Origin of the sequence: Leifsonia tongyongensis (assembly GCF_010686705.1) — a bacterium.
Lineage (GTDB): Bacteria > Actinomycetota > Actinomycetes > Actinomycetales > Microbacteriaceae > Diaminobutyricibacter > Diaminobutyricibacter tongyongensis.
The window spans coordinates 1,588,668-1,644,618 of record NZ_JAAGWY010000001.1; the positions used below are offsets into that span (position 1 = coordinate 1,588,668).

A 55,951-nucleotide genomic window follows, 5' to 3' on the forward strand; every position below is an offset into this window, starting at 1 on the left:
GTCAACCGTCGACGGGGCCATCCAAGACCATCCAGATCCTGGTCCACGGGATCACGTACGACCACAACTACTGGGACCTTCCCGGTTTCGCCGGAAAGTATGATTACAGCGGCGTCCAGAACGCCGCCGGCTATACGACACTCGCGGTCGATCGCCTCGGCTCGGCCGGACAGAGTTCGATACCGCCGAGCACACAGCTCAACCTGGCCTCCGATGCGGTCTCGATCCACGACGTCGTCCAGGCAGCGCGAGCCGGGTCGATTCCCGGTGGTCCGTATGCGAAGGTCTTGATGGTCGGTCACTCTTATGGCTCCGGCATCGCCTGGCTGGAAGACGCCACCTACGCCGATGTCGATGGGATCATCTCGTCTGGTCTCGGGCACCTCGTCGGCAACCTGCAGGGCCTGGGAACCAGTCTCGAACCGCCCGTCCTCGACCCCCGGCTCTCACCCCTCGTGGGCTTGGATGTGGGCTACCTGACCACGCTGCCCGGAACACGCGGCTCGCTGTTCTACAACGCTCCGGATACGGATCCGGCGGTCGTCGCCTACGACGAGTCGACCAAGGGCCTTGTCTCGGCCACCGAATTGGGTACTATTCCCGAGTTCGAGATCGGGAGCCTCGGCGTGACAGCGCCGATGTTCATGGTCATGGGCCAGTACGACGGATTCTTCTGCCAGCAGGCGGGCAAGGGCGGTCTCGACGACTGCTCGACCGATCAGGCTCTCTACGATTCGGAGGCATCCTTCTTCCCGGACTCCGCTATGCAGACCTACGTCCTTCCGAACGCCGGACACGACATCAACAACGAGCTCAACGCTGGGGACTGGTACGCGCAGGCCGCCGCCTGGGCGACCAGCCACGTGCCACCACAGGGATAACTGTCCGACCACAACGGAACCCCGTGCGTTCTCCGGAGCGGGCGGGGTCCCTCGCGTGCCGGACCTGCGGCTCGCGGAAAGGATAGCTGCGACCTCATCGACCGGCCGTTTTCGGGGTGTACAACTCGTTCTCGATTCGGGGTTATGGAACTGAACATTGCACGTCACTTGTTATGCGGGCCCTTAGTGCCCTGTGTGATTCCGGCTCCCCAGAGAAGGACGACGACCTATGAAGTTCCACAGTCCGATTGCGCTACGCGCAAACCGTTCCGGCCGCCCCCGCCACCTCATCCGTTGGCGACACCGGCTGAAGTCGGCGATTGCTGCACTGATTGCAGTGCTTGTCGGTCTCATTTCTCTGATCGGCGGTGTCGCGACCGCGCAGGCGGATGAACGAGCGCCGATGATCACCAAAGCCGAGTTCCGTTCCTCCGAAAATGGTCCGGCGATCACCTCCGCCGAACACGGTGCCTCTGGTGGTTTATATATCGAGTACGATCTCGACGCGAAGGGGTACAAGGACGGGGACACCTTCACCTATGCCCTTCCCGACAACTTCGCCACGAGCGCTCCGAGCAACACGATGTTCACCTTCGTGGCCACCTACAACGGCACCGATTACCAGATCGGGACGGCGACCTATAGCTTCGGCAGGCTGCGGGTCGTCTTGAACGAGGGTGTTGAGCAGCTCGATGGTATTCGCGGGCATTTCTGGATCGGCGGAAACTACCTCGGCACGCCAGACGACCCCGACATGACCCTGAACCCCGGAACCGACCACGAGTACACGATCCGGATAACGTTCGCGGGCGACTTGGGAAACCCGGGCGGCGGGAGCCCGCAGGAGCACGGCAAGTACGCTTGGTTCAAGGAGGGGAGTAACAACTCCGTCCTCCTGTATTCGGTGCGCCTCAACATGGATAAGGCTCGCGTCTTTGTCGCGGGCTCCACGATCACGGACAGGGCGAACGGCCTGGTCGTCAACCCGGCGACCCTCGTTGTCCAGACGATCGCGCCGAGCGCCGTCCTCGCTGCGGGCGTGGACTACACCGTCGACTTCTTCGCCGACGGCAGCGGTTTCAGCGTCACCCTGCTCACCGACGTCGATCAGGAGTTCTGGCTCAACTACGAGAGTTCGGTCTTCCAGGTGGCGGATGCCTACCGCAACGATGTGACTGCTGTCATTCCCGGCAAGCCCGACGGCGGTGATGCCTTCGGGCAGGAGGTGAAGTGGGCCGACATCTCCAGCTCCTCGCAGGGCTACCTTCGTGACCTGACACTGGTCAAGAAGGACCAGGACACCAACCAGCCGTTGTCCGGCGCGGTCTTCGACCTGTATCGCACCATCGACGGTTCTGACCGACTGGTCCGTTCGGGTCTGACCACAGGCGACGACGGCAAGCTCGTTGCGAGCGGTCTGCTGTCCGGAGAATACAAGTTGGTGGAGGTCTCCCTCCCGTCCGGATATGGGTATGTCGACGGCAAGGAAAGTGTCTCGGTGACACTGCAGCCCGGTCAGACGAACAACATCGAGATCGACTTCTACAACCAAAAGGAGGAGACCCCGGTAGTGCCCGGCGCTGTCGAGCTGAACAAGGTCGATCCCACGAACGTTCCCCTCGAGGGCGCTGAGTTCACGATCTACGACCACTTGAACGCGATCCACGATTCCCAGGTGACAGACGCGAGCGGCTATGCGCGCTTCTCCGGCCTCGTTCCCGGTTTCTACACAGTGAAGGAGACGAAGGCTCCCAACGGCTTCGTGGCTTCTGAGGCGGCTCTCGCCGGGTATCAGGTGAGCGTGGTCTCCGGCGAGACCACCAAGGTGAAGGGCTCTGGTTCAAACGGAGCGATCGTGAACGAGCGCACGCCGGCAGCGGTCGAGCCGTCACTGAAAACGACGGCGACGAACAAGGCCGACGGAAGCAAGAACATGCTCTACGTCGGCGGAACCATCACCGACACGGTGTCCTACACCGGTCTGACCGCTGGTAAGCAGTACAAGCTCGTCGGCCAGCTGATGGACAAGAGCACCGGTCGGATAATACCGGGCACCAGCACAAACACCATGTTCACCGCTTCGGCGGCAAATGGCGAGCAGGCGCTGGACCTGACCCTGCCCCGGGGATACGCGGGCAAGAGCATCGTGGTCTACGAGTACCTCTACGAGGCCAACGGCACGACGTTGGTCGCCGAGCACACCGAGATCGGTGATGCGGGTCAGACCGTCACGGTCAACCCAGGTCCGACGATCGGAACCACCGCGACCAACAAGGCCGGCGGCTCGCACGCCCTCACCTCTGACGGTGGTGTGATCGTGGATGTGGTCCGCTACACCGGTCTGATCCCTGGCATCAAGTACACGCTCCGTGGTGAGCTGATGGACAAGGCAACCGGCCAGACCAGCGGAATCACGTCGTCCGACCTCCAGTTCACGCCGACGTCGGCCGACGGCACCATCTCGGTCGAGTTCATCGTGGACGCTTCCCTCGCAGGTACGACGCTCGTCGCCTACGAGTGGCTCTACCAGGGTTCCTCGCTGGAGGCCCAGCACACCGACATCGACTCCGTCGAGCAGAGCGTCGGTGTCAACGCGAACCCCACCGTGGCGACCACTGCGACTAACAAGGACACCAACGATAAGACGCCATTACGCTTCTTCGGTGGTGTGGTCGTGGACGAGGTCCGCTACACCGGGCTCAACCCGGGGGAGCCTTACACGATCACGGGCGAGCTCATGCACAAGGAACTGAACGAGACCACGGGTGAATCCACCGCTATTGCGACGGGCATCACCTCGGCGATCACATTCCAGCCGGAGGCGGCTGACGGTTCAGTGAGCCTGGAGTTCGTCGTCGACGGAGCCTACGCGAATGGGATGCTCGTTGCCTTTGAGAGGCTGTACGACGTCAACGGAAAACTCATCGCCCAGCACGAGGACGTCGAGAGCACGGAGCAGACCATCACCGTCGGTGAGGTGCCCGCACTGAGGACCACCGCGACGAACAAGGACGATGCAGAGCAGCCCCTGGAGTTCCAGGGCGGCACGATCACCGACCTCGTCGAGTACACCAACCTGGTCCCCGGTGTCGAGCACACTCTGAAGGGCGAGCTGATCGACAAGGCCACAGGCAAGCCCACCGGCGTCACCGCAGAACGGACATTCGTCCCCGAGACCGCGAACGGCTCGATCGGACTCGACTTCACCGTGCCTTCCGGCTTCGCCGGCAAGCGCCTGGTGGTGTTCGAGACCGTCGTGGAGAACGAGCGCGTCATCGCCACGCACCGCGACATCGACAGCGAAGAGCAGACCGTCGACATCCGGCCAGAGCCCACCGTCACCACCAGTGCGGCGGACAAGGCCGATGCCGATCAGCAGCTCACCGAGAACGGCGGCACGATCGTGGACACTGTCTACTACAGGGGTCTGATCCCGGGACGCGAGTACACCCTCCAAGGTGAGCTCAGATACAAGGAAAACGGCGACCGGACGGGTCTGAGCGCCACCCGCACCTTCGTGCCCGAGACGGCTGACGGTGCCGTGGACCTGGAGCTGACGGTGCCGACCGGGTACAAGGACACGTGGGTCGTCGTGTTCGAAACGGTGCTCGACGGCGACCTGGTCGTCGCGCAGCACAAAGACATCGACAGCGAGGCTCAATCGATCTTCGTGGACCACACTCCAGGGATCCTCGCCTTCACTGGCTCGACCATCATGGCCCCCCTCTGCGGGAGTGGCCTGGTACTCGTCCTCGGCTCGGCGCTGTTCACGGCCGTTCTCATCCGAAACCGGCGTGCCCAGGAACGAGGAGCGGAAGCGACGCACTCGCCGAGTCGGGGTCTAGTGGTCTAGGCGTGATGGCCTGGGTCCGGAATCGCACCGGACTCAGGCCCTAAGAAACCGGCGCGCCCGGTGTCCGTGACCCTGTCGTCGTCTGCGCCGATGCAGTATTCCCATTCCGCGAACGGGTAGCGGCTCTCGACTCCGCCGACCATGAGGATCCACTCCGTCTCTGTACAGCCGACGAGCTCGCCGGAGACGAGCTCCGGAAGAAAGCCATCGCGTCCAGCCCGGTACCGGACCAGTTCGACTTCTTCCCCGATCCGCGCGTAAAGCAGCGCCGCGACGGCCACCCGCCCGCCGTTCAGGGTAGGTAGAGCTTGCCGGCGTTCCTGTAATTTCCCCATTGGTGTCTCACTGGTCGTTCGATGAATGGATGGGGGCGCGAGATCGGCCCACTGAATAGACGGGCGAGGCCGTGAATTATTACGGCGAATGGACAATGACTCTCGTATTCGACCGACAGGCGCTCCTCTGCGCTGTCCCGGATTCCTCGCAGCTCGGCGTGCCTGTGCCCGCCGCCCGACCGCCGGGGACGAGAGTCGACGTGTGCGAATCGGAATTCTCGGAACGGGTCCCATGACGCGGGCGCTGGGCGGCCAGCTCGTTCGGGCCGGCCACGAGGTCGTCGTCGGTTCGCGCGATCCGGAGAGAGCTCAGCGGCTGAGCTCGGAGATCGGCGGTACTGCCGGGACGGACCATCGAACGGCGGCGCAGTCCGATGTCGTGCTCGTCGCCGTCGACGATCGGGCGGCGTTGGAGGTGGTCCGCTCGCTCACCGATGTACTCGACGGAGTAATCCTCGTCGACCTCAACAATCCCATCGATCCGCCGCACTTCGAGAGCCGATATGCCGGGGGAGCGTCACTGGGCGAGCGCATCGCGGAAGCGGCTCCGGGCGCTCGCGTGGTCAAGGCGTTCAACACTGTCTACGCCGAGTGGCTCGAGCCGCGTGCATCCGGAGCCCTGGCCGAACCCGTACAGGTGCTGATCGCATCCGACGACGAGCCGGCGAAAGCAACGGTGTCCGGCCTCGTCGAGGCGATCGGATGCCTGCCCATCGACGTCGGCGGCCTGCGGGTGGCCCGCCACCTCGAGAACCTGGCAGGGTTCGAGGTCGACCTGGTCCAGCGCGGCGTCGCCCCCTACATCGGTGTCCGGCTGGTGGCGGGTAACGCGCTCTGATATCCGGCGACGAACGCTGCGACGTCGTCTCGGAGGCGTTCGGGTGTTTCGAGCTGTGGCAGATGGCCTGCGTTGTCGATGAGGTCGAGCGCGGCGCCCGGAATGCCGGTGGCGTAGGCGCGCGCGTGGGCGGGGTCGACGACGCGATCGGCCTGGCCCCAGACGACCAGGGTCGGGATGCGGATGCCGGCGATGCGCATCCGGAGCGTCGGATCGGCCATCGAGGTGCCGGCATAGGCGAGAAGGGCTGCGCGGTTGCCGGCCATCGCGGACTTGACGGGGGCGGGAAGCGCATCGACGTCGATGCGGTAGGCGCCAGGCTCGAAGTAGGACAGGTCGGCGAGCTGGTCCATCGTGAGAGAGAAGAAGTCGGCGATCGGATGCCCGTCGACGTCGAGCCCGGCAGCGTCGACGAGTATGAGGGCTGACAGCCGCGGGCCGGCGATCAGGGCGAGTTCTGCGGCGATCCACCCTCCGATGGAGTTGCCGATGAGCAGCACGTCGGTCAGGTCGAGTTCGTCGATCATCGTCGCGTAGAGCTCGGCGAGGGCGCGGATGCTGTCGAGGTGATCGGGTCTTGGTGTGCCGGCGAAGCCGGGGTGGGTCGGCACGATGACGCGCGAGTCGCCTCGCGCCGCGAAGAGTTCGGCGAATGCTGTCACGGACTGCGGGCCTGCGCCCCCGTGAAGGATCACGACGGGGCGGCCCTGGCCGAACTCGGCGTAGGTGACCTCGGCCGTGCCCGCCTCGGTTGTGATGTCGATGATGTTCATGGGCTTCTCCGTTCCCTCGTATCAACCATGCTAGATCAACATGTTGAACTAAACAAGCTGTTTTCGGATAGGATTCAGGCATGACTCGGAGAGCGGTGCAGGACGTCGGGCTGGCCATCAAGCGGATCCAGGCCCGGCATCATCGCGCGCTCGACGCGAGGCTCGGCGAACTCGGGTTGTCGCTCGTCCAATGGGATGCGCTGCGTCACCTGAATCGCAACCCCGATGCCTCGCTCCGGGAGCTTGCGCAGCTCACCTTCCAGAGCGACCAGGCCTTCGGCACTCTGGCGGGCCGAATGGTCAAGCGCGGTCTGATCGAGCGGGTCGACGGGCCCGGGCGCGCCATCAGGCATCGCATCACCGACAAGGGCGAAAGGCTGCTCGCGGAAGGCAGCGCGGTTGCGACCGAGGTGCTCACTGCATCGTTCGCGCCGCTCGACGACGAGGAATTCGCGACGCTGGCGGGGCTCTTGGCGCGCCTCACCTAGGAAATCCGATCAGCCGCCGGCGACATTGTCGGCGCGACCGCATCCGAGATTCGCGGTCGCGACGGCGCCCTGCATCCATCCGCGCGGAGCGACCACGACGGTCTTGCAGATCCCTGTACCCAGGAAGACGTGAGCGTAGCTGTCGTCCGCTGCGAAGGGCTCGATGCCCATCACCCGCACAGAGCCGGGCACCCTCTCGGTCGAGGCCGTGCCCTGGTGAAGCAGTCTCAGCGACATCCGCACATCGCAGACACGGACCTTCGCCGGGTCGTCCGTCAGGTCGAAGCGGGGATTGACATCGACCACGACCTCCTGTTCCTCGCCATGATCGAGCACGATCGTCCTGTTCGGGAAGTACGGCTGCTTCTTCGAGTTGGCGTCGTACGCATAGGCCTGTGGGTCGAGAGCCTCCGCATCGATCTCCATGCGCTCGGACGCCACGCCAGCGCCGCGCCCGTACTGCATTCGGACGATCGTGCCCCGAGCCGGGTTCCTGCACGAGCTGTCCACGGAGATGCCGGTGATCCGCACAGGCTCCGGACGATTGCCGGTGAGCGTGAGAGCGAGAGTGCGCGTGCTCGTGATGACGCCGTTCTTGTGGGCTGCAAGCCACGACGCCCCATCGCCGGGAGCCATCGTCGACAGTGTGGCCAGGTCGGCGCTCGACAGGTGCTGCCCGGCCGGGAGGCTGACGTCGTCGACCGACGGCTGCAGCTCGACGTGGATCGTAACCGGTTGCCCGGTCGTCGTGACGTGCGCGATGAGGCTGTTGGCGTTCTGGGCGAGAATCGGCACGATCACCGCTGTCGCTGTAGCGCCGAGCAGGCCGATCACCCAGGCGAGCAGCCGGCGTCGCGAGCGTTTCTGGTCGGGCGGGGCAGGAGATGGGTCCTCAGGCATGAGGCCTCCAGAGAAAGCGGATCCCTTCCGATGGTAGAAGCCCGATCCTGCCCTAACAAGGACTGTGACCGCGTCACGAGGTGAGGATGACGAGCTGCTGGGTTGCGCGGGTCATCGCGACGTAGCGGTCGACGGCGCCCTCGATTCCGCCACCGAACGACTCGGGGTCGACGAGGACGACCAGGTCGAACTCGAGTCCCTTCGACAGTTCCGGGGTCAGTGAGCGGATGCGGGGGGACGGCGGAACTACGGCGGATGCGGTTCCGCCCGGGCCGGCCGCGCTGATGAGAGAGCCGATCCCCTCCGCGTGCGCTTCCAGCCACCGCTCGACGATCGACCCGAGATCGGCCACGGAACCGTGGATGACGGGGAGGCCGCTCGAGCGGATCGAAAGGGGGACGTTCGCGTCGGGCAGGGCGGCGCGGATGACCGGCTCGGCCTCGGCCATGACCTCCTCGGGCGTGCGGTAGTTGATGCTCAGCGAGGCCATCGTGATCTCGGTGAGCCCGACGCGTTCGAGTCGTCGCTGCCACGACTCGGTGAATCCGTGCCGCGCCTGGGCCCGGTCACCGACGACCGTGAAACTCCGGGTCGGGTTGCGGCTCAGCAGCATCTGCCATTCTGCGTCGGTGAGCTCCTGCGCCTCGTCGACGATGATGTGGGCGAACGGGCCGGCAAGCAGATCGGGATCGGCGTTCGGCAGTGCGGCCTCGTCGACCAGCGTGTTCTGGAAATCCTGGCCGCGCAGCATCTTCATCACCTGGAGCTCGCTGTCGTCGGCCTCGATGAGGTGATCGATGACCCGCGCCATCTCCTCCTGGGCGGATGCGATCGCCGCTTCCCGCCGACGATTGCGTCGCGCGGCCGCCGGGTCGCCGATCCGTTGTCGCGCCGCATCCAGGAACGGCAGGTCGGAGACGGTCCAGGCCCGAGCATCCGTCCGCTGGAGCAGTTCGAAGTCAGCGTGCGGGAGCCAGGGCGCGCAGAGCTTCAGGTACGCGGGAACGGACCACAGGTCTCCGACGATGCCAGCCGGGTCGAGCAGGGGCCACGCCTTCGCGAAGGTGCGGGTGAGCTCCTCGTTCTGCACGAGCGACCGCCGAACCAGGTGGAGAGGCACCTCTCCGTCATCGAAGAGGTCGACCAGGATGTCGAGGAGCGCCTCCCAGACCTGGTCGCGCGCCTCGTTGTGCGGTATACCCGGATCGGCCGAGTCGAAAGCCTCCGCCCATTCGGCGGCAGTGAGCCGGATGTCGGCCCAGGGAGTCCCGACGGTCATCGGCCTTGACGGCGGCTCCTCGTAGTACCGCACCGCCGCCTCGACCGCCCTGAGCAGGTCGGCCGACGATTTCAGGCGGGCGATAGCAGGGTCGGTCTCGTGCGCCGCGGCAGCACCTTCGACGAGGAGGTCGCGCAAGGTGCAGGTCTGAACGCCCTCCTCGCCCAGGCTCGGGAGCACATCGTCGACATACGCGAGGTAGCCGGCATGCGGCCCGACGACGAGCACGTCTCCCCGGTGATTCACGAGATGCGGGTCCGAGTAGAGAAGGTAGGCAGCCCGGTGAAGGGCGACGACGGTCTTGCCAGTGCCGGGGCCGCCGTCGACGACAAGGGCGCCCGGCGAGCCCGCGCGGATGATCGCATCCTGATCCGCCTGGATCGTACCGAGCACATCGCGCATCCGCGTGGAACGGCTGCTGCCGAGACTCGCGATGAAGGCGGACTCGTCGTCGAGGGCGGCATTTCCCTCGAAGCCTTCGGGGGTGAACACTTCGTCCCAGAAGTCACTGATCCGCCCGCGGGTCCAGCGATACCGGCGGCGACTCACCAACCCCATCGGGTTTGCGTACGTCGCGCCGAAGAACGGCTCGGCTGCCGGGGAGCGCCAGTCGACCAGCAGTCGCTCGCCTTCGGGGTCGGTGAGACCGAGACGCCCGACATAGACAGGGTCGGGGTCGTTCGCGCTGACCATGCGGCCCAGGCAGAGGTCCAGCCCGAAGCGGCGCAGCAGCCGCAGCTGTGCGGTCAGGCGGTGGATCTCGAGGTCGCGTGTCAGCGCCGCCTCGCCTTCGCCGCCGGGCGCCTTGCGTTCCTCGTCGAGACGGTGCGAGAGGTCGTCGATGGAGCGTTCGAGGCTGTCCGCGATCAGGGCGAAATGCTGCTCGTCGACGGCGATCAGCGCCGGGTCGCGTTTTGCGGCGAGTCGGTCGGGCAGGTCGAACGCACTCGAACTCACAGTCACAGTCCACGATTCTCCGCCCCCACCGGGGCCTTGCGGCAAGCCCCCTACGGCGCTGTAGATTGAAAGTGGAGGGTGGTGTGTGGTCGCCCTCCTTTTTTGTGCGCTGATGTTGTTCGATGTTCCTGAAATGTGACCGAACAACCGGGGGCGCTCAGAGAACTTTCGGCTGGGATCGGCGACGATAGGGAGGATCCGCGTTGATCCGCGCTGATCCGCGCTGAAAGGGTGACATGTCCGCAGACTCCAAGAACGCTCGCACTCGCGAGGCCAAATCGGCCGCGCGGGCGAAGGCTGCCGCGCTGCTCGAACAGCAGCGTCGGCGCGATCGGCGGAACCGTCTGCTCATCTGGACCGGCGTCGGCGTCGCCGTCGTTCTGCTCGGCGGCGTGATCACCGGGGTGATCGTGGCGAACTCCAACTCGGGCGGCAAGGCGAATGCGGCCGCCGTGTCCACCAGCGCTCCGACGACCGCGACCGGCTCCGAATCCGCGCCGCCGTGGGCAGCTCCTGCCGATCCGGCCGCGCGAGCGAAAGCTGCAGGTCTCACGATGCTGAGTGCCGAGGGCACCGTCGAGCACATCCACTCGCACCTCAGCGTGAGCGTCGACGGACATCCGGTAACCGTTCCGGCGCTGCTCGGGATCGACGAGGCGAACGCCTCCATTTCGCCGCTGCACACCCACGACCAGTCGGGGATCGTCCACGTCGAATCCCCTGTGAAGACGACGTTCACGCTCGGCCAGGTCTTCACCGAATGGAATGTGGCGCTCGACACCGGCCGGATCGGCTCCTACTCTGCGGCATCCGGTGACACGGTGACGACATTCGTCGACGGCAAGCCGTTCGCCGGCGACCCTGCGGCGATCACGCTTGCCGACCATGAGGACATCGACATCGTGGTGACGAAGTCGGGCGAGAAGGCGACGGCGCCGGCCGCGTTCACCTGGCCGGCCGGGTACTGAGCTCCCGGAGTTCACTATTCAGGAGTTTGTGTGACGGATGAGGCCTGAGGGCGGCCTCAGCTGGAGAAATCCCTGGTCGGATGGGCGCGCTGCGGGGGACTGTAGCCAAAGTTCCTGAATTGTGAACGGCTCGTCGGCCAGTGGGTCGAGCTGACGCAGTGAGCCGCGGATTTCCACCGGAATCTTATGAGCTTCTCAGCCGATTCATCACCGTGCGTGGATCATTGAGAGCATGGACGCGAATATGCCGACGGAGCCGCCCCCTCCTGCACAGGAGCCGCAGCCCGCTTACGCGCAGCAGACAGTGCCGCTGCAGCCTGCTTACGCGCAGCAGACAGTGCCGCTGCAGCCTGTGCAGCAACAGCAGCCGGTGCAGCAGAGCCCGGTGCACGAGCCGTTCTACAAGCGGTACGGACTCGCGTTCGCCATCTCGACGCTCGTGCTCGGTGTCTTTGTGATTCTCGCCTTCTTCGGCGTCGGCGCGTTCGCCGTGGGGACGTTCATCTCCCACGCCGGAGCCGGCATCTCCCACGTGCTCGAGCAGGGCAACGCGCGGCCGTTCCCGGGGTTCCCCGGGGAAGGCAACGGCAAGGCCAAGGGCAACGGTCAGGGCAAGGGGCAGAATCAGGGCGAGGCGCCCGGACCGGGCACGAAGTCGGGCAACCAGCTCACGGTCGTCCGAGGGACGATCACCTCCATCTCAGGATCGACCTGGACGGTCGACACCCAGCGTGGAGTGTCCCTCACCGTCGAGGTGACCTCGTCGACCCAGTTCGGCACGCCGGTCCAGTCGGGGAGCGCGTCGGATTTCGCGGTTGGCCAGGAAATCATCGTCGTGGGGTCGCGGTCGGGTGACACCGTCACAGCGGATCGTGTCCTCGACCTCACGAGTTTCAAGCAGCAGCTCCCGACGACACCGGGAACGCCCGTCACGCCAGGGCCGAGCCCCAGCAAATAACCCAGGCACAGCGCATAGGCGCGCCTAGTTCCTGCTCGCCAGCATGATCAGGTTGCCCACGGTGTCGTCGAACACGGCTGCCGTGGTCGGGCCCATCGGCGTGGGCGGCTGCGTGAACATCACGCCCTGGCCTTCGAGTTCGCGGTGGGCGGCGACGACGTCGTCCACCATGAAGGTAGTGGCCGGAATGCCGTCCTCGACCAACGCGGCGGTGAAGGCTTTCGCCGCAGGATGTCCATCCGGTTCCAGCAGGAGTTCGACCCCGTCGGGCTCGCCGGGGCCGACCACGGTCAGCCAACGCGCATCGCCGACGGGGACATCCGTCTTGAGTACGAACCCGAGTTTCTCGGTGTAGAACGCGAGCGCTTTCGCCTGGTCGTTGACGAAAACGCTTGTCACGCCGATGCGTGGCCTCATGATTTCTCCTCAGGGTCGAGGGGCCAGCGCTCGACGATCGAGCGAAGCGGCTCCGTGTTCAGGGTGTGGATCTTGGTGCGGCCGGCCCGGTGGGTAGAGACCAGCCCGGCGTCCTCGAGGACGGCCAGATGCTGAGAGACGGCTTGCCGGCTCACCGAGATGTCGTGCGTCATGATCAGGCGGGTGCAGATCTCGAAGAGCGTCAGCCCGTCGCGTGCGGTCAGCTCGTCGAGGATGATGCGCCGCGTCGGATCGGCGATCGCCCGGTAGACATCTCCCACTCGTTCACGATAGGCAAGTCACTACTTGCCTGTCAAGACTCCAGCGGACTGCATCCGGAGCGTGCCCGCCATCTGGGGACGTGCCCGCCACCTCGAGGTGGCCGGGATGCACCGAACTGGCGGGGCGGCGCGAATCCGGCCGGAAAGCCGGCCGGTGACAAGGCGCCGGGAGGAGGCACTCCGGCTAGGTGCGCAGCGACGCGACGCCGGGCATCCGGTAGGCTTCGAGGCCACCCGCGAGCAGCGTGATCCCGAATTCGAAGCCTCCGGCGCTGTCCTCGTCGTCGAGCGGCCCGGCCGGCTCGCGAGCGGCTCCGAGGCTGCTCGCCTGGAGGTGCTGTTGCTCCCGAGAGACGTGGCCGAGGATGAAATGGAGTACCGCTCGTGCGGCGGCTGCGCTGATGCGCTCGTCGAAACCGCCGCGCGAGATCGCTGCCGCAAGGCGCTCCTCCGCCTGGTCGCCGCCGAGCCCGAGTGCAAGGGTGCTCGAGACGACCTCCGCGCCGTCGCGGTAGGCGAGAAGCGCGTCACGGAGGGCGCGGGCTTCGGCGTGCAGATCGGCGCGCCAGTCGTCGGTCGCGGTGGCCGGGCGCAGCTGCTCCAGGATGCTGTCGCTCACGGCTGCGAGGAGGGACTGCTTGTTCGCGAAGTGCCAGTAGAGAGCGCTCGGCTGCACGTTCAGCACCGCTGCGAGGCGGCGCATGGTGAGATCGGGCAGCCCCAGTTCGTCGAGGATGGAGAGCGCGGCTCGTGTCACGTCCTCCCGGGTGTGGCGGATGACGCGGGTGCCGGTGTCTTCCGAGTTGTCCATTCTGCAATCCTAGTGAACAATGTTCAGGTGAACGCTGTTCAGGTGAACGGTGTTCAGGGCGATTGGAGAAAATCCCGTGACATCACACCGTGCACTCGACCCGCGCGACCTCGCCAAGGTCGCCGTCTTTGCAGCGCTGATCGCCGTACTCGGCCTTCCCGGCGCCATACCGGTCTTCGGCGGCGCCGTGCCGATCACCGCCCAGACCCTCGGGGTGATGCTGGCCGGGGCGATCCTGGGGCCGTGGCTCGGCGCGCTGTCGGTGATCGTGTTCGAGGTGCTCGTCGCGGTCGGGCTCCCGCTGTTGTCCGGCGGACGCGGGGGAGTCAGCGTCTTCGTCGGCCCCTCGGCCGGCTACCTCGTCGGCTGGATCTTCGGCGCCTTCGTGATCGGGCTGATCCTGTGGTCGGGCGCCCGCAGACCGACCTGGCTGCGCGCGTTCCTCGCCTGCCTCGTCGGCGGAATCGGCGTGATCTATGCGATCGGCATCCCCGTCCAGGCGTGGGTCACCCACATCGGGCTGCCGCAGACCGCCCTCTTCAGCCTCGCGTTCATCCCGGGCGACATCCTCAAGGCCATCCTCGCCGCCACCATCACGATGCTGCTCTGGCGGGCTTACCCGCCCGCGTTCACGGCATACAGCAGGAGCCGCCTGGCGAAAGCGCACGCACCCGACGCCCTCGTGGATTCGGAATGACCCGAACCGGGTCGATCGCCCGTGGTGCGGTGACCCTCGACCGCACCGCGTTCGACGTCGCTGTCGCCGAAAGATCCAACGAGCTCGGCGACCGGAGCGGACGCATCGTGGCGATCAGGACTCCGGATGGGCTCCAAGCGGTGGTCGACGCGTTCGCTGTGCGGGCATCCGGTGGCGTTCCGGTCGTCGCCGACGACCGCTGGGAGGATGAGCAATGGCTCGACCTGCAGCGGACCTGCGAGGACCTCGCCGCTCCAGCGGGGGTCGCGTGGGCGACCCTGACGTCGGGGAGCACCCGGGCCCCGCGCCTGGTCCTGCGGTCGGACGCATCCTGGTCGGCGTCGTACGAGACGATCGCCGCTCTCGTCGGGCTCAGCACCGAGTCCATCCACTATGTGCCCGTCCAACTCGTCTCCTCGATGGCGATGTTCTCGATCGCGATGGCACGCCACCTCGGTCACGCGGTGCGGCTGCCGCGGCAGCGCCAGCCGTCATCCGACGACCTCGCGGATGCGACCCACGTTCATGCGACGCCGCGACTGTTCGAGCGCATCCTGGACCTGATCGAGGAGGGCGCTCCGCATCGCCTCGGCGCAGCCCTCATCGGGGGCGCCGCGCTCGATCCGTCGCTGCGGCACCGTGCGGAGGCGCTGGGCATCCGGGTGGTCACCTATTACGGAGCGGCAGAGCTGTCGTTCGTGGCCGTCGACGTCGACGGCGCGGGGATGCGCGTGCTTCCCGAGGTGGACGCCCGAATCGACGACGGCCGCCTCTGGGTGCGTTCGCCGTACCTCGCTGCCGGCTACGCGGGAGACGAACGCGGCCCGCTTACCGTCGATACGAACGGTTGGGCGACGGTCGGCGACCTCGCCGCGATCGGAGCGGACGGAAGGCTGACCGTGCACGGCAGGTCGGACGGCGCCATCCTCACAGCGGCGGCCACCGTGGTCCCCGAAGAGGTCGAGGCGGCCTTGCGGGCCGTGCCCGGCGTCAGGGAGGCCGTCGTCTTCGGCACCGTCGCGAGGGGAGAGGATGCGCTCGTCACGGCCGTCGTCGAACTCGATCCGGGCATCCGGGTCACGGCCCCGCAGCTGCGAGAGCGGATGCGGTCGGCACTCACCCTGCCGCATCGCCCGCGCCTCTGGTATGCGATGGACCGCATCCCACTCACTGCGACCGGCAAGCCGGCTCGCGGCCGGGTTCGCGAAGCCGTCGCGAACGGGGAGGTGCGACGTCTTGGACAATGAACGGCTCGCGACCATTGTGGCGGCGCGGCGCACCCCGATCGCCACTCGGGGAGGCCGGCTGGCACAGCATCCGGTCGAATCGCTGGCGGCTGCGGCGATCCGCGCCTCCGTCGACGATGCCGGGCGGAGCGTCGGCAGGGAACTCACCGTGGCCGATGTCGTGATCGGCAACTGCATGGGCCCGGGCGGTAACACCGCGCGCGTGGCGGCGCTCGCAGCCGGGCTCGACGTCGCGGTTCCCGGGATGACGGTCGACCGGCAGTGCGGAAGCGGCCTGTCTGCGATCGTCACGGCGGCGGGCGCCATCCGCACCGGAGACGCCGAGGCCGTTGTCGCCGGTGGTGCGGAGAGCGCGTCGACCGCACCGGTCAGGATGGTCGACGGGCAGCCGTACCTGCGGGCGGCCTTCGCCCCTGCGGGGACGCCCGACCCCGACATGCTCCCCGCCGCCGAAGCGCTGGGGCGCCGTTTCGGCATTGGGCGCGAGCTGCAGGACGCTTACGCTCTGCGCAGCCACCGGGCCGCAGAGCGTGCCATCCGTGACGGCCGCTTCGCCGACGAACTCGTCGAGGTCGGGGCTGCTGCGACGGACGACGGCCCGCGCATCGACCTCGAACGCATGCTCCGCCGGTTCCCTCCACTCGCCGGCGGGGCGGTGACCGCGGGGAACGCGTGCCGCGTCAGCGACGGTGCTGCGGCGGTCGCGATCGTCGACGACGCGCTCCGCGGATCGGCTCCCGGCCTTCGGCTCGTCGCGTCGGCGACCGTCGGATGCGACCCGAGTCTCCCCGGCATCGGTCCGGTTGGTGCGGTCGAACGCGTCCTCGCCATCGCCGACGTCTCGCTTGACGACATCGCCGCATTCGAGATCGTCGAAGCATTCGCGGCGCAGTCCCTCGCGGTTCTCATCGCCCTCGGGCTTCACCGCGACGACCGGACCGACCCACGGATCTGCGCGGACGGCGGTGCGCTCGCGCTCGGTCATCCGTGGGGTGCAAGTGGCGCGGTCTCCGTCGTGCGGCTGTTCTCCCGGCTGGTCCGCGCGGGTGCTCCTGCGGGCAGTCTCGGCATCGCGACGGCGGCGGTCGGCGGCGGCATGGGAGTCGCCGCCCTCTTCGAGGTGGTCCGATGAGCGAGCGCGAGATCGTCTTCGACGGCGCGGCGGTCGATTTCGGGGGCGTTGCGGTCCTGGCGAACGTGTCGGTCAGGCTCGACGAGCGGCGGATCGCGGTGATCGGCAGCAACGGATCGGGGAAGTCGACGTTCGCACGGCTCCTGAACGCGCTCACCCGGCCGACGGCAGGCACCGTGCGGGTGCACGGTCTCGACACGGTCAGACAGCAGAAGGAGCTCCGCCGCAGGGTCGGTTTCATCTTCAGCAATCCGGATGCGCAGATCATCATGCCGACCGTGGCCGAGGATGTCGCGTACTCCCTGCGCGGCAGCGGGCTGGGCAAACCGGAGCGCGCGGCGAAAGTCGAGGATGCCCTGCAGCAGTTCGGGCTCGCCGAACTACGGGATGCTCCCGCGCACCTCCTCTCGGGCGGCCAGAAACAGCTCCTGAGCCTCTGCGCGGTGCTCGTCTCCGGCCCGTCACTGGTGGTCGCCGACGAGCCGACCGCGCTGCTCGATGCCGTCAACAGCCGGCGGATGGAGCGCTTCCTGCTCGACGAGATGGAGCAGCAGCTCGTCCTCGTGACCCACGACCTGCGGCTGGCCGCCCGCTGCGACGTCGCGCTCCGATTCGAGGGTGGAGCGCTGGTGGATCGCGGAGAGCCGAGCGAGGTCATCGCCCGCTACGAGGAGGCGTTCGCATGATCCCGGTCCATGTCGACGGGTCGAGTATCGTGCACCGGATGCCGGCCGGTCCCAAACTCGCGATCATGCTCGTCGTCGTGACGCTCATCTCGCTGACGCCGAACGGTCCGCTGCTGGCCGGGTGGGGCATCCTGGTGGTCGTCGCGTATGCGGTGGCCGGCCTGTTCCGCACCCAGTTCTTCCGGCAGGTCCACCTGATGCGCTGGGTGATCCTGGTAACCGTGGCCGGTCAGCTGCTCTTCGTCAGCGAGGCGGCAGCGCTGTTCAACACGGTGCGGATCGTCATCCTGATCCTGGTCGCCGCGCTCGTCTCGCTCACGACGCGCGTCTCGGCCATGCTCGAGACCGTCGAGCGTCTGGTGGGACGCTTCCGGAGGTTCGGGGCGGACCCGGAGGCGGTCGGCACCGTGCTCATGGTCGCCATCACGAGCATCCCGGTGATCGCCTCGCACGCTGGGCGGGTCAGGGAGGCGTACCGGGCGCGCCGGGCCGGGACGAACATCGCGGCCATGACCTCGACGATGCTGGTGCTCGCCGTCAAGCACGCCGACGAGCTCGGCGACGCGCTCGTCGCCCGCGGCGGACACTCCGGGAGCCGGCGATGATCCCGGTGTACGGATCGACCGTCGACGACGAGACCCGGTGCATCCACTACCGGACTCCTGTGGACATCGTCGCGATCAGGTTCGCCTGCTGCGGTCGGTACTACCCCTGTCACCTCTGCCATGCCGAAGCCGAAAGCCATGAAGCACGGCAATGGCCGGTGGCCGAGCGCGAGACGAAGGCGATCCTCTGCGGGGTGTGCAAGACCGAGCTGACGATCGCGACCTACCTGACCGTGCTGGCCTGCCCCGCGTGCGGTTCGCCGTTCAACGAAGGATGCCGCCTGCACACGCACCTCTACTTCGAGGTGGCGTGACCACGGTCACTGGCGCTGAGAGTCGCCGCCCGCGCCGAGTATCGCCCGCGTAGCGGGTCATCTCGACGCGAACGGCGACTCTCGCGTGGGAGCTCAGACCTGGACGGTCGTCCTGCCGGTCGGCAGGGTGTCGTAGATCTCCGCCCATTCGGCCTCATAGCGGGCCGGGTCGATGCCGCCTTCGCGGCGGCGGGCGTCGAGGTCCCTGAGGCGGGCCGTCGTCTCCCTGAGGAGCAGGGCGTCGCCGTATTCCTCGAGCCCGCCGCCGACGAACACGCTGACGACGACGAGCGAGCGGATGCGATTCCTGAGCGGCCTGGTCAACCGGGCCCCGAGCCAGAACCCCGCCGCGTACAACGCCGCGACGACCACCACGACCACTGCGGGCGGCCAGGCACTGCCGAGCGTGACCATCAGGAGGAGTCCCAGGATGGCGCCGCCGATGGGCCAGGTGTGTGCGAAATGCAGCGAGCGTCGTTCGGCACTCGTCGTCCCGGGGGGATACACGGTCAACCGGACGCGACGCCACAGGGCGCGACCCGCCGGGGAGACGTCGAGCGTTCCCCAGAGGTTGTCGCCTTCGATCAGTTTGCGCAGAAATTCAACCACCAGAACAGGATGCGCCGGGTGTACTGCGGTGGACGGAATCCTTGCGAACTCCCTACGGTTGCGACCCGAATGCTAACGACTCGCTGACGTTTCCCGGCGACGGGGGCTCAGCGGCCGCAGTGCGGCGGCAGGAAGAAGCTGTCGGTCTCGCCGCCGTCGCGGACCAGGCGGTGGCGGTCGGGGTCGACATCGCGAAGGCGTGCCGTAACGATTCGCGGATGCGCGTTCGTGGTGGGCGCCCGCGGCTCGCGCGGCCTCCGCCGGAGGAAAGGCGTTAGGACTCGGCGCGGAAGCGTATGGGTTCCGTTAGGACGTCGTTCCGGCCACTCCGCTTCCAGTTAAGTGAGTCCGTGGTTCTGGCAGGGTGCCGGATCCCGCGTCCCGTCGGCCGATGGGCGCGAACCGAGGATGGAGATGAACCGGTGCTGGACATCGTTTGTGTTGTGGGGATACTCGCGCTCGGCGCGATCGTCGCCCTGATCGGCCGGGGGGTGGAGAAGCTGTGATCTTCTTCAATCTCCTTGCGGCCGTTCTGGCCGTCGCCTCGATCGCGTACCTCGTGTACGCCCTGCTGAAGCCGGAGAAGTTCTGACATGACCGCCTGGTTATTCGTGGCGCAATTCGCCACCCTCATCCTGCTGCTCGGGTTGACGTACCGCCCACTCGGCGACTACATGGCAGCGACCTTCACGTCGAAGAAGGACCTGAGGATCGAGCGCGGGTTCTACCGGCTCATCGGCGTCGATTCGAGCGTCGAGCAGAGCTGGCCCGTGTACCTCCGGAGCGTTCTGATCTTCTCCGTGCTCGGTGTCCTCTTCCTCTACCTGATCCAGCGCATCCAGGAGATCCTGCCGTACTCGCTCGGGTTGCCCGCCATTCCGGAAGGGCTCTCGTTCAACACGGCGATCTCGTTCGTGACGAACACCAACTGGCAGTCGTACTCGCCTGAGCTGACCATGGGCTACACGGTCCAGATCGCCGGCCTCGTTGTGCAGAACTTCCTGTCCGCCGCCGTGGGCGTCGCCGTCGCCATCACGCTGGTGCGTGGCTTCGCCTCGCATCGGACCGGCACGATCGGGAACCTGTGGGTGGATGTGACGCGCGCGACCCTGCGCATCCTGCTTCCGCTCTCTGCCGTCTTCGCGATCGTCCTGATCATCGGCGGAGTCGTGCAGAACTTCAACGGTTTCGAACACGTCACCAGCGTGACGGGAGCGACCGCCACCATCCCCGGCGGACCTGTCGCGTCGCAGGAGGCGATCAAGCTGCTCGGCAACAATGGTGGCGGCTTCTTCAACGTCAACTCCGCGCATCCGTTCGAGAACCCGACGGCGTGGACCAACATCGTCGAGATCTTCCTCATGCTGCTCATCCCGTTCGCGCTTCCGCGCACGTTCGGCAAGATGGTCGGCGACAACCGGCAGGGCTACGCGATCCTCGGGGCGATGGCCTCGATCTTCGTCGTGTCCCTCGTCGCGCTGACGCTCTTCGAACTGCAGGGCGGCGGAACGGCCACCCAGGCTGCAGGAGCGGCGCTAGAAGGCAAGGAGCAGCGGTTCGGAATCCTCGGGTCGACACTGTTCGGCACGACGAGCACGCTCACCTCGACCGGAGCGGTCAACTCGATGCACGACAGCTTCACGCCCCTCGGCGGCATGATGACGTTGCTCAACATGATGACGGGTGAGGTGGCGCCCGGTGGTATCGGCGCCGGCCTCTACGGAATCCTGGTCATCGCGATCATCTCCGTGTTCCTCGCCGGCCTCATGGTCGGGCGTACCCCGGAGTACCTCGGGAAGAAGATCGGAGCCCGCGAGATCAAGCTCGCGAGCCTCTACATCCTCACCACCCCGACGCTCGTGCTCCTCGGCACCGGACTCAGCTTCGCGATCCCTGCCGTCGAACAGAACATCGAGAAGGTCTCGATCTGGAACCCGGGGCCGCACGGCTTCTCCGAAGTGCTCTACGCCTTCACCTCGGCGGCGAACAACAACGGTTCGGCGTTCGCTGGTCTCACCGCGAACACCCCGTGGCTGAACGCGGCACTCGGGACGGTCATGTTCCTCGGACGGTTCGTGCCGATCCTGTTCGTGATCGCGCTCGCCGGCTCCCTCGCGGCTCAAGAGAAGGTACCGGCCACCGCCGGGACGCTCCCCACGCACCGACCGCTGTTCGTCGCGTTCGTCGTCGGCGTCGTGGTCATCGTCGCAGCACTCACGTATTTCCCCGTTCTCGCGCTGGGTCCCCTGGCGGAAGGGCTTCACTAGACCATGTCCACCATCACCACAACCTCTCCGGCTCCGGAGGGCGCTTCGCCCAGAAGCCCGAAGTCCGGCCAGAAGGCACCCCAGGGTGCTTTCAGCCTCGGGCAGCTCATCGCCGGCCTCCCAGGAGCGTTCCGCAAACTCAACCCGAAGGACATGTGGCACAACCCCGTCATGTTCATCGTGGAGGTCGGAGCGGCGCTCACGACCATCCTCGCGATCGCGCAGCCGTTCCTCGGAGCGCAGACCTCGGGCGGCTCAGCCGTCACGCTCGCCTTCACCTGGGCGATCGCGATCTGGCTCTGGCTGACCGTGCTCTTCGCGACACTCGCCGAGTCTGTCGCCGAAGGGCGCGGCAAAGCCCAGGCGGCCAGCCTGCGCAAGACGCGCACCACCACCGTCGCCAACCGCGTCTCCGGCTACGACGAGAAGGCGGATGCGGCGGCTGCGAACGCGCAGGTGGACCAGGTCGCCTCGGCCGATCTCCGCCTCGGCGATGTGGTCATCGTGTCGGCGGGCGAGCTGATCCCCGGCGACGGCGACATCGTCTGGGGCATCGCCTCGGTCGACGAGTCGGCGATCACCGGCGAGTCGGCGCCGGTCGTCCGCGAGTCCGGTGGTGACCGCAGTGCCGTCACCGGCGGAACGCGGGTGCTGTCCGACCGCATCGTTGTCAAGATCACGAGCAAGCCGGGTGAGACGTTCGTCGATCGGATGATCAAGCTGGTCGAGGGCGCCGCGCGCCAGAAGACCCCGAACGAGATCGCGCTGAACATCCTGCTCGCTGCGCTGACCATCATCTTCGTGGTCGTCGTGCTCGTGCTCGGCCCGACCGCCGGGTTCGCGAACGCCGCCCCGGGCGTGACAGTGCTGATCGCGCTGCTCGTCTGCCTCATCCCGACCACCATCGGCGCCCTGCTCTCGGCGATCGGCATCGCCGGCATGGATCGCCTCGTGCAGCACAACGTGCTCGCGATGTCAGGTCGTGCGGTCGAGGCGGCCGGCGACGTGACCACGCTGCTGCTCGACAAGACGGGAACGATCACCTACGGCAACCGCCAGGCTGCCGAGATCACCCCGGTCACCGGTGTCGCACAGGCCGACGTGGTCAAGGCGGCCGCGCAGGCGTCGCTCAGCGACCCGACACCCGAAGGCTCGTCCGTCGTGGTGCTCGCCGGAACGCTCGGCTTCACGCAGGTCGGAGAGGTGTCCGGCGAAGTCGTGCCGTTCACGGCCCAGACCCGGATGAGCGGCGTCGACTTCGCCGACGGCAGCCAGGTCAGGAAGGGCGCGGCCTCGAAAGTCATCGAGTGGGCGCAGGAGTCCGGTCCGATCGCATCGTCGATCCTCAGCGACCTCGATGAGAAGGTGGACGAGATCTCGAGGGCCGGCGGCACCCCGCTGGCCGTCGCGACGAAATCCGCCACCGGAGCCGCGACCATCCTCGGGGTCATCTACCTCAAGGACATCGTCAAGCAGGGGCTCGCGGAACGCTTCGCGGACATGCGCAGGATGGGCATCCGCACCGTCATGATCACGGGCGACAACCCGATCACGGCCAAAGCGATCGCCACCGAGGCCGGCGTCGACGACTTCCTCGCCGAAGCCACCCCGGAAGACAAGATGGAGCTGATCCGCAAGGAGCAGCAAGGCGGCAACCTGGTCGCCATGACCGGTGACGGCACGAACGACGCTCCGGCGCTCGCCCAGGCCGACGTCGGTGTGGCGATGAACACGGGTACGTCGGCGGCGAAAGAGGCCGGCAACATGGTCGACCTCGACTCCGACCCGACCAAGCTGATCGACATCGTCAGCATCGGCAAGCAGCTCCTGATCACCCGCGGTGCGCTCACCACCTTCTCGATCGCCAACGACGTCGCGAAATACTTCGCGATCATCCCGGCAATGTTCGTGGGGGTGTTCCCGGGCCTTCAGGCGATCAACATCATGCAGCTGCACTCGCCGTCGTCGGCGATCCTGTCCGCGGTCATCTTCAACGCGATCATCATAGTGATCCTGATCCCACTCGCTCTCCGCGGTGTCCGCTATCGCCCGTCCTCCGCATCCGTGCTGCTGCGCAGCAACCTGCTGATCTACGGCCTCGGCGGAATCATCGCCCCCTTCATCGGAATCAAGCTGATCGACCTCGTCGTCACCCTGATCCCCGGATTCTAGAAAACGGAACGGAAACAACATGAACGCGTCAGCACGCGGAACGGGTCGCCAGATCTGGGTGGCGGTGCGAGCTCTGCTCATCTTCACCGTCGCCCTCGGCATCGTCTACCCGCTCGTCATCACCGGGATCGGGCAGCTCGTGATACCCGCCCAGTCCAACGGCTCAGCGATCAGCTACCAGGGCAAGGTCGTCGGCTCCAGCCTCATCGGGCAGTCGTTCACCGACAAGAAGGGCAACGCTCTGCCCCAGTGGTTCCAGTCGCGGCCCTCTGCGGCCGGAACGGGATACGACGCCGGGGCATCCAGCGGGAGCAACCTGGGGCCCAACAACCCCGACCTGCTCAAAGCGATCAAAGACCGCAAGGCCGCGATCGAGAAGCTGGACGGGGTCAGCGCGAGCCAGATCCCGGCTGACGCCCTGACCGCATCCGGGTCGGGACTCGACCCGCACATCTCGTCGGCATACGCCCTCCTGCAGGTCGATGCCGTCGCGAAGGCGCGCAACATCAGCGCCGACGACGTGAGGAAGCTGGTCGAGTCGCACACCCAGGCGCGCGACCTCGGCTACCTCGGCGAACCGACCGTCAACGTCCTGCAACTCAACCTCGCCCTGGCCCAGATGGATCCGGCCGGCAACAAGTAGAACGGGCCTGAGATGGCAGTTCGCGGACGACTCCGGGTGCTCCTCGGCGCAGCACCCGGAGTGGGCAAGACCTACATGATGCTCGAAGAAGGGCATCGCCTGCGAGACACGGGCAAGGACGTCGCCGTCGCAGTCGTGGAAACCCACGACCGCGCGGCGACGGCCGCCGTGCTCGACGGGCTCGAACTCATCCCCAGGAAGGCCGTCGAGCATCGCGGCATCAGCCTCACCGAGATGGACCTGGATGCGGTGATCGCGCGACACCCGGACATCGCCCTGGTCGACGAGCTCGCCCACACCAACGCGCCGGGTTCGGAGAACGAGAAGCGCTGGCAGGACGTCGAGGCGATCCTCGCGGCCGGCATCGACGTGATCACGACCGTCAACGTGCAGCACATCGAATCGCTGAACGATGTGGTCGAACAGATCACGGGCGTTCCGCAGCGCGAGACGGTGCCGGATGCGGTCGTGCGGAGTGCGACGCAGATCGAGGTGGTCGACCTCACGCCGCAATCCCTCCGCGACCGGCTTGCCGACGGCGAGGTGTACCCCGCCGGCCGGATCGACGCGGCGCTGTCGAACTACTTCCGCCTCGGCAACCTGACTGCGCTCAGGGAGCTGACGCTCCTGTGGCTCGCCGACGAGGTCGACAGCTCCCTCCAGCGCTACCGCGCCGAACACGGCATCGACGAGAAGTGGGAGGCGCGGGAACGCGTCGTCGTCGCGCTCACCGGCGGCCCCGAGGGGGAGACCCTGCTGCGTCGAGGCGCGCGGGTGGCCGCGCGATCCGGCAGCGGCGACCTTCTGGCCGTGCACGTCTCGAGCCAGGACGGGTTGAGGGAGTCCGACCCTGCGGCGCTCGCAGCGCAGCGCAAGCTCGTCCAGGAACTCGGCGGCACCTACCACCAGGTCGTCGGGACGGACATCCCGGATGCTCTGGTCGCCTTCGCTCGCGCGAGCAACGCGACGCAGCTGGTGATCGGGGTGTCCCGTCGCAGCCGGCTCACGGCACTGCTCACCGGATCGGGCGTCGGTGCGACCGTCGTCCGGGAGTCGGGCGACATCGACGTCCACATCGTCTCGCATGCCGCTGCCGGCGGTCGCACCCTTCCGAAGTTCCGTGCAGGTGGCGCCCTGAGTGTCCGCCGCCGGGTGTACGGCTTCGCGCTGGCCCTCATCGCAGGACCGCTCCTCACGTTGCTCCTGCTGACCATCCGCAGCCCCGACTCGCTGACGGCCGACGCGCTCTCGTATCAGCTGCTCGTCGTCGTCGTCGCACTGGTCGGAGGAATCTGGCCCGCCCTGTTCGCCGCCATTCTGTCCGGACTCACGCTCGACTACGTGTTCGTGGTTCCCTACTACACGCTGACCATCGGCAGGCCGACCCACCTTCTGGCGCTCGCGCTCTACGTCGTGATCGCCGTGCTCGTCAGCGTCGTCGTCGACCAGGCCGCACGACGATCGCGTGCCGCTGCACGTGCATCCGCCGAATCCGAGCTCCTTGCGACCGTCGCGGGCGGCGTGATCCGTGGCGGCGACGCGGTTCAGGCGCTGGTCTCCCGCACGCGGGAGGCCTTCGGGCTGACCGCCGTGCGACTGACCGCTGAGGATGCGGTGACGGTAGACGGCGCGATCCCCGACGGGGACACACCGACGACCACGGTCCCGGTCGGCACGCGAGGCACCCTCGAGCTGTACGGTGACGATCTTCGTGCCGAAGACCGGCGACTGCTCACGGTCATCGTCAGCCAGCTGGATGCGGCGCTCGAGCACCTCGACCTCAGCAGCGCAGCCAAAGAAGTAGGACCTCTCGAGGCGAACGATCGTGTGCGGACCGCTCTCCTCGCGGCCGTCGGGCATGACCTGCGCCGCCCGCTCGCTGCGGCCACTGCAGCGGTGACGAGCCTTCGCTCAGAGGGGGGGAAGCTCTCGGAGCGGGACAAGGCCGAACTGCTGGAAACCGCCGAGATCAGCCTCCAGGGCCTGTCGGACCTCCTCACCAACCTGCTCGACGTCAGCCGCGTCCAGGCCGGTGTGCTCGCGATCACACTCGGACCGGTCGAACTCGACGACATCCTGCCTCCCGTGCTCGACGAGCTCTTCGTCAAGCCGGGCGACGTCATCGTCGACGTGCCGGCCGACCTTCCGACGGTGAAAGCGGATGCGACCCTGCTGCAGCGCGCGATGGTCAACCTTCTGACCAACGCGTTGCGATTCTCCCCGAAAGGCAAGCCGCCGCGCGTGAGCGCGAGCGCGTTCGGCGGGAAAGTCGAGATCCGGGTGACCGACTCCGGGCCCGGTGTTCCCGACGAGCGCAAGGAGACGATCTTCTACCCGTTCCAGCGGATGGGCGACACCGACAACAGCACAGGCGTCGGGCTCGGCCTTGCGCTCACCAAAGGATTCGTCGAAGGCATGGGCGGAACGCTCGAACCCGAGGACACCCCGGGCGGGGGTCTCACGATGGTCCTCTCGCTCCCTGCCGAAACCGCTGACCCTCAGGGCGAACTCGGCTCGCACGGCGAACCCGACCAGCACGGCGAACCCGACCAGCACGCCGAAGGGGATGCGTGAAGTGAAGATCGTGGTGGCGGACGACGACCCGCAGATGCTCGGGGCGCTCCGCATCATCCTCAGTGCGCACGGCTACGACGTGACGCTGGCCCGCAACGGCAAGGAAGCGCTCGACGCCGTGGTCAGCACCCGGCCCGAGCTGGTGATCCTCGACCTGGGCATGCCGCAGCTCAGCGGCACGCAGGTCATCCAGGCGATCCGAGGGTGGAATGCCGTCCCCATCCTCGTCGTCTCCGGGCGCACGGACTCGGCCGACAAAGTGGGCGCACTCGACGCCGGTGCAGACGACTATGTGAGCAAGCCGTTCGCTGCCGATGAGCTGCTGGCACGAATTCGCGCGCTCACGCGCCGGAGCGTCGGCTCGGGCGAGGACGCCCCCGTCGTGCGGTTCGGCAACGTCTCGGTCGACCTCGGGGCCAAGATCGCGGTGATCAGCCGCGATGGCGCCGACGTTCCGGTGCGGCTGACGCCGACCGAATGGCAGATCCTCGAGCTGCTGCTGCGCAACCCCCGCAAACTGATCACCCAGCGCAGCATGCTGACCGACATCAGGGGGCCACAGCACGTCGGCGACAGCGGATACCTGCGGTTGTACATCGCTCAGCTGCGCAAGAAGCTCGAGCCCGACCCGGCACGCCCGCGCTACATCCTCACCGAGCCGGGCATGGGGTACCGCTTCCAGCCCGACGCCGCCGGCGCCGGCGGCCCTCCTGGGGGCGGGGCGGCGAATCCGCACTAGCTTCGTCCCAGCGCACGCCGTTGGACTAGTGCGCTCGAACGGGACGAGTGCGCTCGGACGGAATGCGTGCGGACATGCTGTCACGCGCCGACGTACGCCGCCAGGTGCTGGCCGGTGAGAGTCGACCGCGCGGCGACCAGATCGGCGGGCGTGCCCTCGAAGACGATGCGGCCACCGTCGTGGCCCGCGCCCGGCCCGAGGTCGATGATCCAGTCGGCGTGGGCCATGACCGCCTGGTGGTGTTCGACGACGATCACCGACTTGCCCGAGTCGACCAGTCGATCGAGCAGCCCGAGGAGCTGTGCGACGTCGGCGAGATGCAGGCCGGTGGTCGGCTCGTCGAGGATGTAGACACCGCCCTTCTCCGACAGGTGGGTCGCCAGCTTCAGCCGCTGGCGCTCACCGCCGGACAGCGTGGTCAGCGGCTGACCGAGGCTGAGGTAGCCGAGCCCGACATCGGCGAGCCGGCTCAGGATGGCGTGGGCCGCCGGCGTCCGCGCGTCGCCGGCGCCGAAGAATTCCTCGGCCTCGGTCACCGGCATCGCCAGCACCTCGCTGATGTCGCGGCCCCCCAGGTGGTACTCGAGCACCGAAGCCTGGAATCGCTTGCCTTCGCATACTTCGCATGTGGTCTCGACCCCGGCCATGATGCCGAGGTCGGTGTAGATGACGCCGGCTCCGTTGCAGTTCGGGCAGGCGCCCTCCGAGTTGGAGCTGAACAACGCCGGTTTCACGCCGTTGGCCTTCGCGAAAGCCGTTCGGATGGGGTCGAGCAGCCCGGTGTACGTAGCCGGATTGCTCCGGCGCGACCCGCGGATCGCGGCCTGGTCGATCGACACCACGCCCTCGTTCTCGTGGATCGACCCGTGCACCAGAGAGCTCTTTCCGGAGCCGGCCACGCCCGTGACGACGACGAGCACGCCCAGCGGGATGTCGACGTCGACGTTCTGCAGGTTGTGCGTCGCCGCACCGCGGATCGCGAGCGTGCCGTGGGGTGTGCGCACCGCATCCTTCAGCGTCGCCCGGTCGTCGAGATGGTGACCGGTGAGGGTGCCGCTCGCACGAAGTCCGTCCAGCGTGCCTTCGTAGCAGACGGTGCCGCCCGCGGATCCCGCGCCCGGGCCCAGGTCGACGACGTGGTCGGCGATGGCGATCATCTCCGGCTTGTGCTCGACGACCAGCACCGTGTTGCCTTTGTCGCGCAGGCGCAGCAGGAGTTCGTTCATCCGCTGGATGTCGTGCGGGTGCAGACCGATGGACGGCTCGTCGAAGACGTAGGTGACGTCGGTGAGCGACGAACCGAGGTGGCGGATGATCTTGGTGCGCTGCGCTTCGCCGCCCGAGAGCGTGCCGGCCGGCCGGTCGAGTGAGAGATAGCCGAGCCCGATCTCGACGAACGAGTCGAGGCTCTGCCGGAGACTGGCGAGCAGCGGCGCCACGGACGGCTCGTCGAGGCCGCGCACCCATTCGGCGAGGTCGCTGATCTGCATCGCGCACGCATCCGCGATGTTGATGCCGCGGATGCGCGATGACCGGGCGCCCTCGTTGAGCCGGGTGCCGCCGCAGTCCGGGCAGGCGGTGAAGGTGACCGCCCGGTCGACGAAGGCGCGGATGTGGGGCTGCATCGACTCCTTGTCTTTGGCGAGCATCGACTTCTGGATCCGCGGGATCAGCCCCTCGTACGTCATGTTGATGCCGGCGATCTTCATCCTGACCGGCTCATGGTGAAGGAAGTCGTGCAGTTCGGTCTCGGAATAGTCGCGGATCGGCTTGGCGGGGTCGACGAAGCCCGACTCCTTGTAGAGGCGGCTGCTCCATCCGCCCGCGGTGTACCCGGGGACCGTGATCGCACCCTCGTCGAGCGACTTGTTCTCGTCGAAGAGCTGCGTCAGGTCGATGTCGTTCACCGTGCCCATGCCCTCGCAGCGCGGGCACATTCCGCCGAGCAGGGTGAAGTCGCGCCGTTCCCTGGTCGTGCCGGCGCCCTTCTCGATGGTGATCGCGCCCGACCCCGTGACCGAAGCGACATTGAAGGAGAACGCCTGGGGCGAGCCGATGTGTGGCTGCCCGAGCCGGCTGAACAGGATGCGCAGCATCGCGTTGGCGTCGGTGGCGGTGCCGACGGTGGAGCGCACGTTCGCGCCCATCCGCTCCTGGTCGACGATGATGGCCGTCGTCAGCCCCGCGAGCACGTCGACGTCGGGGCGCCCGAGCGTCGGCATGAAGCCCTGCACGAACGCGCTGTACGTCTCGTTGATCATCCGTTGCGACTCTGCGGCGATGGTGCCGAACACCAGCGAACTCTTGCCCGAACCCGAGACACCGGTGAAGACGGTCAGCCTGCGCTTCGGAAGCTCGACGCTGATGTCTTTGAGGTTGTTGACGCGAGCGCCCTGCACGCGGATCCTGTCGTGGGTGTCGGCGATCTCCATGGCGTTCAGCCTATTGCGGGCCTCTGACGCGGCGCTTCTCGAATCGTGACCTATGCCTTTTCCGCCGTACCGGGCAACATGGTGGAGTGACGGATCCGCACCGGCTCACCCCGCAGGAGGCGCGCAGGATCGCTGTGCGCGCACAACTGTTCGACGCCGCGCGCCCGGTCGATCTGCTCGACACCGTGCGGCGGCTGACCGTGATCCAGTACGAACCCACCGCCGCTGTCGCCCCGAGCGCCGATCTCGTCCTCTGGAGCCGGCTCGGCCGGCTGTACCGCCCCGAGCAGCTGGAGCGTGCGCTCGACGAGCATGTCGTCGTCGAGCTCCGCAGCATGATCAGGGCAGCGCACGACGTCGCCCTCTACCGCGCGGAGATGGCGGCGTGGCCGGGGGCGGATGCGCACGGCTGGGAGCAGCGCCGAGGTGACTGGCTGCGTTCGAACGACGCGTGTCGCCGCGACATCCTTGAGCGGCTGCGGCACGGTGGACCGATGCTCTCGCGCGACCTGCCCGACACGTGCGTGAATCCCTGGCAGTCGAGCGGGTGGAACGACACGCGCAACGTTCCGATGATGCTCGAGCTCATGGAATGCGCCGGCGAGGTTGCCGTGGCCGGCCGTCTCGGGCGCGAACGACAGTGGGACCTGGCCGCGCGCGTCTACCCGGACGACCCGGCGGTGCCCGAAGCGGATGCGGTGCGCGAGCGCGACGCGCGCCGGCTGCGGTCGCTGGGCATCGCCCGCGCTCGTGGCCAGGAGACCCCCGTCGAGCCGGTCGGTGTCGGCGAGGCGGGTGAAGCCGCGGTGATCGAGGGCGTCCGCGGCGTCTGGCGGGTGGATCCCGCACAGCTCGACCGGGGTTTCGAGGGGCGGGTCGCGATCCTGTCGCCGTTCGACCGCCTCATCTTCGACCGCAAGCGCATGGTCGACCTCTTCGGCTTCGACTACCAGCTCGGCATCTACAAACCGGCAGCGCAGCGCCGTTTCGGCTTCTACGCGTTGCCGATCCTCGACGGTGATCGGCTCGTCGGCAAGATCGATGCGACCACCGACCTGCCGTCGTCGCTGCTGCGCATCAACCGCATCCATGAGGACGAGCCGTTCTCGCCCGCGCTGCGCGACGGGGTGCGCGCCGAACTCGAGGGCCTCGCGGAGATGCTGCGTGTGCAGCTGGAGCTCGGCTGAAGGCTCGGACGAGCATCCGGATGGCGTCGCACTAAGTACTTTCGAGCGCACTAAGTCGTACGAGTGCGCTCGGAAGGTAGTAGTGCGCTCGGAAGGAAGTAGTGCGCTCGGACGGAGGTAGCGCGCACAGCGGCCGCGGTCACTGGGGCGCGAGCGCGCGGTGCACGGAGGCGACGGCGCTGGCACCCTCGCCGACCGCTGCGGCGATCCGCTTCATCGAGCCGTGGCGGACATCGCCGGCGGCGAACACCCGGGGGATGCTGGTCTCGAAAGCGAGCGGGCGGCGGCCCAGCGCCGTCCAGGCGACGGTCCCGGCGTCGGCAGGAAGGTCCACGTCGGTGAGCAGGAAACCGCTCGCGTCGAGTTCGACGTTGGGGAGCCAGGAGGTCCCCGGAACGGCTCCGACGAAACAGAACAGTGCTGTGGCGGGCACATCGGTCGTCGTCCCGCTCGACGAGGACGTGACGGTGATGGACGCGAGTTGGCTCTCGCCATGGAGCTCGGTCACGTCGCTCGAGGTGTGGACGTGGATGCGCTCGTGAGCCGTGACCCGATCGGCGAGGTACGACGACATCTTCGACGTGATCGATGTGCCACGGACGATCAGGCTGACCGTGCATCCGAGGTCCGCCAGGTAGATGGCGGCCTGACCTGCTGAGTTCGCACCGCCCACGACTGCCACCGGCTTCCCGGCAACGGTGCGCCCCTCGAGTTCGGTCGCAGCGAAGAAGATGCTGCCCCCCTCGAAGTCGTTCCACCGGTCGAGGGGGAGGCGCCGGTAGCGGGCGCCGGTCGCCACGACGATGGCGCGGGTGGTGATGCTCTCGCCGTCGGCCAGGGTGATCTCGGTGCGGTCGGGCGACGTGACCAGCGCGGCGACCTCCGACGGCGCAGAGATGCGAACGCCGAACTTGAGCGCCTGGACGATTCCGAGTTCGGTGATCTCGGCGCCCGACACACCGGACGGGAAGCCGAGATAGTTCTCGATTCGTGAACTCGCCGCCGCCTGGCCGCCCGGCGCGATCGCGTCGAGGACGAGGGTCGCCAGCCCTTCCGACGCGCCGTAGATCCCTGCAGCGAGCCCGGCCGGACCGGCTCCGACGACGACCAGGTCGAAATGGTCGCCGGTCTTGCTCCGGTACGAGAGACCCACCGCTTCGGACAGCTGCCGTGGCGTCGCGTTCACCAGGATCTCGCCGCGGGTTACGACAACCGGAAGGTCGGACTCCGTCTTCCCGGCAGCGTCGAGGGATGCACGTCCTGCTTCCGTCGAAACGTCGCGCCAGCGGTGCGGGAGCTCCATCCGCGACGCGTACGTCCGCAAAGCCATCGCTGCGCCGGATCCTTCGAAACCGAGGATCTCGACCGTCTTGTCGGCCGCCGCCATAAGCAGTCGCCGCCTGGCACGGAAGGTGGCCAGAAGCAGGGCGGACAGCGAGCCGTCGCTCGCCATGAGCTTCTTGAAGGTCTCATTGCTGATCCGGCAGACGCGCCCGCTTTCGACGACGAGTGCGGTCAGCAGCGACGACTGGCCCGTCAGCATGCTCAATTCACCGAGGAACTCGCCAGCCTGCCACTGCGCCATGACCCGCTCGGGCGACGAGACGGTGGCCTCGCGGATGATGTTCACGCGGCCGGACTCGACAACGAACATGTCGGGATCGGAATCGCCGACGCTGAAGAGATGGATGCCCTGCTCGACGTCTTCAGAGACGCCCAGGCTGAGAAGCCGCTGGAACGTGTCAGGGTCGAGCACCGGATTGGCGTCCGTTCCGACCGGGACGCGGAACGGAGGCTTGTCGCTCACGGGTGAACTCGCACTGAGGCAGTGGACACAGGACAGATCCTATTGCCGGACGGCATTCGCGTGAGGTGTTCATCCCGACGGGTTTGTGGCCGAGAGCTCGTCAGCCGCGCGGCGCAGCCACGGGTTCTCGTCGTGCGCCCAGCGGGCGATCACCGTGAGTGCGCGCTGCTGTGCCACGCCGCTCAGTCGGTCGACGAGGGGCCGGATGACGTCCCGGGCCAGCGGATCGGCAAGCGCGGGGGTCGAGGCATCCCGCAGGAACCCTTCGATGCGGGTCAGGTCCGAATTGTCGAGCAGGGAGAGGTTCGTCTGCAACAGGACGACGGCGGCGAGCCGGCGTTCGAACACGGGCTCCGCCCAGAGCTCGGAGCTGAGAGCGGTGACCTCATCGTGGCCCAGCTCGCGGTACCGGAGGCGCGCATCCCGAACCGTGCCGCGCACGGCCCCGACGGATGCGCCGTAGAAGCGGAGGTCGCTTCCCAGTCGCGACTTCGCGTCGTCGGCACGATAGGGGTCGCCCTCACGCTGAAGAGCGGCATCGACGAATTCTCCTGCTGCGCTCACCTCCCCATTCTCGTGCGCAGCGTCTGAACGGCGTCGATTGTGCAAAAAGGGTGAGTCAGCGTCGATGGGACCCGCATTCTCTGCCGAATCGGATGGGGAGGGGCCGGGGCGGGCTCAGCGGTAGGCCACGACGCCTGTCGTCGTCCCGAGCACGAGCAGCCCGAGGGCGGTGCTGGGGGATGCGAAGTTCGGCACCGACGAGCCGACCCTGATCGTCTGGACGAGCGCTCCGGTGCGAGCGTCGTACTCGCTGAGCGTCCCATCGGGATACTGGGGCGCCCAGAGCGTGGCGCCGATCAGGATCGGTGCACTGTTGGCGCCGGACATGAGCGGGCCGACGCTTCCATTCGCAAGGTCGACCGATTGGATGCCGCCGTCCCGGCACGGCACGAAGATGTGGTTCGTGGCGGCGTCGTAGGCCGGCCCGCCGTCCGGGTCGCTCCCGCAGATTCCGTGGATGGCCGCTATGGGGGTGAGGTTGGACTGGGACAGCACGTAGCCGATGTCGGTCTTGCCGACGGAGAAGAGCCGGCCGCCGGGCAGCAGCACAGGATTGCCTGTGCCCAGGTCTTCGTCGCCGCCGGCGGTCTGGTCCTTGAACGCGGCCAGGGGCTGAAGTGTCGGCGAGAGCTTCACGACGCTCTCCGTGAATCGGAGAGGGTCCGGCCCTCCCTGCGGCGGGTCGGGGTTCGCGTTCCCGGTGCCGACGAAGAGGTTACCCGCCGCGTCGACGGCCGGTGCGCCACCTCCCTGCCAGATGGCCCCACCCTGACCATCCGGTGCCGCTTCGAACGCGACCAGGTTCGGCGGGCCGGACTCGTTCACCCCGACCACCCATCCGTGGTAGGCGCCGCAGTCGCCGTAGTTTCCGCCGAAGCCGATGTAGATGCGGCCGTTGGCGAGCGCCAGGGATGCGCGCTGCAGGAGGTTGACCGGGCTCTCGCCGGCCGGAAGGGGTGGATCGACAGGCTCGGAGAGCACGACCTGCCCTGTCGCGACCCGCAAGCCCTCGAGCTGGTGGTGCACCGCGCCGCCGCCCGTGCTCACTTCGCCGACCACGAACACTATGCCGGACACCGGGTCGACCACAGGGGTGCTGGTGATTCCGAGCGGATCGATGTTGCCGCATCCCGCGACCGCGCCGACATTCGTGAGCGGTGGGCCGAGCGAAGCCGACCATATGAGCCGCCCCGTGGCCGGGTCGAGGGCGACGACCAGGTTGGTCTCCGTGGCCGCGATCACCCGTCCCGCGGCGACGACGGGCTGGCCGTAGACCGCGCCGCCCAGGTTCGCGCTCCACGCCGCCGTCGCGGGACTGGCGGGGACGCGGGCAGCGACAGCCCCGGTCCGCGCCGAGTCGGCGTGGTAGCCGGTCCACGAGTTCACGCCCGGTATTGCGACAGTGACCGGCGGGCGGATGCTCGTGGCACCCGGCGTGGGCCGTGCGGCAGGCGGATGGGCGGTCGCCGATCGCGTGGGGAGCGGTGAACCGGGTGCGCAACCGGCCAGCAGGAGTGCGGCTGCGGCGGCGAGGGCTGCGGCCGCCGCCCCGAACGCGCGCATGCGCCGCGGTCCGGGCACCAGCGGCGTGCTGATCATGGCGCCAGCGTAAGCCAACCTCAGCGCCGCGCGAAGGCCAGCGCTTCGTGCGCGAGCTCGGACCACGAGAGACCGCTGTCCGGGCTGAGGGAGAGCCACTCCTTCAGCGGGCGCCCCTTGCCGGCGTCGAAAGGGTCGCCCTCGCCGTCGGCGACCAGCGATGCGACGCGCGAGGACGGCAGCTTCAGCACCAGGCGATCATGTGCGAGCATCGCGAAGATCCGCCCTTCGAATCGCAGTGCCGACGACCCGAAGCCGACGGTCGCCCCCGGCGGGACGACGCCCTCGAGTGAACCGAAATCCTCGACGAGCAGGGCGAACCGGTCGGCAGGTGACATGCACGACATCCTCGTCGATGTCCCGGTCCGCGGCTACCCTTTGCGGCGGTGGTCACCAAACATGCCGGCGTCGGACGCGGGGGGTACTGTGCCCCCATGGGTCGGGAACAGGCGAGCGGCGGATGCGCGATCACACTCGACGACGGCCGCCCCTGCCCGGAGCCGGTCGAGTCCGGGGCCCCGCTCAGCCTGTGCACCAACCATCTGCTGGCCGCCTACGACTGGGTGGCCCGGGATGTGGGGGTCGCCGACCTTCTGCCGACGCCCTGTCTCGCGTGCGGCCGACGGGTCGGCATCCGGTACCCATCGGGCTGGGTCTGCGCAACCTGCGAGTGGCGGGTCGGTGAGCTTCCCGACCAGGGGGTCGTCGACGTTCGCGTCGACGTCGTCTACTACCTGCGGTTCGGCGACCGCATCAAGATCGGGACGTCGAACAACCCGCGGCAGCGGATCGCCGCACTCCCGCACCACGAGGTGCTCGCGTTCGAGCTCGGAGGGCGGATGCTCGAGCAGCGACGTCATGCGCAGTTCGCGGGGTTGCGCATCCCGCGCACCGAATGGTTCGAGACCGGGCCGGCACTGAGCGAGCACGTGGCGGCGCTTCAGGAGGGTGTCGACGACCCGTGGGCGCAGTACGCCGCGTGGCGCAGCAGGCGCATCGCACTCAGCGGGTAGCGGGTGGTCGGCAGGCGTCCGTGCGCAGCGGGCGCGGCGTTGCGAGAATAGGGGGATGACGCCCCCGCGGAATCCCGCCAACGACACAGCCTTCCCGAAGAACGATCGCGGGAGTGGCTCGCTCAACGACTACAAGTTCGATTTCATCCCGCGAAACGCCCGGACGCGCATCCAGCTCGCCGGAAGCGACCCCTACCAGGATGAACTGCGCACGGCGCTCGACGAGAACGGCGCCGAGGTCCACACCGCCGGCGGCCAGCGCACCATCGAAGAGGAGCGAACCGACGCGCCGATGGACTTGCGACTCTTCCTCGGCCGGCGGGTCAGCGGCGTCGTGGGCACCGTCCCCCGCGGGCTCGAGCCGGCGATCGTCGAAGCGCTGGGGCGACTGGAGCGGGCGAACAAGCCCCTCCGCATCCCGGCGGAGATCGTCACGACGAGGCACGGACTCAGGGTCGAGCTCCTCATGGGCCAGACGAGGGACCTCTGAATCGGCGGGCAGGGCTGACGGCGTGACCTTCTCGCGCGAGGAGCTGCTCGCGTTTCGTGGCGCGACGCTTCCCGATCTGGTCGGCCCGGGCACGCGACTCCTGTTCGCCGGGATCAACCCGGGCCTGCTCACCGTCGCCGTGCAGGCCCACTTCGCCAAGCGGGGCAACCGCTTCTACCCGGCGCTCTACCGTGCCGGCATCACCGATCGCGTGATCGACGCGTCCGCGGGGTTTCGCCCCGAGGATCGGGCATACCTTCTCGAGCTCGGCATCGGCGTCACGAGCATCGTCCCGGCCGCGACGGCACGCGCCGACGAACTCACCCGCGATCAGCTCATCGCCGGCGGCACCGCGCTCCGGGATCGCGTGATGCGCATCCGCCCCGCCGTCGTCGCCGTGCTCGGCATCACTGCCTTCCGCGTGGCGTTCGGGAGGCCGGATGCACGGGTCGGCAGACAGGACGAGGCCTGGGGGGATGCACAGGTCTGGGTCGCGCCGAATCCGAGCGGACTCAACGCGCACGAGTCGCTCGCAAGCCTTGCCGAGGCCTATCGGGCGATCGCGTCAGCAGCGGGGCTGGAACTGCATCCGGAACCCGCCTGAGCCGGTCGTGGTTGCGTCAGGAACTGTACTGCAGGTCGCCGATCGCCGGGAAGTAGGGTTCCTCGGCTTTGTTGAGGCCGGCCTGCACGACGCTCGCTCCGATGTTGCCGAGCAGGAGCAGCAGCACGAACGGGGCGGCGACGCTGCGACCGGTCACGATGCGGACGCCGGCGGCGAACCGCCACAACCACCAGATGTTGACGAACGGCACGAGGTAGAGCCACGTCGTCGGGATGTCCGCAGAGCGGTTGTTGAGCTCACCGCGGGAATGTGCGAGCCAGACGATCCAGTAGATGCCAAAGGTGAGAACGGGTAGAAAGAAAACGGCCGCGGGGGGACGACGCTTCACGGAACTCCTCTTCGAGTCGGGTAACTGGCAAATCCTATCTTTCTGAAAGAAGTCGCAGAAAGCCCGCAGAGGGGGCACATCCGAGCTGTTCCCGCGGGCCGCCGAATACCGGTTCGTGAAAGTGTTTGTTAGCCTCGGACGGGTATGCAGACCCGATACCGCACGCGCACGCGCGGCCGCCGCTCGGCGGGCCGCCCCATCGCGGTGTCGAAAGCCATCGTCACACGGGCCATTCACCACCGCATCGGCGTGGGAGTGACGGCGCTCGCCCTGGTCGCGGGCTTGTCGATCTCGCCCGTCGGGCCCGTCCAGGCGGCGCCACTCGCGGGCCGTGCAGGCGGTCCCGTGCAGGTGTTCTTCGTCGATGCCCATGTCGCCGCACCGCCGGTCCGACGTGACGAGATCAGCGCCACCGACGGTGTGCAAACGCTCACCACCAACGCGACGAACGCCGACTGGGCGAAACTCGTCATGATGTTCGGCGGCTGGCCGCAGAGCGACAACAACGTGACCGTGATGCTGCGATGGATGCGCCAGGAGAACGGGCCGCCCGACTGGTGGAACCGCAACAACCCCCTGAACAACGGGTACGGCTCCGGTGGGGGATCGGGCCTCGGCAGCTACCCCGACCTGGTGACGGCCGCGAAGTATGCGGCGCAGAACCTGCAGCGCGGCTATCCGGACATCGTCGCCGGGTTCGCGTCGAGCGCGTCACCCGACGTGACTGCGGCCGCGATCTGGGCTTCGCCGTGGTCGAGCAGTCACTACGCCAACGGCGCCCACTGGAGCACGCGCCCGGTCGAGGTCGTGCAGGCGCCCGCCTCCGCCTGGTAGCGGGTTCCGCGCCCGGTCCGGCTGTGCCCGCCAGCCGGACGGCCGGTCCGGCTGTGCCCGCCAGCCGGGTACAAGCCCGCCACGTCGAGGTGGCGGGGATGTCCCGAACTGGCGGGCAGACCCCGCGAGCTACTCCTCGTGGGCGCCGACAGTGTCCGTCTGGCCGATCCGCGCCTCGCGGGCACCGGTGGCTGCGCGCAGCGTTCGGCGTTCGCCCACGCTGAGGTAGATCACCAGGCCGACGATCGCGACGAGGAAGATTGCGCTCGTGCCGACCGTCCCGAGTCCGAGTCCGCCGTCGGCTTTGGCCTGCGACAGCAGGTCGCCGAGGGATGCGCCGAGCGGCCGGGTGAGCACGTACGCGATCCAGAAGGCCGCGATCGCGTTGAGCTTGAACACGAAGTGGGCGACGGCGACGAGGCCGATCGCGGCGGCGAAGACGCCGACCGACGCCAGGTAGCCGAGGTTGAGCTGTTCGGCGAGCAGGTCGCCCGCGACGGTGCCGAGGGCGAACGTGAAGAGGATGGCCAGCCAGTAGAAGCCTTCACGCGAGGTCGAGTCGATCTGGTGGATGGAGAGGGTGCGCTCCCGGGCATACCAGACGATGAACGTCGCGGCCAGCGCGATCGTGAAGACGATGGTCGTGACGACCAGGCTGATGCCGAGGTTGTCGGTCAGGTTGTCGGTGATCAGTGTTCCGAAGACGCTGATCAGGACGACCGCGACCCAGTACAGCGCAGGCGTGTAGGCGCGGGAACGGAACTGGAACACCAGGGCGACGGCGAGGAGTGCGCCCATCACGATGGTCGTGTTCGTCAGGCCGAGGTTGAGCGTCGTACTCAGGAAGTCGGCTGCGGTCTCTCCAACGGTCGTCGCGAGGACTTTGATGACCCAGAAGGCCCAGGTCGGTTCGGGGACTTTGTTGAAGGTGACGCGGTTGTGCGGGCGGGTGAGGCTCATCGGCGGTTTCCTGTCGGTTGGGCGCATCCGGGGCGCGACGCTGTGTGGCGAACTCCCGAAATTACGTACCGGCCGGCAAGAACCGTCTAAGAATGCGGCGCCTCGGGTGTTGGGGTCGCCGGGGTCGGGGTCGGGGTTCCGAGCATCCTTTCGTGCATTTCGCGGGTGAGCTGGTGGATCGTCCGGGTGAGGTCCGTGTTCTCTTCGAGGAGTTTCTCCTGTGCGGTGTAGTCGTGATCGGCTTTCGCCTGCTGGAAGGCCGCCTGCCGGTTCTGGCCGATCATGACGAAGGTCGAGAGGAAGATCGCCTCGAGCGACACGATGAGGGTCAGCGTCGGCCACGGGCTCTTCTCGAACACGAGCATCCAGACCGCGAAGAGCACGATGTGCAGATACACGAAGTTCATGGACCCCGCGAAAGCGGTGATGGCGTCGGCGATCCTCAACTGCACGCTGGACGCGCGACGTTCTGCCTCAGCGAGAACCGCGGGATGCAACTTCTCGTGCGGGGTGTTCTTGAGCAGGCGGCTCGGCCTCAGGAACGGACGATGCGTCGTTGCAGCAGGCTTTGCGCCCGCCGTCTGGGTGGTTGGTGATCCGGATGCTCCGACCGGGGGTTTCGTCTGCGACATCGCTCTCCTCCAGGCTCACGACGGGCGAGTCCCGCCGGTTGAGGTGAGCGTACTGCGCTTCCCTCGCGTCGCCTGTGAAGGATTCGGATAGTGTTCCTTGACGGTCTCGATCCGCGACCGGTCGAGCATCCGGATCCTGAGGTCGAACCGATGCGATTCATCGCTCTTCCGATCGCCGTGGCGCTCGCCGTCGTCGTAGCGATCAGTGCGCCGATCGTCCTCGCCCGGGGGGTCGCGAACGGACAGCCTGCGGCGGTCGGCGACGGGCAGTTGCGCATCCTGTCGTGGAACACCAACGGCGATCTCATTCCGCCGGAGGCCATCGCTGCCGAGGCGGCGTCGGTTCGGGCGAACGTCGTGGTGCTGCCCGAGATCGACAGCGCCGACGAGGGCGCCATCGTAGAAGCCTTCGGGCGCCACCACCTCAGCATGCTGCCGCAATCGGCACGCGGTCACGGGGTCGAGGTGCTGGTACTGACGGATGCCTCACTCGGCAGACGGGACTCGGCGAATGCCGGCGCACCGGTCGGCTCGGCTACCCTCGCGCTGCATCCCGCCGACCCCGGGCAGCCGGCGCTGGTTGCCCTGCACGCCGACCAGCCGGCGCTGCGCGGCAACGGTAACTGGCGGGCAGAACTGGGGTGGGTCGCGGAGCAGTGCAGGCACGGCTCAGTGATCGTCGCAGGCGACTTCAATGCAACGCTTGATGAGTTCGGCTCATCCGGCCTCGGGCCGGGCACAGATGCAGCCACGACGGCGCATGCAGGCAGCGTCGGCACCTGGCCGACCACAGTGCCGACCTGGCTCGCGATGCCGATCGACCACATCCTGGTCACGCCCGACTGGAGGGTCGACAGTTTCTCGGTGCTGACCGGCGCGGACGGCTCCGGCGCGCGGCACCGGCCCGTCTTCGCGGTCATATCGCCGCGTTAGTTGCGGGGCCGGCCTATATGGCGCGACATGAGCCGAATCATCCTCCCGCCTCCCGCCCGGAGTTGGAACTGGCCCAAGTGAATGCACCACGGGCGCCCAAGTCAATCCCTGCCGCGGACGAGTCGCCTGGCTTAGCGTCTGTGGTGACGCGTAGCGCGACCCGATGCGTCACGCGAGCGCCCTGGCCCTTCCGGACCGGCACCCCTCAGGCCGGAAGGGCTGGGTCGCGTGCTCAGCGAGGCACCTCATCCACATCGGCGTCTGCGCCGACGCCCGCATTCGCGCCGACGCCCGCATCCGCCGCATCGACGCCCGCAGCCTCGGCCTCGCTCCGGCGACGAGCCGACTTCCGCGACGAGATCAACCGGATCAGCAGCGGCACGATCGAGATCACGACGATCCCGATCAGGATGTAGTCGAGGTACTTCGACACGAAGTCGGCGACGCCGGGGATGTGTCCGAGCCAGTACCCGAGGAGCACCACGGCGGTCGTCCAGACGACGGCGCCGATCACATTGAACAGGGTGAACACGCGCCTGCGCATGTGGCCGACTCCGGCCGCGACGGGCGCGATGGTGCGGACGACCGGTACGAAGCGCGCGATCGTGACGGCGGCGGGGCCGAACCGGTCGAAGAAGTGCTGCGTTCGCACCACGCTCGCCTTGCTGATCAGCCCTGCCTCGCGTCTCTCGAAGATGGTGGGTCCCGTCCGTCGTCCGATCAGGAAGCCGACCTGGTCGCCGATGATCGCCGCGACGATGATGGCGGGAATGGTCACCCACAGCGGCTGCGTGATGTGTCCGGTGAACGTGAGTACCCCGGTGAAGAAGAGCAGTGTGTCACCGGGGAGGAAGAAGCCGATGAGCAGCCCCGTCTCGCAGAACACGATCCCGCAGATGACGAGGAGCGCCCATCCGCCCGAACTGTCGATGAGGGATTGCGGGTCGAGCAGCCCGGTATGCAGAGCATGAAGCATGAGGTTCCGTTCTTTCGGGGGTGAAGCTGGTTCAGCGGGTGAATTCGACGATCAGACCGCGGTGCGTGTGGATGACGGCGCCGCTTTCCTTGAAACCGATTCGTTCGAGGTCCGCGGTTCCGTAGGTGTCGGGTTTGCCGTTGGCGTATTCGATCAGCCAGACCCGGCGGATGCCGTCGAACCGCCCGATCGAGGCCGCTTGCGCGACACTGTACGCTCGGTCCGCCCATCCGCTGTTCGCCGTGTAGGGAACGCTCAGGGTGACGTCGCGGGTGTTCACGAATCCGGCGGGGTACGCATGCATCGCGAGTCGCGGTTTCCTCGACGGACGCGCGGACTCGTCGAACACGACCGCATCGCCGGCGACGGCATGCGATCCGATGACGCTGCTGATGACGGCCCAGTCGCTGTCGTTCTTCGAGTACGGGGTGCGCTGGGCGAGGTAGACCGGTGCGGCGAGGGCGGCCAGCACGACGAGCGCGACGGCGTCGACCCAGCGTCGGCCCTGCGAGACCGCATCGATGCCGTACGCGATGAGCAGTGCCGCGGCCGGAGCGCAGAAGGAGACGTAGCGGGCGGTGAACGCGGGGATCGCGGCACTTCCCAGCACGAGAACCAGCGTGGGCAGGAACAGCCAGGCGGATGCGACGATCACCAGCGATGGCGCCCGCGTCGTATCGAAGGGCCCCGCTCGCACGCCCGCCCGGGTGCGCCGGAGACGCATGCGGATCGCATCCGCCAGGGCGACCACGATCAGCAGCCATGCCGCCGCCGCGAACCACGGACCACCGAACCACAGGGAGCTGAAAACGGTATCGGGGCTGAGCTGGTCGCGCGTCGCGAGGTACGAGATCTGGTTGCGTTCGAGGAATCCGAAGACGAAGAGCGGAACGGTGGCCGCGACAGCGATGCCGACCGTTGTGGTCCAGCGCACCAGCACGCCGCGCGGGGCCTTGGCCGTGACGAGGATGACGGCGTGCACCAGCGCGAACAGGATCACGTACAGGAACACGTAGACCCCGAGGGCGAGCAGCGCACCATAGCCGACCCAGAGCCACGCCGGTGCGTGATCACGCCGGAGGAGTTCGAGGAGCAGCACGGTCAGCCACGACACGATCGCGGCGCTGAACGCGAACGATCGTGCCTCTTCGCCCATGTAGGTCACCCGCGGCAGCACGCAGCAGACGATGCCGGCGATCACGCCGAGCCGTGCGGAACCGAGCCGGGTGGCGATGACGACGACGGCGGCGACGGTGAGCCCGACCGCGATCGCACTCGGGAAGCGGATCGAGAACGGCGATGGGCCGAACACTGCGACCCACCAGTGCAGGCCGAAATAGTAGGTCCCGTGGACGGCGTCGACATGACCCAGCATCGTGAAGAGGCTGGACAGCGGACGCTGTGCCGACATCAGGCTGGTGACTTCGTCGCCCCAGAGCGACGGGATCCAGGACCCCCAGGCTGCGATGACCACGCCGGCCAGTCCGAAGAGGACAGCACGAAACGGCAGCGGCACGGATGCGCGAACTGCGGTGACAGGTGCGGGCTTCGTTGTCCGATCGATGGTCTTCGACATACGGACCTCCAGCGGGGGCATACCTCTCGGTCGGCCCTACCAGTCCATCTGTACCACTCCCAGAAACATCCAAGAGAGCGTGCGCCTGTGAATCCGCTCACTTTCTTGGAGCCATCTGGGAGGTTGATGCGGATGCTGGTGAGCGGAGGAGAGGCGTATGCGAACGGAGAGACGGATGAACTGGGCGTCGGTCCTGGGCTTGTTCGCGGCAGTTGCTGTCGCGACACTCGTCTACGCCGTCGCGCTCGTCGTCATGGACGACACCGATGAGGACCTCGACGCCGAGGAGTTCGGTCTTGAGGAGCTCGGCGGCGACCAGCTCTCCGAGTTCGACTGACTGCGGCCTAAACGCAAGCCGTAGCGCCTCGAGTCGTCACGAACGAACCGAACTCCCGCGCGTGTCGCGTCACTTCGTGACGACTCGATTCCCGCGGGGGCCGCAGCGCTCAGGCGCGCGGAAGCGTGAGCACCAGGGTCGTGCCGTCCGGCGATGTCTCGGCGACATCCACCGTGCCGCCGTGCCGGGTGGCGATGTCGCGCACCAGCGCGAGCCCGATCCCGAAGCTGGCCCTCGGCGGCGCGGCCGCGGCCGTCGGCGCCGCGTGGGCGAAACGGTCGAAGATGCGGCGCGGCTCGATCCCCGTGATCCCGGTGCCTTCGTCGGCGACGGAGATCGCCACGTCGTGCTTGTGGGCGGTCACCTGAACGCGGATGGTCGTGTCGTTCGGCGAGTGCGTCACCGCATTGTCGAGCAGGGCGGTGACACACCGCTGCAGGCTCGTCTCCGGTACGCGAGTCGCCGCCGCCGCGCCATCGTCGAACCGCGTCGTCACAGCGATGTCGATGTTGCGAGGGGCCGCCAGCACCGCCATCGCGTCGACGGCGCTCCGCACGGCCGGCTCGACGGGCACGGGGCCGGCTGAGGAGCTGTTCTCGTCGGCATCGGCCGCGAGCAGCAGATCGTTGACGATCTCGATCAGGGTTCGTGCGTCCTCGCGCAGCTGCTCCACCGTCTCCCGGGAGGGGTCGTGCTCGTCGAGGCTGCGCTGCAGGATCTGCAGTCGCGCGTCGAGAACCGCCAGGGGTGTACGGAGCTCGTGGCTCGCATCCTGGACGAACGTCCGCTGGATGCGCAGGGCGCGACCCAGCGGAAGGACCGCACGCCGCGTGATCACCAGGCTCAGCACACCGGCGATCGCGACGGCGAGTACGCCGACGGCCACGAACGCGATCATCGCTTCGGTCGTGTCGATGTAGATCTTGTGCTCGCCGGGAAGGGGCTTCTCGCCCAGCTCCGACGGGCGCAACTGGTCGAGGATGAAGAAGAACGCCGCACCGATCGCGGCGATGACGAGGGCTCCGGACGCGATCGTGATCCAGAGGCCGACGAACCGGGATGCGCGGCGAACGGCGCGCGTGTCGCTGTCGACCACCGCATCCCTCCCGCCCATCTTTTTCACGGCCAGCCCAGCCTGTTCACAACCGGCACATCCCGTTCACAGCTGGCCCAGCCGGTAGCCTTCGCCACGCACGGTGGCGATGATGTCCTTGTCGGTCTTGCGCCGCACATAGTGCACGTAGGTGTCGACGGTTCCAGGTTGCTCGTCGCTTTCGAAGACGGCTCGAAGAATTCCGTTGCGGCTGAACGTGCGCAGCGGACTCTCAGCAAGCAGCCGCAGGAGCGCGCTCTCGCGCACGGTCAACTGGATGCGTCCGTCGTACGGGGAGTAGATGCAGCGGCTCTCGGGGAAGAACTCCCACGCGCCGATCGAGATGGAAGGGCCTTCGCCGGTGAAGGTGCGCAGGAGCGCCCGGAGGCGGGCGAGGAGTTCGTCGAACTCGAACGGTTTGACCAGGTAGTCGTTGGCGCCCGCATCCAGCCCGTTGACGCGGTCGGCGACAGCGCCGAGCGCGGTGAGCATCAGGATGGGCGTGACGACACGGCGCGCCCGAAGCGCCTCGACGATCTCGATACCGTTGCGACCGGGAAGCCTGCGGTCGACGACGATCACGTCGAACTCGCCGTTGAGCCCCGCGTCGAGGCCCTCGTCACCGTCGGTGACGCGCACGACGTCGTAATGCTCGGCGAGGACCTGCTCGATGAGGGGTCCCAGTTGCAGGTCGTCCTCGATGAGGAGGAGGTGGTGTTGGTTCTGCTGCATCGCTGCTCAATCTAACGCTTGGCCGATTCTTAGAGAATCTCTGGCAGGGTGGGCGGGTGCTGCGAAACAAAGTCCCCGAAGTGACGGCGATCTTCTGGATCACCAAAGTGCTGACCACCGCCATGGGCGAGACCACATCCGACTTCATGGTGCACCAGATCGACCCGCCGGTGGCAGTCGCGATCGGGTTCGTCGTGCTGGCCGCATCCCTCGTGCTGCAGTTCGCCGTGAAGCGCTACCTGCCATGGGTGTACTGGTTCGCTGTCGTGATGGTGAGCGTCTTCGGCACGATGGTCGCTGACGTCATCCATGTGCAGTTCGGCGTACCGTACGCCGTCTCGACCGTCGGCTTCCTCGTTGCGCTCGCCGCGATCTTCGCGCTCTGGTATGCGACGCAGAAGACCCTGTCGATTCACAGCATCGACACGCGACCGCGCGAACTGTTCTATTGGGCGGCGGTCCTGGCCACGTTCGCACTCGGCACCGCGGCCGGTGACCTGACGGCGACGACGTTCCACCTCGGCTACTTCGCGTCGGGCATCCTGTTCGCCGTCATCATCGCCATCCCGGCGATCGGTTTCCGGTTCTGGGGCTGGAACGGCGTCTTCTCGTTCTGGTTCGCCTACATCATCACCCGACCGCTCGGGGCATCGTTCTCCGACTGGCTCGGCCTTCCGCCCGAGCGAGGCGGGGTCGGCATCGGCACAGGTCTGGTCAGCGCGGTCCTGACGGTCGCGATCATCGTGTGCGTGGGGATCATGAACCGCGACCACAAGCGCGCCTCGCGCGTGCCGGCGCTCGCGGTGAACGCCTCCGTGGAGTAGCACGCACGCGCCGACGCGACGCGACCCCCGTCGAGTGTGACAGCTGCGGTCGAGATGGCCCGGCAGAGCGGTAACACTCGGCCGGAACGGACGCTCTCGGCAGAACCCCTCACCGCCCGGTGAGGGCGGCCCGGTTCTTCTCGTACTTCGGCTTGCCGACGATCCGCCACAGCAGGCGGGCCGGGGCAGGCAGGTTCTCGCGCTGCCATTCGGCGCCGCCGTCGGGCTGAGCGGCGAGTATCGCCCCCAGCGACTCCCAGGTCTTGCCCTTCGGTGTCGCCTTGCGCCCGTGCTCGGCGAACCAGTCGACTTCCTTCGGCGTGAGCGTCGTCTCGATCACCGGCACGATGTTCGCTTCCTCGTCGGGCAGGTGGATGGCCAGGGAAGCCTTGATTCCCTCGAGGTCTGCTAGCACGGCCACGGCATCCGCCGCCCGTCCGGTCGACCGCCAGCCAGGCAGGTCGGCGTCGAGCTGGGTGAGGTGGACGTGGAGCGCGGCGTGATGCTGCTTCATCCGCTCGACGTGCACGGCACACGCTGGCGCGCGCTGCTCCAGCGTGTCCCAGAGGTGGGTGTCCTCACCCTCGTGGTGTGCGTGAAGCGCGACGGACAGCATCCCGAGGTGATCGCCGACGATGTCCGCGTGGGCGGAATCGCCTTCCGCGACGCCCGAGACGAGGGCGGGTGCTTCGCCGAACCCGGCCCGGAACATCCGGTGGATTTCGGCCATCCCGCGAGCATCGCAGGTCTTGCCGGCCTCGGGTACATCTCCGCTCGCAGGCAGGGCGGTTGCAGGCATTGATCGCTCCGTTCGTCAGTGAACTGGCGATCGAAACTCTATTCGGCCATGGAGCCCTGCGACAAGAGGTCAGTGCCTTGCGACAAGACCTCAGACGCCGGCGGCGGTGACGATGAAATCGGTGGCGAACCCTGCGGCGAGACCGATCAGGATTCCCCAGTACAGCGTGTATCCGCGACCCAGTTTGAGAGCGACGCCCAGCAGCTGGATGATCACGTAGATGATGGAGCCGGCCGCAAGGGCGAGGAACGTGATGGCGAGTGCGTCGTTCACGAACAGGCCGCCGAGGATCGAGCCGACGACGGTCGGTCCACCGCCGATCAGGCCGAGGAGGGCGAGCTGTCCCCAGCTCGGGCGGCGGCTCCCGCCGGCGAGGGGAGCGGTGATGCCGAAGCCCTCCGTCGCGTTGTGGAGTGCGAAGCCGACCACGAGCACGACCGCGAGGCTCAGCTCACCGCTTGCAGCCGACTGGCCGATCGCGAGACCCTCGGAGAAGTTGTGCAGGCCGATGCCGACGGCGATGAGGAACGCGAGCCGGCTCGCGGGCTCGTGCAGGTGCAGGATGCTGCCGCCGTTATCCGTGATGTTCGGGTCGATCAGCTTGGCGCGCGCACCGATCCAGGTGTCGTAGGCGGCGAGGCCGACCAGACCGACGATGATGCCGCCGAGGAACAGGGAGCCGAGTCCGATGAAAGGCCACCAGGTCGCCGTATGGTCGAGCGCGGCCTTCGTGAGCGCTGTCTCGACGGGCTCGACGGCGTGGGTGAGCACATCCCACAGAAGGAAGAGGAGCACACCGATGGTGATGGCGTTGAGCAGCGAGCGCACGCCGACGGCACGCGCACCGAGCCGGCCGATGGGCAGGCCGAGGAAGATCGTCACTCCGGCGATTCCGCCGAGGATGGCGGCGTTGGTCAGGTTCATCGGAGGCTCTCCAGCGGCGGGGGTGAGGTGGGGCGTGCGGGGCGGTGCCGTACGACGGCTTAGGTTACCCTAGCCTAACTTGGATTCCTGAACGAACTCAGTCCGCGACGGCCCCCGCCGTGATGTTGATCGCCGCCGCCGTGATCGTCGCAGCCTTGTCGGACGCCAGGAACACCGCGACGTCGCCGACATCGCCGAGGGTCGCTGCGCGTCCGAGCATGGTCGGTCCCACGATCATCTCGGCGATGACCTCACGACCGGGAAAATCGCGGGGCAGCGTTTCCAGCACGCCTCCAGTGTGGATGGTGGCGACGCGGATGCCGTGCTCGCCGAGTTCGGCCGCGAGCTGCCGTCGCATCGCATCCACCGCCTGCAACGCCACCTGGAAGCCGCCGATGCTGTAGTGCCGGATGGGGTCGCGGCCACCGTCGCCGCCGAAGGTGAGGATCACGCCCCGTCCCTGGGCCATCATCGGGCGAGCGACAGCCTTCGACGTGATGAAAAAGGACCGCACGGCGGTGACGATCGGCTGCTCGTAGTCGGCCAGCGCCATCTCGACCATCGGGGTGCCCTGCACGTCTCCGACCGAGATGAGGTCGAACGCGACGTCGACGCTGCCGAAATCGCGGGCCACCTGCTGGACGTGAGCGGTGACCTGGGCCTCGTCGAGCGCATCCACGACGGCCGTCTCGGCGAGCCCGCCTGACGCGCGGATGTCGTCGGCCACCGCATCCAGTGCCGTCTGCGTGCGACCGCACAGGTGAACGCGGGCGCCTTCACGCGCGAACGCTCGCGCCACCGCCCCGCCGATCGCGCCGCCGCCACCCCAGATGATGGCGTTCCGTCCGTCCAGCAGCATGGTGCACCTCCCGAATCCGGGTCGGCACCGACACCGGTCGTTGACAGTGTGAACACTGGCACGGATGCGCGCACGGCTCAAGGCCGACCTGCATACTAGGCTCCGGACTGTGGACGGCTCGACAGGCGAGGACAGCGCAGTTGCCGCTATCCGCGAGTCGCTCGAAGGCGCCCGCACCCGCCTGACGGCGGCGAAGGCGAGGGATGAGGCGCTCGCCGACTTCGTGCCCGCGCGTCGTGTGATGCTCATCTCGCGCGACGCCACCATGGTGCCCGTTGCCCGGGTGTGGAGGCTCGGCGTGCTGCTGCTCGGAACCGCGGAGGGTCTCTGGGCGACCGGCTCCATCACGCGCTCGCTCGAGCCCGGACGCCCGGCCTACCAGTCCGAGTCGGCGGAGCGCAGGCGTTCCTACCGGGCTGCGGCCTTCCGCGCGCGGTTTCCGAAAGGGGAGACCGTCAATTTCGACGCGCGGCCCATCGAACTCGATCCGGCGGCGCTCGCCGGCTCCGGAGGTCCGCTGGTGCTGGATGCCGGCCGCGCGCTCGTCGTATGGAACGCCACCCTCGGCCGCGAGTCGGCGCTGCCGCTCGACGAGTACCTCGACGACCGCGTCGGTCTGCTCGTGCATCCGCCCGAGGGCGCGTAAGGCGCTCCAAGCGACGTGCCCGCCAGCTCGGGACGTCCCCGCCAGGTCGAGGCGGCGGGGATGCACCCTGCTGGCGGGCACACCAGAGGGAAGTCGTGGCCGGGGCGCGCCCGGCTCAGCCGCGGTAGGCGGCGTCCAGCCCGGCGACGTCGATCTTCGACATCTGCAGCATCGCCGCCATGACGCGCTGCGCCTTCTCGGGGTCGGGGTCGCCCAGGTAGCGGCCGAGCGCATCCGGGATGATCTGCCACGACAGCCCGAACCGGTCGGTCAGCCAGCCGCACGGGCCGGGCGCCCCGCCGTCGGCGGTGAGCGCATCCCAGTACCGGTCCACCTCGGCCTGGTCGGCGCAGCTGACAAACAGCGACGCAGCGTCGCTGAACGGATGCCCGGGGCCGCCATTCAGCACGGAGATCCGCTGGCCGGCCACCTCGATCGTCGCCGTGAAGAGCTTGCCGTCCGGTCCCGCCTGGCGTTCGAGGATACGGCCGTCGGGGAAGACGTGCGAGTACAGTTCGATGGCTTCCTGCGCGTTGTCGTCGAACCACAGGAAGGGCGTGATGCTGGTCATGATCGGTCCTTTCGTCTCACGGCGATTTCTCGGAACGGTTCCGGCCTGCCGCGTTTCATGAGGGGGTCGGACCCGGGTGCCGTTTCTCGACATTGCGCCCGAAAATTCATTTCGCTCCCGCGACGCATCCGATAGGTTCTGGACAGTAGCAGGGTAGAGCGGACAGGGGAACCTGATGAGTCAGTCACTATCGATAACGCGGATGCTTCGCCGCCCGGTCGAGAACGCCGAATCGGTCGAATCCGTGGCCCTCGTCGGCGGCGCCGGAGTGTTCCTCCTCGGCGCGATTGTGGGCACCATCTTCTTCTGGGGCCGCAACGCACCCATCTCCGGCCCCGGATCGCTGGGGGCGTTCGTGGCCATCGGCGCCGGCTTTGTCGCGCTCGTCGCGTTCGTAGCGGGCCGACTTCTGCTGCGAACCGACCCGAGGAACAATGAGCGGGCCCAGCATCTGAACGAACTCCGGGCGGGCCTGCACGTCCAGAACCGGCTCGATGTCCCGGGCGCCCACCTGCACTGGTTCGACATCGCCGCTCTGGCGCTGGCCCACGCCTTCATCGCGCTCCTCGGCTGGATAGGGCTGGCCGACCTCCTCGAGCGCAGCTTCATCGGTGCTGTCGTCTACACCCTTCCTGCCGCTGTGCTCGCCGGGGTCGCGCTCGCCGTGACCAGCTACGTGGTCTTACTGTCCGCAGTGAACCTCACGCCCATGCTGCTCTCGCTGGTGCTGGCGATCTTCCTCGTCGTCGGAGCCCTGGCGAGCATGCTCAGCTCGTCGGACCCGCACTGGTGGAAGAAGAACCTCAGCGCGCTGGGGATGACGGATGACATCTCCGCCCTTGCGTTCAACGTCACCCTGATCATCGCTGGGGTCATCGTGACCACGATCGCGCACTATGCCACAGCGACCATCCCCGTGAGCACCCCCGCCGAGCGGAAGGGACGCAACCGGGTGCGGATCGCGCTCATCCTCATCGGAGTGTGCCTCGCGTGCGTCGGGATCTTCCCTGTCGACCGGTTCTTCCTGCTTCACAACACGGTCGCCACCGGCATGACCGTCATCTACGGGGTGATGGTGGTCGGAATCCGCTGGTTCATCCCGTCGATGCCGCGGGTGTTCGTCCTGCTTGGCTACGTCTACGTGGCCGTGATCATCGTGCTCGCCGTGTTCTTCGCGATCGGCTATTACAACCTGACGGCGGTCGAACTGGTTGCTGCCGTGCTCATCTTCAGCTGGATCATCGTCTTCCTCCGGAACACGAGCGTGATGCGACCGACGGAGGTCACCGACGAGACCGGCGCGAACGACCGGCCGCTGCTGGCGCCCGCGTAACGCTGGCGCTGCAGCGCGTCAGTCGCCCCCGTTGCCGTTGCCGTTATCGTTGCCGTTGTCCTTGCCCGGGCCCTTGTTGCCTTTGTCGCCCTTTTTGGCCGGCGGAGTCGGTGTCGGAGTCGGTGTCAGGGATGGAGTCGCCGGTGCGGGGGAGGTCGGCGACGGAGTGCGTGTCGGCGGCACAGCGGCCTGCGGCGCGTTGAGGAGCATGCTCGCACCGAGAACGAGCGCGAGCAGGAGCGCCCCGGCGCCGGCGATGATCGCGGCGATCCTCCCGCGGTGGGATCGCGCGGCCGGAGGAGAAGCGGATGCGGCGGCTGCGACTCCGGCGCCGGCTGCGACTCCGGCGGCGGCCGCAGGGGCTGCGCCGAGTACGACCGTCGCGGCCGTGGGGGCCGCCGAGTCATCCACGGCCGGACCCACGTCGGCTGCCGCGGGGAGCACCAGCGTCGGAGGCAGCATCGCCACGGTCGATTCGGTGACGGCCGCGGCTCCTGGCGGACCCCATCCGTTGAGTTCCTCCGCGATCTCGCGCGTCGTGACTGCGACTTCGAGAGAATTCGGGCGCATCGCTGGATCGCGCGCCGTCATCTGGCCCAGCAGCGACGCCCAGGCGACAGGGAGGTCTTCCGGGATCGCCGGGTCGCGGGTCAGCCGTGCGCTCACCGCTTCGACCGCGTTGCCGGGGTAGGCCTTCACGCCGGTGAGGCATTCGAGCACGACGAGCCCGAGCGCATAGACATCGGTCTCGGGGCCCGGTTCGCCGCCGGTCGCCTGCTCCGGGCTGAGATAGCCGGCTGTGCCGATGACAAGGCCGACCGTCGTCATCCGTTCTTCGCCGAGGAGGTGGGCGATTCCGAAATCGGCGAGCTTCGCGTGGTAGGCGGGCGACGGGAGCCCTGTGGGCGCGAGCAGGATGTTCGCGGGCTTCAGGTCGCGATGCACGATGCCGAGCGAGTGCACGGCGACGAGGGCCTCCGCGATCTCGTAGGCGATCTGGGCGCTGACCTCGCCGGAGAGCGGTCCCTTCTCGAGCTCGGCGCGCAGATCGGGACCGTCGACGAGTTCCATCACGAGAAAGCTCGGCGTCTCCGAGTCGGCGGGCGCGAGGTGGGCGTCGTGCAGTGTGACGAGGTTCGGGTGGTTCAGGCGCGCGAGAAGATTGCCTTCGGCGTGCCGGCGCCCGTCGTCACTGGCTGTGCCCGGAGCGAAGACCTTGATGGCGACGAAGCGCTCCAGGTGGGTGTCCCACGCGCGGAACACCGATCCCATGCCGCCGCGTCCGATGACATCGTTGAGCTCGTACCGGTCGGCGAGCACCTGTCCGATGCGCTTGTCAGCGTCGTCCATCGATCCCTTCCGTGCTCTCCGGCTCCCTCATCGACATTAGGCGCATGTCGCCGGGGTTTCCAGCGGCAGGAGCGATCCGCCGGGACTGTCCCAGGTGTGTCCCGGGTCTGTCCCCGGACTGTCCCAGAGCTGTCCCCGGACTGTCCCCGGTCTGTCCCTCGTCAGTCGCCCGGCACCGGAGCGGGAACGCGAGCGGGTGTCGCGTCGGCTGTCGAGCCGGGCTCGAGCGGCGCATCCGCTTTCTCCGACCGCACGAAACCGATGCCGACGAGGATGAGCACGCCGCCGATCAGCTGAGGAAGCGTGAGCTGCTCGCCGAGCAGCAGCCAAGCGTAGAAGGTGGCAGCGACGACTTCGAGCAGCCCCGTGAACGACGCCAGCCGGGAACCGAGCATCTCGCTTGCCGTGATGCTCGCGGCGTACGCGATCGCCGTTGCGACGACACCAACGATGAGGAGCGGGATCCACCAGGCGACTTCGTTGCCGAAGAGGTGCACATCGCCGAAGCGTGCGGTGAACGGCACCAGCCCCGTGGCGCCGACCAGCGCGAGGACGACGCCGCCGATGAGGAGGCCGAAGCCGGCGAGCGCGACAGGCGGGAGTCCATCGTTCGGGCGCGCGGCGATCACGTAGTAGCCCGCGCATCCGACCATGGCAGCGATGGCGAACGCCAGCCCGAGGAGATCGAAGCTGCCTTCGCCGCCGGGCGAGACCACGAGCACCAGCCCGACGAGCGCCACGACCGAACCGATGAGCACGACCGCTTTCGGCACGCGACGGGTGCTCACCCATGCGACAGCGACGAGGAGCGGCGGCGCCATGTATTCGATCAGGATGCTCGTCCCGACCGGAATGCGCTGGATGGCAGCGAAATAGACGAGCTGCGTGCCGGCGACGCCGACCAGCGCCATGCCGAGCACCCGCCAGCGCGAGCGCCACACGACGGCCCAGTTGCCGCGCACGGAGAGGATGGCGAACGGCGCAAGCACGATGCCGCCGGTGAGCGAACGCACGGTGACCGCCGCGGCCGGGCTCCAGCCCGCTTCGAGCAGTGGCTTGATGAATGCTCCGGACATGCCGAACGTCGCTGCGGAGACCACAGCGATCACGAGACCGACGGAGGTCGATGAGCGTTTCATGGCGAGTCCTGGCTCGGGGTTGAAGGGGGTTCGCCTCCGACGCTAGTCTTGTCCAGAGTAAGGAGTCAAATTGCATTTTGCCCCTGACACCGAGGACACGCTGGACTTCACCGTCGCCCTCGTCAACACGCACCCCGGCGCGAGCCGGAGCGGCACCGACGAGCTCGAGACACCGGAGCAGCTGGCTGCCTTCCTCGCCGAGAGGCGGTTCTCCGGACGCATCGACCACGACGCCGCCGAACTCACCGACGTGCGCGACACCCGCGAGCGCCTTCGGCGGCTCTGGACGCTCGACCGTGACGCCGCCGCCGTCGAAGTGAACACGATGCTGCGTGCTGCCGGGGCGCTGCCGTACCTGATGCGCCACGACGGCTTCGACTGGCACCTGCATGCGACGGAGCCCGAGGCGCCACTGGCTGAACGCATCCGCGTCGAGGTCGCGCTCGCGATCGTCGACGTCATCCGCACCGGCGAGACCGGACGTCTGCGGGAATGCGCGGCCGACGACTGCACCGGGATCCTAGTCGACCTGTCCCGCAACGGATCGAAACGGTTCTGCAGCATCCGCTGCGGCAACCGGATGAACATGGTCGCGTTCCGCGAACGCGCCGCCTCCACCGCTCGGCTTGTCGAAAACGGCTAGTCGCGCGCTCGCGCACCCGCATTTCTCGCCCAATCGCGGGTCCTGACCGCGCGCCCGGCGTGACCGAACCGCATGCTGCGGGTCACCCGGCTCCAGCGCATCGTCACGGCCTCGCGCAGGTAGTTCTGGCGCAGCACCCAGGGCGGGCGCGACCCCTGCTTCGGCAGCACTTCGGCTGCGCGCCGGATGTACCCCGAGGTCAGGGGCAGGATCGGCCGCCGCAGCCCGTCGTCGTCGCGAACGACGGGCACCGCCATGTCCACCCCCGCGCGATCCAGATACGAGAGCAGACGGCACACGTACCGCGACGACAGGTCCGCGCGCAACGTCCACGACGCGTTCGTGTAGCCGACGCACCAGGCGAGATTCGGCACACCCGCGAACATCAGCCCCTTGTAGACGAGCCGGTCCGCCGGGTCCACGCTGACCCCATCCACCTCGAGTTCGATGCCGCCGACCGCGACGATGCGCAGCCCGGTCGCGGTGACGACGATGTCCGCGTCGAGATGGCGGCCGGACGCGAGTTCGATTCCGGATGCCGTGAACCGGCGCACCTCATCCGTCACGATCGTCGCGCTCCCCGACCGCAGTGCCGCGAAGAGGTCGCCGTCGGGCACGACGCAGAGTCGCTGGTCCCACGGCTTATAGAGCGGAGTGAAGTCCCGCTCGATCGAGACGGCGCTGCCGGCACGCCTTCGTACCCCGTTGATCAGCCACCGCGTGGCCGGCCCGGGGAGCCTGCGCGCGAACTGGTAGAACCCCAGGGTCTGGACGAGATGCGCGAAACGGATGATCCGGTTCGCGACCCGGGCGGGCAGGGCGCGCCGCACCGCGTCGGCGAACCCGTCGGATGCGGACAGCGAAACGATGTAGCTCGGCGAGCGCTGCAGCATGGTCACCCTCGCGCCGCCCGCGGCGAGCGCCGGCACGAGGCTGATCGCCGTGGCCCCGCTCCCGATGACGACGACGGTCCGATGGCGGTAGTCGAGCTCGGCGGGCCACTCCTGCGGATGGATGACCGGACCGGCGAACGCATCGACGCCCTCGAAGTCCGGCCGGTAGCCGCCCTCGTAGCTGTAGTAGCCGGTGCAGAGGTAGAGGAAGCGGCAGGTGAAGCGGAGGGTTTCGGGGCCGAAGCGTGCGGTCACCGTCCAGAGGGCATCATCCGACGACCACGCGGCGCGCTCCACGTGCATGCCGTAACGGATGCGCTCATCGACGCCGAATTCGCGCGCCGTGTCCTTGAGGTAGTGGAGGATCTCGGCGCCGCCCGCGATCGCTTCGGAGCGCCGCCAGGGGCGGAACGGGTAACCGAGGGTGA

56 protein-coding genes (2 of these 56 only partly in view) are annotated in these 55,951 nt (G+C 67.7%); 29 read left to right on the forward strand and 27 right to left on the reverse strand.

The features are described from left to right. Together G3T36_RS07635 and G3T36_RS07640 are read left to right on the forward strand one after the other, a co-directional pair. A protein-coding gene (locus tag G3T36_RS07635; RefSeq protein ID WP_163288916.1) for an alpha/beta hydrolase crosses the window boundary here: on the forward strand, window positions 1–881 show its 3' portion. It extends 46 nt beyond the left edge of the window; 881 of the gene's 927 nt are visible here — the last part of the coding sequence; its start codon lies beyond the left edge, outside the window; the stop codon is at window positions 879–881. Window positions 882–1,284: 403 nt separating this feature from the next. Continuing rightward, window positions 1,285–4,734 carry a VaFE repeat-containing surface-anchored protein gene (locus tag G3T36_RS07640; protein WP_163288917.1) on the forward strand — a complete coding sequence of 1,150 codons (3,450 nt, stop codon included), beginning with the start codon at window positions 1,285–1,287 and terminating at the stop codon, window positions 4,732–4,734. Here G3T36_RS07640 and G3T36_RS07645 read toward each other — a convergent pair. Next, window positions 4,731–5,069, reverse strand: coding sequence for a hypothetical protein (locus G3T36_RS07645; protein WP_163288918.1), 339 nt, complete (start codon window positions 5,067–5,069; stop codon window positions 4,731–4,733). The two genes, G3T36_RS07640 and G3T36_RS07645, sit on opposite strands and share 4 nt — an antisense overlap. Before the next feature lie 202 nt (window positions 5,070–5,271). Here G3T36_RS07645 and G3T36_RS07650 point away from each other — a divergent pair, with 202 nt between their 5' ends. Beyond that, window positions 5,272–5,907 (forward strand): NAD(P)-binding domain-containing protein, encoded by a 636-nt coding sequence (locus G3T36_RS07650; RefSeq protein ID WP_163288919.1) that lies wholly within the window; start codon window positions 5,272–5,274, stop codon window positions 5,905–5,907. Here G3T36_RS07650 and G3T36_RS07655 read toward each other — a convergent pair. Then, window positions 5,868–6,680 carry an alpha/beta fold hydrolase gene (locus G3T36_RS07655; protein ID WP_163288920.1) on the reverse strand — a complete coding sequence of 271 codons (813 nt, stop codon included), beginning with the start codon at window positions 6,678–6,680 and terminating at the stop codon, window positions 5,868–5,870. The two genes, G3T36_RS07650 and G3T36_RS07655, sit on opposite strands and share 40 nt — an antisense overlap. Before the next feature lie 80 nt (window positions 6,681–6,760). Between G3T36_RS07655 and G3T36_RS07660 the strand changes: the two genes are divergently transcribed. Further along, window positions 6,761–7,168, forward strand: a complete 408-nt coding sequence (locus G3T36_RS07660) for a MarR family winged helix-turn-helix transcriptional regulator (RefSeq protein WP_163288921.1) — start codon at window positions 6,761–6,763, stop codon at window positions 7,166–7,168. A 9-nt stretch (window positions 7,169–7,177) separates the two neighbouring features. Here the strand turns inward: G3T36_RS07660 and G3T36_RS07665 are convergent, their stop codons facing one another. Continuing rightward, window positions 7,178–8,068 carry a hypothetical protein gene (locus tag G3T36_RS07665; protein ID WP_163288922.1) on the reverse strand — a complete coding sequence of 297 codons (891 nt, stop codon included), beginning with the start codon at window positions 8,066–8,068 and terminating at the stop codon, window positions 7,178–7,180. A 73-nt stretch (window positions 8,069–8,141) separates the two neighbouring features. Further along, window positions 8,142–10,304 (reverse strand): RNA polymerase recycling motor ATPase HelR, encoded by a 2,163-nt coding sequence (gene helR, locus G3T36_RS07670; RefSeq protein WP_420811036.1) that lies wholly within the window; start codon window positions 10,302–10,304, stop codon window positions 8,142–8,144. Between the two features lie 236 nt (window positions 10,305–10,540). Here helR and G3T36_RS07675 point away from each other — a divergent pair, with 236 nt between their 5' ends. Both G3T36_RS07675 and G3T36_RS07680 read left to right on the forward strand, forming a co-directional pair. Beyond that, a complete protein-coding gene (locus G3T36_RS07675; RefSeq protein WP_163288924.1) occupies window positions 10,541–11,272 on the forward strand; it encodes a hypothetical protein in 732 nt (243 codons plus the stop codon). A gap of 232 nt (window positions 11,273–11,504) precedes the next feature. Beyond that, complete coding sequence (locus G3T36_RS07680; protein WP_240148267.1) at window positions 11,505–12,230, forward strand: DUF5666 domain-containing protein; 726 nt, start codon at window positions 11,505–11,507, stop codon at window positions 12,228–12,230. Between the two features lie 24 nt (window positions 12,231–12,254). Here G3T36_RS07680 and G3T36_RS07685 read toward each other — a convergent pair whose 3' ends face one another. From G3T36_RS07685 to G3T36_RS07695, 3 genes are all read right to left on the reverse strand, one after another. Then, the gene (locus G3T36_RS07685; protein WP_163288925.1) at window positions 12,255–12,647 is read right to left on the reverse strand and encodes a VOC family protein; all 393 of its coding nucleotides are present in this window, start codon (window positions 12,645–12,647) and stop codon (window positions 12,255–12,257) included. Further along, window positions 12,644–12,928, reverse strand: coding sequence for a metalloregulator ArsR/SmtB family transcription factor (locus tag G3T36_RS07690; protein ID WP_163288926.1), 285 nt, complete (start codon window positions 12,926–12,928; stop codon window positions 12,644–12,646). The genes G3T36_RS07685 and G3T36_RS07690 overlap by 4 nt, the downstream gene beginning before the upstream one ends. 184 nt (window positions 12,929–13,112) lie before the next feature. Then, a complete protein-coding gene (locus G3T36_RS07695) occupies window positions 13,113–13,739 on the reverse strand; it encodes a TetR/AcrR family transcriptional regulator C-terminal domain-containing protein (protein ID WP_163288927.1) in 627 nt (208 codons plus the stop codon). Between the two features lie 76 nt (window positions 13,740–13,815). Between G3T36_RS07695 and G3T36_RS07700 the strand changes: the two genes are divergently transcribed. The 6 genes from G3T36_RS07700 to G3T36_RS07725 are packed head-to-tail and all read left to right on the forward strand — an operon-like array spanning window position 13,816 to window position 18,420. Next, window positions 13,816–14,436 carry a biotin transporter BioY gene (locus G3T36_RS07700; protein WP_338031497.1) on the forward strand — a complete coding sequence of 207 codons (621 nt, stop codon included), beginning with the start codon at window positions 13,816–13,818 and terminating at the stop codon, window positions 14,434–14,436. Further along, window positions 14,433–15,683, forward strand: coding sequence for a class I adenylate-forming enzyme family protein (locus G3T36_RS07705; protein WP_163288928.1), 1,251 nt, complete (start codon window positions 14,433–14,435; stop codon window positions 15,681–15,683). Before G3T36_RS07700 ends, G3T36_RS07705 begins: the two co-directional genes overlap by 4 nt. Next, window positions 15,673–16,815 (forward strand): thiolase family protein, encoded by a 1,143-nt coding sequence (locus G3T36_RS07710; protein WP_240148268.1) that lies wholly within the window; start codon window positions 15,673–15,675, stop codon window positions 16,813–16,815. The genes G3T36_RS07705 and G3T36_RS07710 overlap by 11 nt, the downstream gene beginning before the upstream one ends. Beyond that, window positions 16,812–17,501, forward strand: a complete 690-nt coding sequence (locus tag G3T36_RS07715; RefSeq protein ID WP_163288930.1) for an energy-coupling factor ABC transporter ATP-binding protein — start codon at window positions 16,812–16,814, stop codon at window positions 17,499–17,501. Before G3T36_RS07710 ends, G3T36_RS07715 begins: the two co-directional genes overlap by 4 nt. Further along, window positions 17,498–18,106 carry an energy-coupling factor transporter transmembrane component T family protein gene (locus G3T36_RS07720; protein ID WP_163288931.1) on the forward strand — a complete coding sequence of 203 codons (609 nt, stop codon included), beginning with the start codon at window positions 17,498–17,500 and terminating at the stop codon, window positions 18,104–18,106. The genes G3T36_RS07715 and G3T36_RS07720 overlap by 4 nt, the downstream gene beginning before the upstream one ends. After that, complete coding sequence (locus tag G3T36_RS07725) at window positions 18,103–18,420, forward strand: CHY zinc finger protein (RefSeq protein WP_163288932.1); 318 nt, start codon at window positions 18,103–18,105, stop codon at window positions 18,418–18,420. The genes G3T36_RS07720 and G3T36_RS07725 overlap by 4 nt, the downstream gene beginning before the upstream one ends. A gap of 93 nt (window positions 18,421–18,513) precedes the next feature. Here G3T36_RS07725 and G3T36_RS07730 read toward each other — a convergent pair whose 3' ends face one another. Next, entirely contained in the window at window positions 18,514–19,029 is a 516-nt protein-coding gene (locus G3T36_RS07730) for a DUF6611 family protein (protein ID WP_163288933.1), read from the reverse strand. Between the two features lie 502 nt (window positions 19,030–19,531). On the opposite strand from G3T36_RS07730, the gene kdpF reads away from it, so the two are divergent. From kdpF to G3T36_RS07760, 6 genes are read left to right on the forward strand one after another with little or no spacing between them, the layout of a single operon-like run. Then, window positions 19,532–19,621, forward strand: a complete 90-nt coding sequence (gene kdpF / locus G3T36_RS20150) for a K(+)-transporting ATPase subunit F (RefSeq protein ID WP_163288934.1) — start codon at window positions 19,532–19,534, stop codon at window positions 19,619–19,621. A gap of 1 nt (window position 19,622) precedes the next feature. Further along, window positions 19,623–21,296, forward strand: a complete 1,674-nt coding sequence (gene kdpA / locus G3T36_RS07740) for a potassium-transporting ATPase subunit KdpA (RefSeq protein ID WP_163288935.1) — start codon at window positions 19,623–19,625, stop codon at window positions 21,294–21,296. Between the two features lie 3 nt (window positions 21,297–21,299). Continuing rightward, window positions 21,300–23,468, forward strand: coding sequence for a potassium-transporting ATPase subunit KdpB (gene kdpB / locus G3T36_RS07745; RefSeq protein WP_163288936.1), 2,169 nt, complete (start codon window positions 21,300–21,302; stop codon window positions 23,466–23,468). Between the two features lie 19 nt (window positions 23,469–23,487). After that, window positions 23,488–24,111, forward strand: coding sequence for a K(+)-transporting ATPase subunit C (gene kdpC / locus G3T36_RS07750; RefSeq protein ID WP_163288937.1), 624 nt, complete (start codon window positions 23,488–23,490; stop codon window positions 24,109–24,111). A gap of 12 nt (window positions 24,112–24,123) precedes the next feature. Next, the gene (locus G3T36_RS07755) at window positions 24,124–26,685 is read left to right on the forward strand and encodes an ATP-binding protein (RefSeq protein WP_163288938.1); all 2,562 of its coding nucleotides are present in this window, start codon (window positions 24,124–24,126) and stop codon (window positions 26,683–26,685) included. 1 nt (window position 26,686) lies between these two features. After that, window positions 26,687–27,424: a response regulator gene (locus tag G3T36_RS07760; protein ID WP_163288939.1), complete on the forward strand. Its 738-nt coding sequence runs from the start codon at window positions 26,687–26,689 to the stop codon at window positions 27,422–27,424. An 80-nt stretch (window positions 27,425–27,504) separates the two neighbouring features. On the opposite strand, the gene G3T36_RS07765 is transcribed toward G3T36_RS07760, so the two are convergent. Further along, window positions 27,505–29,856: an ATP-binding cassette domain-containing protein gene (locus G3T36_RS07765; RefSeq protein ID WP_163288940.1), complete on the reverse strand. Its 2,352-nt coding sequence runs from the start codon at window positions 29,854–29,856 to the stop codon at window positions 27,505–27,507. 86 nt (window positions 29,857–29,942) lie between these two features. Here G3T36_RS07765 and G3T36_RS07770 point away from each other — a divergent pair, with 86 nt between their 5' ends. Continuing rightward, window positions 29,943–31,043, forward strand: coding sequence for a DNA glycosylase AlkZ-like family protein (locus tag G3T36_RS07770; protein WP_163288941.1), 1,101 nt, complete (start codon window positions 29,943–29,945; stop codon window positions 31,041–31,043). A 139-nt stretch (window positions 31,044–31,182) separates the two neighbouring features. On the opposite strand, the gene G3T36_RS07775 is transcribed toward G3T36_RS07770, so the two are convergent. The 4 genes from G3T36_RS07775 to G3T36_RS07790 form a co-directional block, all read right to left on the reverse strand. After that, window positions 31,183–32,850 carry an FAD-dependent oxidoreductase gene (locus tag G3T36_RS07775; protein ID WP_338031498.1) on the reverse strand — a complete coding sequence of 556 codons (1,668 nt, stop codon included), beginning with the start codon at window positions 32,848–32,850 and terminating at the stop codon, window positions 31,183–31,185. A gap of 69 nt (window positions 32,851–32,919) precedes the next feature. Beyond that, window positions 32,920–33,414: a DNA alkylation repair protein gene (locus G3T36_RS07780; RefSeq protein ID WP_163288942.1), complete on the reverse strand. Its 495-nt coding sequence runs from the start codon at window positions 33,412–33,414 to the stop codon at window positions 32,920–32,922. A gap of 114 nt (window positions 33,415–33,528) precedes the next feature. Continuing rightward, on the reverse strand, window positions 33,529–35,013 hold the full coding sequence (locus tag G3T36_RS07785; protein ID WP_163288943.1) for an outer membrane protein assembly factor BamB family protein: 1,485 nt from the start codon (window positions 35,011–35,013) through the stop codon (window positions 33,529–33,531). A 20-nt stretch (window positions 35,014–35,033) separates the two neighbouring features. Further along, on the reverse strand, window positions 35,034–35,351 hold the full coding sequence (locus G3T36_RS07790) for a hypothetical protein (protein ID WP_163288944.1): 318 nt from the start codon (window positions 35,349–35,351) through the stop codon (window positions 35,034–35,036). Between the two features lie 96 nt (window positions 35,352–35,447). On the opposite strand from G3T36_RS07790, the gene G3T36_RS07795 reads away from it, so the two are divergent. Genes G3T36_RS07795 through G3T36_RS19805 form a run of 3 tightly spaced genes read left to right on the forward strand, consistent with a single transcriptional unit; the run spans window position 35,448 to window position 37,120 of the window. Then, the gene (locus G3T36_RS07795) at window positions 35,448–36,026 is read left to right on the forward strand and encodes a GIY-YIG nuclease family protein (RefSeq protein WP_163288945.1); all 579 of its coding nucleotides are present in this window, start codon (window positions 35,448–35,450) and stop codon (window positions 36,024–36,026) included. 55 nt (window positions 36,027–36,081) lie between these two features. After that, a complete protein-coding gene (locus G3T36_RS19800; protein ID WP_163288946.1) occupies window positions 36,082–36,516 on the forward strand; it encodes a hypothetical protein in 435 nt (144 codons plus the stop codon). 22 nt (window positions 36,517–36,538) lie between these two features. Next, window positions 36,539–37,120, forward strand: a complete 582-nt coding sequence (locus G3T36_RS19805; RefSeq protein WP_163288947.1) for a uracil-DNA glycosylase family protein — start codon at window positions 36,539–36,541, stop codon at window positions 37,118–37,120. A 16-nt stretch (window positions 37,121–37,136) separates the two neighbouring features. On the opposite strand, the gene G3T36_RS07810 is transcribed toward G3T36_RS19805, so the two are convergent. Further along, entirely contained in the window at window positions 37,137–37,469 is a 333-nt protein-coding gene (locus G3T36_RS07810; RefSeq protein WP_163288948.1) for a DUF4234 domain-containing protein, read from the reverse strand. Window positions 37,470–37,613: 144 nt separating this feature from the next. Here G3T36_RS07810 and G3T36_RS07815 point away from each other — a divergent pair, with 144 nt between their 5' ends. After that, window positions 37,614–38,303 carry a hypothetical protein gene (locus G3T36_RS07815; RefSeq protein WP_163288949.1) on the forward strand — a complete coding sequence of 230 codons (690 nt, stop codon included), beginning with the start codon at window positions 37,614–37,616 and terminating at the stop codon, window positions 38,301–38,303. 129 nt (window positions 38,304–38,432) lie between these two features. Here G3T36_RS07815 and G3T36_RS07820 read toward each other — a convergent pair whose 3' ends face one another. Together G3T36_RS07820 and G3T36_RS07825 are read right to left on the reverse strand one after the other, a co-directional pair. Beyond that, complete coding sequence (locus G3T36_RS07820) at window positions 38,433–39,263, reverse strand: COG4705 family protein (RefSeq protein WP_205245026.1); 831 nt, start codon at window positions 39,261–39,263, stop codon at window positions 38,433–38,435. A gap of 86 nt (window positions 39,264–39,349) precedes the next feature. Beyond that, the gene (locus tag G3T36_RS07825) at window positions 39,350–39,895 is read right to left on the reverse strand and encodes a DUF1003 domain-containing protein (protein ID WP_193570886.1); all 546 of its coding nucleotides are present in this window, start codon (window positions 39,893–39,895) and stop codon (window positions 39,350–39,352) included. Window positions 39,896–39,985: 90 nt separating this feature from the next. Here G3T36_RS07825 and G3T36_RS07830 point away from each other — a divergent pair, with 90 nt between their 5' ends. Next, window positions 39,986–40,828, forward strand: coding sequence for an endonuclease/exonuclease/phosphatase family protein (locus G3T36_RS07830; protein WP_163288951.1), 843 nt, complete (start codon window positions 39,986–39,988; stop codon window positions 40,826–40,828). Window positions 40,829–41,060: 232 nt separating this feature from the next. Here G3T36_RS07830 and G3T36_RS07835 read toward each other — a convergent pair whose 3' ends face one another. Beyond that, complete coding sequence (locus G3T36_RS07835; protein ID WP_163288952.1) at window positions 41,061–41,804, reverse strand: DedA family protein; 744 nt, start codon at window positions 41,802–41,804, stop codon at window positions 41,061–41,063. A 31-nt stretch (window positions 41,805–41,835) separates the two neighbouring features. Beyond that, window positions 41,836–43,380, reverse strand: a complete 1,545-nt coding sequence (locus G3T36_RS07840; protein ID WP_163288953.1) for a glycosyltransferase family 39 protein — start codon at window positions 43,378–43,380, stop codon at window positions 41,836–41,838. Window positions 43,381–43,537: 157 nt separating this feature from the next. Here G3T36_RS07840 and G3T36_RS07845 point away from each other — a divergent pair, with 157 nt between their 5' ends. Next, window positions 43,538–43,717: a hypothetical protein gene (locus tag G3T36_RS07845; protein ID WP_163288954.1), complete on the forward strand. Its 180-nt coding sequence runs from the start codon at window positions 43,538–43,540 to the stop codon at window positions 43,715–43,717. Window positions 43,718–43,826: 109 nt separating this feature from the next. On the opposite strand, the gene G3T36_RS07850 is transcribed toward G3T36_RS07845, so the two are convergent. After that, window positions 43,827–44,831 carry a sensor histidine kinase gene (locus G3T36_RS07850; RefSeq protein ID WP_240148406.1) on the reverse strand — a complete coding sequence of 335 codons (1,005 nt, stop codon included), beginning with the start codon at window positions 44,829–44,831 and terminating at the stop codon, window positions 43,827–43,829. A gap of 45 nt (window positions 44,832–44,876) precedes the next feature. Then, on the reverse strand, window positions 44,877–45,542 hold the full coding sequence (locus G3T36_RS07855) for a response regulator transcription factor (protein ID WP_163288956.1): 666 nt from the start codon (window positions 45,540–45,542) through the stop codon (window positions 44,877–44,879). Window positions 45,543–45,598: 56 nt separating this feature from the next. Here G3T36_RS07855 and G3T36_RS07860 point away from each other — a divergent pair, with 56 nt between their 5' ends. After that, entirely contained in the window at window positions 45,599–46,366 is a 768-nt protein-coding gene (locus tag G3T36_RS07860) for a COG4705 family protein (protein WP_338031499.1), read from the forward strand. A 109-nt stretch (window positions 46,367–46,475) separates the two neighbouring features. On the opposite strand, the gene G3T36_RS07865 is transcribed toward G3T36_RS07860, so the two are convergent. From G3T36_RS07865 to G3T36_RS07875, 3 genes are all read right to left on the reverse strand, one after another. Continuing rightward, entirely contained in the window at window positions 46,476–47,165 is a 690-nt protein-coding gene (locus G3T36_RS07865) for a hemerythrin domain-containing protein (RefSeq protein WP_163288957.1), read from the reverse strand. Window positions 47,166–47,255: 90 nt separating this feature from the next. Continuing rightward, on the reverse strand, window positions 47,256–48,089 hold the full coding sequence (locus G3T36_RS07870) for a ZIP family metal transporter (RefSeq protein WP_163288958.1): 834 nt from the start codon (window positions 48,087–48,089) through the stop codon (window positions 47,256–47,258). A gap of 97 nt (window positions 48,090–48,186) precedes the next feature. Then, window positions 48,187–48,948: an SDR family NAD(P)-dependent oxidoreductase gene (locus G3T36_RS07875; protein WP_163288959.1), complete on the reverse strand. Its 762-nt coding sequence runs from the start codon at window positions 48,946–48,948 to the stop codon at window positions 48,187–48,189. A 64-nt stretch (window positions 48,949–49,012) separates the two neighbouring features. Here G3T36_RS07875 and G3T36_RS07880 point away from each other — a divergent pair, with 64 nt between their 5' ends. Then, window positions 49,013–49,594: a hypothetical protein gene (locus G3T36_RS07880; protein ID WP_163288960.1), complete on the forward strand. Its 582-nt coding sequence runs from the start codon at window positions 49,013–49,015 to the stop codon at window positions 49,592–49,594. 115 nt (window positions 49,595–49,709) lie between these two features. Here G3T36_RS07880 and G3T36_RS07885 read toward each other — a convergent pair whose 3' ends face one another. Continuing rightward, entirely contained in the window at window positions 49,710–50,165 is a 456-nt protein-coding gene (locus G3T36_RS07885; protein WP_163288961.1) for a VOC family protein, read from the reverse strand. 175 nt (window positions 50,166–50,340) lie between these two features. On the opposite strand from G3T36_RS07885, the gene G3T36_RS07890 reads away from it, so the two are divergent. Next, window positions 50,341–51,498, forward strand: coding sequence for a DUF998 domain-containing protein (locus G3T36_RS07890; RefSeq protein WP_163288962.1), 1,158 nt, complete (start codon window positions 50,341–50,343; stop codon window positions 51,496–51,498). A gap of 18 nt (window positions 51,499–51,516) precedes the next feature. On the opposite strand, the gene G3T36_RS07895 is transcribed toward G3T36_RS07890, so the two are convergent. Beyond that, window positions 51,517–52,848 (reverse strand): serine/threonine-protein kinase, encoded by a 1,332-nt coding sequence (locus G3T36_RS07895; protein WP_163288963.1) that lies wholly within the window; start codon window positions 52,846–52,848, stop codon window positions 51,517–51,519. 161 nt (window positions 52,849–53,009) lie between these two features. Then, entirely contained in the window at window positions 53,010–53,987 is a 978-nt protein-coding gene (locus G3T36_RS07900) for an EamA family transporter (RefSeq protein ID WP_163288964.1), read from the reverse strand. A 70-nt stretch (window positions 53,988–54,057) separates the two neighbouring features. On the opposite strand from G3T36_RS07900, the gene G3T36_RS07905 reads away from it, so the two are divergent. Further along, window positions 54,058–54,630, forward strand: coding sequence for a CGNR zinc finger domain-containing protein (locus G3T36_RS07905; RefSeq protein WP_163288965.1), 573 nt, complete (start codon window positions 54,058–54,060; stop codon window positions 54,628–54,630). Here the strand turns inward: G3T36_RS07905 and G3T36_RS07910 are convergent. Continuing rightward, window positions 54,627–55,951: the 3' portion of a flavin-containing monooxygenase gene (locus G3T36_RS07910; protein ID WP_275689969.1), read on the reverse strand. Its footprint extends 178 nt past the window's final position; 1,325 of the gene's 1,503 nt are visible here — the last part of the coding sequence; its start codon lies beyond the right edge, outside the window; it ends in the stop codon at window positions 54,627–54,629. The genes G3T36_RS07905 and G3T36_RS07910 overlap by 4 nt on opposite strands.

Coding starts and splice junctions, on each gene's coding strand:
- G3T36_RS07835 (WP_163288952.1), bottom strand. CDS start 41,804: ATGCTTCATGCTCTGCATACCGGGCTGCTCGACCCGCAATCCCTCATC.
- G3T36_RS07695 (WP_163288927.1), bottom strand. CDS start 13,739: ATGGACAACTCGGAAGACACCGGCACCCGCGTCATCCGCCACACCCGG.
- kdpC (WP_163288937.1), top strand. CDS start 23,488: ATGAACGCGTCAGCACGCGGAACGGGTCGCCAGATCTGGGTGGCGGTG.
- G3T36_RS07850 (WP_240148406.1), bottom strand. CDS start 44,831: ATGGGCGGGAGGGATGCGGTGGTCGACAGCGACACGCGCGCCGTTCGC.
- G3T36_RS07825 (WP_193570886.1), bottom strand. CDS start 39,895: ATGTCGCAGACGAAACCCCCGGTCGGAGCATCCGGATCACCAACCACC.
- G3T36_RS07815 (WP_163288949.1), top strand. CDS start 37,614: ATGCAGACCCGATACCGCACGCGCACGCGCGGCCGCCGCTCGGCGGGC.
- G3T36_RS07900 (WP_163288964.1), bottom strand. CDS start 53,987: ATGAAACGCTCATCGACCTCCGTCGGTCTCGTGATCGCTGTGGTCTCC.
- G3T36_RS07720 (WP_163288931.1), top strand. CDS start 17,498: ATGATCCCGGTCCATGTCGACGGGTCGAGTATCGTGCACCGGATGCCG.
- G3T36_RS07820 (WP_205245026.1), bottom strand. CDS start 39,263: ATGAGCCTCACCCGCCCGCACAACCGCGTCACCTTCAACAAAGTCCCC.
- G3T36_RS07870 (WP_163288958.1), bottom strand. CDS start 48,089: ATGAACCTGACCAACGCCGCCATCCTCGGCGGAATCGCCGGAGTGACG.
- G3T36_RS07675 (WP_163288924.1), top strand. CDS start 10,541: ATGTCCGCAGACTCCAAGAACGCTCGCACTCGCGAGGCCAAATCGGCC.
- kdpA (WP_163288935.1), top strand. CDS start 19,623: ATGACCGCCTGGTTATTCGTGGCGCAATTCGCCACCCTCATCCTGCTG.
- G3T36_RS07880 (WP_163288960.1), top strand. CDS start 49,013: ATGCGCGCACGGCTCAAGGCCGACCTGCATACTAGGCTCCGGACTGTG.
- G3T36_RS07725 (WP_163288932.1), top strand. CDS start 18,103: ATGATCCCGGTGTACGGATCGACCGTCGACGACGAGACCCGGTGCATC.
- G3T36_RS07895 (WP_163288963.1), bottom strand. CDS start 52,848: ATGGACGACGCTGACAAGCGCATCGGACAGGTGCTCGCCGACCGGTAC.
- kdpB (WP_163288936.1), top strand. CDS start 21,300: ATGTCCACCATCACCACAACCTCTCCGGCTCCGGAGGGCGCTTCGCCC.
- G3T36_RS07665 (WP_163288922.1), bottom strand. CDS start 8,068: ATGCCTGAGGACCCATCTCCTGCCCCGCCCGACCAGAAACGCTCGCGA.
- G3T36_RS07865 (WP_163288957.1), bottom strand. CDS start 47,165: ATGCCTGCAACCGCCCTGCCTGCGAGCGGAGATGTACCCGAGGCCGGC.
- G3T36_RS19800 (WP_163288946.1), top strand. CDS start 36,082: ATGACGCCCCCGCGGAATCCCGCCAACGACACAGCCTTCCCGAAGAAC.
- G3T36_RS07795 (WP_163288945.1), top strand. CDS start 35,448: ATGGGTCGGGAACAGGCGAGCGGCGGATGCGCGATCACACTCGACGAC.
- G3T36_RS07890 (WP_163288962.1), top strand. CDS start 50,341: ATGAGTCAGTCACTATCGATAACGCGGATGCTTCGCCGCCCGGTCGAG.
- G3T36_RS07655 (WP_163288920.1), bottom strand. CDS start 6,680: ATGAACATCATCGACATCACAACCGAGGCGGGCACGGCCGAGGTCACC.
- G3T36_RS07790 (WP_163288944.1), bottom strand. CDS start 35,351: ATGTCACCTGCCGACCGGTTCGCCCTGCTCGTCGAGGATTTCGGTTCA.
- G3T36_RS07660 (WP_163288921.1), top strand. CDS start 6,761: ATGACTCGGAGAGCGGTGCAGGACGTCGGGCTGGCCATCAAGCGGATC.
- G3T36_RS07715 (WP_163288930.1), top strand. CDS start 16,812: ATGAGCGAGCGCGAGATCGTCTTCGACGGCGCGGCGGTCGATTTCGGG.
- G3T36_RS07840 (WP_163288953.1), bottom strand. CDS start 43,380: ATGTCGAAGACCATCGATCGGACAACGAAGCCCGCACCTGTCACCGCA.
- G3T36_RS07755 (WP_163288938.1), top strand. CDS start 24,124: ATGGCAGTTCGCGGACGACTCCGGGTGCTCCTCGGCGCAGCACCCGGA.
- G3T36_RS07685 (WP_163288925.1), bottom strand. CDS start 12,647: ATGAGGCCACGCATCGGCGTGACAAGCGTTTTCGTCAACGACCAGGCG.
- G3T36_RS07645 (WP_163288918.1), bottom strand. CDS start 5,069: ATGGGGAAATTACAGGAACGCCGGCAAGCTCTACCTACCCTGAACGGC.
- G3T36_RS07765 (WP_163288940.1), bottom strand. CDS start 29,856: ATGGAGATCGCCGACACCCACGACAGGATCCGCGTGCAGGGCGCTCGC.
- G3T36_RS07845 (WP_163288954.1), top strand. CDS start 43,538: ATGCGAACGGAGAGACGGATGAACTGGGCGTCGGTCCTGGGCTTGTTC.
- G3T36_RS07885 (WP_163288961.1), bottom strand. CDS start 50,165: ATGACCAGCATCACGCCCTTCCTGTGGTTCGACGACAACGCGCAGGAA.
- G3T36_RS07785 (WP_163288943.1), bottom strand. CDS start 35,013: ATGATCAGCACGCCGCTGGTGCCCGGACCGCGGCGCATGCGCGCGTTC.
- G3T36_RS07855 (WP_163288956.1), bottom strand. CDS start 45,542: ATGCAGCAGAACCAACACCACCTCCTCCTCATCGAGGACGACCTGCAA.
- G3T36_RS07705 (WP_163288928.1), top strand. CDS start 14,433: ATGACCCGAACCGGGTCGATCGCCCGTGGTGCGGTGACCCTCGACCGC.
- G3T36_RS07640 (WP_163288917.1), top strand. CDS start 1,285: ATGATCACCAAAGCCGAGTTCCGTTCCTCCGAAAATGGTCCGGCGATC.
- G3T36_RS07680 (WP_240148267.1), top strand. CDS start 11,505: ATGGACGCGAATATGCCGACGGAGCCGCCCCCTCCTGCACAGGAGCCG.
- G3T36_RS07875 (WP_163288959.1), bottom strand. CDS start 48,948: ATGCTGCTGGACGGACGGAACGCCATCATCTGGGGTGGCGGCGGCGCG.